The sequence below is a fragment of the Thiomicrorhabdus xiamenensis genome (assembly GCF_013282625.1).
Classification (GTDB): domain Bacteria; phylum Pseudomonadota; class Gammaproteobacteria; order Thiomicrospirales; family Thiomicrospiraceae; genus Thiomicrorhabdus; species Thiomicrorhabdus xiamenensis.
Window position 1 is genome coordinate 745649 of sequence record NZ_CP054020.1, and the last position, 57671, is coordinate 803319.

Consider the following 57671-nt stretch of genomic DNA (forward strand, 5'->3'; position numbering starts at 1 on the left):
TGCAGTCGATCTACCGCTTCCGTGAAGCGGAGGTCGCCAACTTCCTCAAGGCGTGGCAAGGAACTTTCGGGCCGGTAACGCTGCAACCGTTGAATCTGACGGTTAACTTCCGTTCGCAGAAGCAGGTGGTGGAGTGGGTTAACCATACCTTTAAACAGGTGCTGCCGAAAGAGGACGATATGGCCAAGGGGGCGGTCAAGTTCAGCCATGCACTGACCCCGCGCGAGGATACCGAGCCAGCGGTCTTTAACCATTGGGAATTTCACGGCGACGGTGATCAAAGCCGCCGCATTGTCGATTTTATTGTGAGCCGTCTGAACGAACAGCGTCAGCAGGAGCGCAATCACAACGAAGCGCTCTACAGTCGCAAAATTGCCGTGCTCGGGCGTTCGCGTTCGCATCTGCTGGCCATTGCCAGCGAACTGAAAAAGTCGGCGATCCCTTTCCGGGCAGTGGAACTGGAAACCTTGCAGGAGCGTCAGGAAGTGCAGGATTGTCTGGCATTAAGCCGGGCACTGCTGCATCTGGGCGACCGTGCCGCCTGGATCGCGCTCTTGCGCTCGCCGCTGGTCGGTTTGAACCTGTATGATCTGCACGCTCTGATTGCTTCCAAGCCTTATAAGACGGTTGCGTTCTGTATCGAACAGGCCCTGCACGGCGATGGCCTGATTGATTTGGGCGCGTTGAGTTTTGAGGGGCAGCAGCGTATTCAAAAGGCGTGGCCGGTATTGCAGACAGCGATTGCCCAGCTGGGGATTTATCCGTTTTCAAAACTGCTCAAAGAGTGCTGGCTGATGCTGGATGGCGCTTTGAGTGTGGAAAGTCCGGTGGCGTTGCAGAATGTCGCCGCCTATTTTGATGTTCTCGGCGAGTTTGATCACGAAGCACTGGATCTGGAACGTCTCGAAGAGCTGGTGGAAACGCTTTTCGCCAGCGCCGATGCCTCCGAGCCGAGTCAGCAGATAGAGTTGATGACCATGCACAAATCCAAGGGGTTGGAGTTCGATACCGTCATTCTGCCGGGGCTGGCGAAGAAGGCGCGCAACGACGATCCGGAACTGGTGTCCTGGTTCCAGTTTATGGATTCTGCCGGGCAGGAACATCTGGTGCTCGCGCCGATCGACCAGAAAGGACAGGATAAATCCTATCTGAGTAGACTGTTAAATCAGTTCGAATCACAGAAACAGGGCTTTGAGTTGGGGCGCTTGCTGTATGTCGCTTGTACGCGCGCCAAGGCGCAGCTGCATCTGTTTGCGGAGCTTAAAATTGATGAAAAGACCGACGAAGAGAGTTACAGTGCACCGAAAGGCTCGATGCTCGAGGCGCTGTGGCCGGCTTTGGGCCGATCGGTACAGGAGGCGATTCGCGTACGTCTGACTCAGGCGTTGCCCGACAGTGAGGAAACCAGCGAGCAAGAGGAAGCCATTCTGGTGTCTCGTTTGCCGCTTAATAGCGCTGGGCTGTTTGATTATTTGGCTCATTTGCCTGAGCCGACTTTACCAACTTCGGAAGCGAAAGAGAAAACGCACAAGCCGGTCGATAAGACTCCGGCGGATGAGAATCTGGAACCGGATTACTGGCAGGGCGCCAATCTGGTCAGCAAGGCGTCCGGGAATCTGGTTCACAACGTTCTTGAACAGTGGGCGCGGATCGGCATAGAAACGGTTGCCGATAATTTCCTGCAGGCCCAGCAGGCGTTTTACCTGCGCTGGCTGCAACAGCAGGGATTAAACGCTTCTCAGGTGGACAAGGCGTGGGATAAGGTGCAACGCTGTCTGCATAACGCTTATCAGAATCCGCAGGTGCGCTGGGCGCTGTCGCGCAGTCAGCCGCAGGCGATGAGCGAGTATGAGTTGCAGTCGATCAATGCCCAGGGCGAAATTGAGCTGCATATTATCGACCGTACACTGGTCGATCAAGACGGTGTGCGCTGGATTATCGATTACAAGACCAGCGCCTGCGATGATTGTGATCAGCCGCAGAAACGTAACGCCTTTATTCAGCAGCAGAGCGAATACTACCGTTCGCAGCTGAATCGTTACGCAGAACTTTTCTCGGCTCAAGAATCCAGACCGCAAAAGCTTGTACTCTATCTGGCAGAGATAGATGCTTGGGTGGAAGTCGATCAACGAACGATTTAAACTGCCACCTTTCAAGGCGCCTTCTCAGGCAAGGTAAAGGAGAGAGCAGATGGAAAAAACACAGCAGCAGATACTCCGTCATCACGGCGGAGATGGTGAACATGCCAGAGAAATGATCACCCAAAGTTACGAGCGGCGGCATGATTGCGAATTCTGGGAATTCTGGAATCAACAGATGGCTGGCGCAATCCAGCCGGATGATGTTCTGCTCGATCTGGGTGCCGGTATCGGTCAGTTCGTCAATGATCTGGCGTTGCGCTATCCGCAGAACCGCGCCATCGGTATCGAAGCGGCCGAATATATGCTGGTCGCAGGGTTGAAACTGCCGGAAAACGGTCGCCTGTTGCGCGGCGATCTGTTAGCGCCGCAAAACTGGGTCGACCAGGGACGCGCCGCGGCGGTCATGGCGAATATGCTTCTGCATGAATTGCCGCAGCCGGTGACACTGATCAAAGCGGTCTATCATTGGCTGAAGCCGGGAGGACGCTGGTGCATTATCGATTTGGTTCGCCAGCCGCTGCAGGAGTATCTGGATTATAAGTTCCCCGATAAACGTCTGTGGGACGATGCGGTCGAGAAGGAAGAGATCGAAGATGTCTTCGAACATTTTCTGGAACACAACCGTTATCATGCCGAAGACTTGATCTATATGCTCGAACAGGCCGGTTTTGAATTGGTCGAACAGACGCCTATGGGGCGAATGACCCGGCTGGTTGTCGAAAAACCGCTTCACTCTTAACTCCTGTCTTAAGCGATTTCGGCGCGCCAAGGTTTTACTTTTTACCTTTGAATCAACGCTTTTTCGATCTCTCTTAAGCGAGATCAAAAAAGCGTTTTTCTTACCGAAAAAACACTTTCTTCTTTGCGCGAAGTGCGTAACCTGTAAGCTTCTTTAACAGATTTCTGCAGCGCGTGAGCCAGGAGTGTTTTTATGGCCGATGTTACCCCTAAATTTCAATTTATACGTTTTTTCGATGAACTGCGTATCGAGGATATTCCTTTAGTCGGAGGGAAGAACGCTTCTCTTGGCGAGATGTATCAGGAGCTGGTTCCGAAAGGGGTGCCGGTGCCGAACGGTTTTGCGATTACCGCCGAAGCTTACCGTTATGTCATCGAACACAATGATCTGTGGCCGAAACTGCATGAATATCTGGATGCTTTGAACCCGGAGGATCCACGTGATCTGCAGATGCGCGGAGCTCTGGTGCGGGATGCAATTTACGGTGCGCAGATTCCGGACGATCTGTTTCATGAAATGGTCGAAGCCTATAATGCTCTGGTTGATGAGTACGGTTCAGAAGTTTCGTTTGCCGTGCGCAGTTCGGCGACCGCCGAAGATCTGCCGACCGCCAGTTTTGCCGGTCAGCAGGATACCTATCTGAATATCAGCGGACTTTCCTCTTTTATCGATGCCTGTAAGCGCTGTTTCGCCAGCCTGTTTACCGATCGCGCGATTCACTACCGGATCGATCAGGGCTTCGATCACTTCGAAGTGGCGCTGTCGATCGGGGTACAGCTGATGGTGCGTTCGGATCTGGCTTCGTCCGGGGTCATGTTTACAATCGACACCGAGACCGGTTTTAAGGATGTAATGCTGATCACCGGTGCTTACGGTCTTGGCGAAAACGTCGTTCAGGGGGTTGTCGATCCGGACGAGTTTTATGTGCATAAGCCGACTTTCGATCAGGGATACCGCAAGGTTCTGAAACGCCATCTCGGCGCGAAGAAGATCAAAATGGTCTATTCCTCCGATTCCAATCAGCGCAATCCAGTGCGCAATGTTCCGACCAGCAATTTCGAGCGTCAGAAATTCTGTATCAGCGATAAGGAAGTTCTGCAGTTGGCCGGTTATGCGGGCATTATCGAGAAACACTACAGTGCCAAGGCCGGTAAGTTGCGTCCGATGGATATCGAGTGGGCCAAAGACGGTCAGACCGGTGAGCTGTTTATCGTTCAGGCGCGCCCGGAAACCGTCGCTTCGCAGAAACGTCAGCAGGTGCTGGAGCAATACAAAATCTGTGATGAGGCCGATTTGATGGCACCGATTGTCACCGGCCGTTCGGTCGGAGCCAAAATCGCATTCGGTCGCGCTCGCGTGATTGAATCAATCGAACACCTGAATGAATTTCAGCCCGGCGAAGTGCTGGTCTCCGATATCACTACGCCGGACTGGGAGCCGGTGATGAAAATCGCCTCGGCTCTGGTTACCAATCGCGGCGGGCGCACCTGCCATGCGGCGATTATCGCCCGTGAGCTGGGAATACCGGCGGTGGTTGGTACGGAATCGGGTACCGAGAAGATCAAAACCGGTGAAATGGTCACCATCTCCTGTGCGCAGGGCGATCTCGGACGAGTCTATGGCGGGCAGTTGCGCTATGAAGTTGAAGAGACGGATCTGAGCAGTCTGGAAGAGCCCGAGACGGAAGTGATGTTGAATGTCGGTAATCCGGAGATCGCCTTTCAGGTGAACACGATTCCAAACGCCGGGGTCGGTTTGGCGCGTATGGAGTTCATTATCAATAACGAGATTAAAGTGCATCCATTGGCACTGCTGCAACCGGACAAGGTTACTTCCTCGAAGGTCGCGGGCAAGATCGATAAGCTCACCGAGGGCTATGCCAACGGTTCGGAATATTTTGTACGCAAACTTTCCGAAGGGATCGGAACGCTGGCAGCCGGTTTCTATCCGAAGCCGGTTGTCTTGCGCCTGTCGGATTTCAAATCGAACGAATACGCCAATCTGATCGGCGGCAAGTTCTTTGAGGAGCGCGAAGAGAATCCGATGATCGGTTTCCGCGGCGCTTCACGCTATAACGATGAAGAGTTTGCTCCGGCTTTTGCTCTGGAATGTCAGGCGATTAAACAGGTTCGCGAACAGATGGGAATGGATAATGTCATTGTTATGGTACCGTTCTGCCGTCGTGTTGAGGAGGCCAAGGCGGTGATCGATAATCTGTCCGCTAACGGCTTGGTACGCGGCCAGAACGGCCTTAAGGTCTATATGATGTGTGAGATTCCGAACAATGTATTGATGATTGACGAATTTTCCGAATATTTCGATGGCTTCTCGATCGGGACTAACGATCTGACTCAGCTGGTACTCGGAGTTGACCGGGATTCCGGCAAGGTCGCCTACGACTATGATGAGCGCGACCCGGGGGTCAAAAAAATGGTGCGCTGGGCGGTCGAAGGCGCCAAGCGCAACGGCAAACATATCAGTCTGTGCGGTCAGGCTCCGTCGGATTTCCCGGATTTTGCCGAGTTTCTGGTTGAATTGGGGATTGATGCAATGAGTCTGAATCCGGATTCGGTGCTGAAAACGCTGCCGTTGATTCTTAAGGCGGAGAGTAAAGGGGGTGGGGCCAAGGCACGCAAACTTTCACCGAGCGAGATGGTGATTCCTTAGCAGGTGCTTTGCAGCTTTTCAAAAGGGCTAAAAAGCGTTTTTAATCCATTCAGGGGCGTCATCGGCGGTGTAGCTGATGACGTCAAAGCGGCAGTCGCAGGTTTGGTATTGCGGGTGTTTTTGCAGAAAGACTTCCGCGCAGCGACGGATGCGTGTCTGCTGGCCGGAGGTGATGAATTCCAGCGGGTGACCGAAGTCGCAGTTCTTGCGGTATTTCACTTCGAAAAAGATCAACGTCCGGCGGTCTTTTTCGATTCCGATCAGATCGATTTCACCTTTTTTAAAACGGTCGCAGCGAAAATTCCGTTCCAGGATATTGATATCCTGAGCCTGAAGCCAGTGTTCGGCCTGCTGCTCTTTTTGCTGTCCGATCAGCTTGCTCACAAGATTCGGTAGTTTCGGGAGTCTGCGGCGGTGCGAATTGCTCACGTGGTTCTCCCGTTCCGTCTTTAAGGCGATACGCCTTCCATGTCGCCGGATTTCAATTCATCTTGAAGACGTTGCTGGAGCGCATCTTCGGCGTCGGATTCCGTCTCCATCTTCTCTTCAAGAGTCAGTTGCGGTGTAATATGCGGCAGGCGATATGGGGTGAGTTGTCCCTTGTCGTCGAATTTAGCCCATACCAGTGTCTGCTGAACCTGATTGTCTACGATCCGCAAATAACCGGTTTTGGTATTGCTCAGGCAGGCGCCTTTTTTAAGCTTGGGAAGGTTGGCCGCAACTTGCAGGCTGTCCCAGCCGAACGCTTCGAAAGTTCCCTGAAGATCTTCCGGGTTCAGGGTCACCGGTTGTGTTAAAAGTTCCACTTCTTTCAGGTCGTGGTTGTTCTTAAGAGCCTTGAGATTCTGCTGATTCAACTCTGTCGCGGTATAGACAGGGGTCTCCAGCAGATAGAGTCCTTTCTGCGGGTTAATGACCGCCAGACGGTTGGCACTGTCAAAAACGACGATGGCATTCAGATCCTCGCGCACGCGCGGATAGAATTCGAGCTTTTCGCCGACTGTCCATCTCAAAGTGTTCTTGCGCTCGATACTGTTGCTGGCGTTGACTAGCTGATCGAACGCTTTGCGCAATTCCGGTTTCTGCTCGGAATAGGAAACCTGAACCAGAGACTGTTGCGGCGGCTGGTTCCAGACACTGGCCAGCAGCGCGGCATTAAGCGCGTTTTCTTTCTCGTCGCTGTTGAGGATGCCGAGCATACGGTATTGCTGTTGGGCAAAACCTTCGGCCAGCTGCTGAATCTTGTCGCTGGATTTCAGGCTGAACTGGGTGAAAGAGGTGATTCCGTCAATGGTATTAAGCGCAACGATATTGCGATCATCGAATCCCTGCAACTGTTCGACGGCGTTTTTGCGCAGAGGTCCGATAATCACATCGGCACCTTCCTGTTTGGCCTGAAAGTACAGACTGCTGACCTGAGTGATATCGGTACTGTCATAGAAGTTCAGACGTAATTTTCGGTTCAGATTCTCGTTCCGGTAATAAGCTTTGAGAATACCGTTCTGGATCTGCTCGGCAACCGGCTTGAATTTACTCTGCATCGGTAAAAAGACGGCGATATTGCGAACTTCTTCTTCAGGCGGAAGCTGGCTTAATAGTTTGGGAAGCAGGTGCGAACGATAGATGGCATCGGTTTCGAACAGCTGCAGATCGGAAAGTGCGTGTTCGAAAGGGAGACCTTGCAAACGGAAAACCTGAATCAGGTGCGACCAGGCGTTGATCCGAGGATCGCTGTTGTCGTCAAGCTGCTGCAAGGTCATGTCGTCCAGCGGCAGCAGGGCTTGCCAGGCCTGATCTTCGATTTCCGCCTGTCTGGCCGGGGGCGATTCCTGCCACAGGTCGTAGCTGAATTGCAGGTACGCTGGCCAGTCGCGATTTTCAAACGCCTTTTGACGTTCCAGTTCCGGGTCGATGGAAACCAGCAGTTCAGGTGGTTTGACTGCGCTGATTTCCACTTTCGGCTGTTCCGGTTTAACCGCTTCGGGAGCGGTTTTCTCCGCCTGAGGTTGCGGGCTCGAGCAGCCATGCAACAGGCTGGCCGAGGTTAAGGCTACCGCCAGAGATTTTAAAGCGGTTTTCGATTGAGCCCTGCCGGCGGGCAAAAAGGAAAAGGGTAAAACACGGGACAGAAAGTAAAACGACATATGCAAGCGAAAAATTTAGTTAGAATAGCCAAAATTATAAGCGATTTATCGGTTAGGCACAGGGCATTATCGCAGCGATTGCGCACTTGTATTCGCTAATGAAACTGTTCGCAGTGTCTATCGACAATTAAAACAGCAGGTTATTATTTTGCTATTGAGTTCAAACGAGTTACAGCCGGGAAGCGGCACGCTTTATGTGGTCGCGACCCCGATCGGAAATTTACAGGATATCACGCACAGGGCTTTAGACGTGCTGGCGGCCGTTGATTGGGTGGCGGCCGAAGATACCCGACATACCAGACCCTTGTTACAGAACTTTGCGATTAACCAGAATTTAATCAGTCTGCATGAACATAACGAGAGCGAACGCAGCGAACAGCTGTTGCAGCGACTTCTGGCCGGAGAAAACGGCGCTCTGGTTTCGGATGCAGGAACTCCTTTGATTAACGATCCGGGGTATGTACTGGTTAAACGATTGCGTCAGGCCGGTGTTGCCGTGGTACCGGTTCCGGGGGCCAGTGCTGTGATTACTGCTTTGTCTGCGGCCGGTTTGCCGACAGACCGCTTCACCTATGAAGGTTTCCTGCCTGCTAAATCTTCCAAGCGTCTCCAGCAGCTGACCTTATTGGTTGAAGAGCCTCGAACGCTGGTATTTTATGAATCGCCACACAGGCTACTGGATTCTTTGGCGGATATGGCGCAGGTCTTCGGCGAGGCACGTCAGATCGTGGTCGCCCGGGAATTGAGTAAACAGTTCGAACAGTTTGTTTCCGGTGAGTTTCATGAAGTCGTCGAGTATTTTTCTGCCAACCGCGACAAGGTGCGCGGCGAGTTTGTTTTGATGGTTCAGGGCTTCGAGCAGACTTCACAGTCGTCGCAACAGAGTGATTACGACCCTTTGATCAAAACGCTAATGAAGCAAAAGCTGCCGGTTAAGCAGATTTCAGAAATCGTCGCCGACTATTTTTCGGTGAAAAAGAAAGCGGTCTATCAGCGGGTGCTTGAGTTGAAGGATGCGTGATTTTTAAGCTTCTTGCTCTTCGATAACCTTGTGGATGATCTTTAGGATGCCGTGCGGTGAAAAGGGTTTTTTCATCCATGCATTGACGCCGAGTTGTTTGGCTTCGGCTTTATGTTCCGGCATGGCTTCGGCGCTGAGCATAATGACCGGAGTCGAAGCGTTAACCGTTTCTTGCAGGTGGGAAACAAGCTGCAAACCATTCTCTTCCCGGCTTAGCATATAGTCGGCAATGATCAGATCGAATACTTCCTTATCGACGATTTCTTGTGCGTCATGCAGGTTTTTCGTGACTTGAACCTGATGGCCGTCACTCTGCAGAGTCAGCTTCAGGAGTGAGCAGATTACGTCCGAATCATCGACGACTAAAATACGATACATGCGTTTACCTTTGCCTTAATTCTCCTACATTATAAGGGGATTAAGGATGTTGTTAGCGGCTTTGAACACGAAATTTGAACAAGGTTGATTTTAAATAAAATTTCTGCCGTTTTACCGCTTCAGGGTTTTAATGACATAGATGTCATAACGGGTGTTAGGGCTTTGTACCGCGGTGGTCGGAAGAGTGTCGTGAGCGATGGGTTCAGCGCCTTTCGGGCGTTTTACCACTACACGGTAACTGGCTTTACTCAGTGCGGCATCCAGCAGATCCGAACTATCCATATCCGGGCCGAGCAGTTGTTGCAAAGCGGCCATCTCTTTTTTAGTCGCCGCTTTCTTTTTCTTTTCCGGGTACATAGGGTCAAGATAGATGGTTTCCAGTTGCTGTTCGCTGTGGCGGATAATCTCGGCGCTATCACCGTTAGTCAGTTTTAGACGCTCGATAATTTCGCGAGTCTCGGGCTCAAGGTCGTCGGCATTCTGTGCCCGTTCAAGGGCATCCTGCAAAAGCGCATGCACAATCGGGCTGCGTTCATTCATCCAGACATTGAAGCCGAGACTGGCGAGAACAAAACTGTCCCCGCCCATGCCGGCAGTGGCATCGAAAACATCAGGCAGGCGTTCTTCAAGTGACCCCATGGCTCGAACCAGGGGCTGGCCTTTTCCACCGCCAAACTGGCGACGGTGCGCTTTTTTGCCGCCGAGAAAGTCAATGCTGATTGCACCGGTGTTAGGCGGGATCAGGGTAAGCTGCGGCATTACGGATTTTTTCGGCGTTTGCCAACTGAGAAGTGCGTCCTTTTCCGGATCGTAGAAATGTTCTGCGGAAGCTTCGCTCAAGAGAGGGAGGCCAAGTCGGGTGTGCAGGGTACTGGCGCTATCGCTGCAATGACGGTCGTCTATCCAGGTCTGCATCGGTTCGGTGGTCGGTTTAGTCAATCGTCGCTCTCTTCAAGTAGGCACTAAGTCAGCATTGGGCGCTTAAAAGGATTATGATAAAAGAAATTTTCCTTTCCGCCAAAAACCTTCGTTGCCGAGGGGCGGGAAATTTAGTTAAGCCGATGGGTTTTGAATGAGATCGATATTGCGCATTTTCAGACAGGCTGCCGTAAGCAGTGCTCTGCTTTTAAGTCTTGCGGCCTGTGCTTCGACAGATCAGCTGCATTTTTCCGGTAAAGAGTACGCATTATATAAAACACTTAATCCGGCGGCACTTCTGATCGCTACACCTGACGGCGAACCGCTTTTTGCCGATCATGCCGATCAGCCGCTGATTCCGGCATCGACCACCAAATTGATCACCGCGCTTCTGGCTTTGCGTCATTGGGGGGAAGACTACCGTTTTTATACCGATTTTTCCGTGCGTCTGTCGCCGGGTGATGCGGCGCCGGTTTTGCAGATCAGCGCCTACGGCGATCCTTTTCTGGTTTCCGAAGAAATGGCCTTGTTGGCCGGAAATCTGGCGACACGCCTGAGAGCGCAAGGTATCAAGCGACTCTCACAGATACAGCTGGTGAATCAGTGGTTCGAAACGGATATCCGTCTACCGGGCACCGGAGAGAGTTTGAATCCGTATGATGCGGTGAACGGTGCCTTTGCGGTCAATTTCAATAGCATCAAATTGCGAAAAGATGCCGGAGGTTGGTCTTCCGCGGAAGAGCAGACGCCTATGACGGCAACTTCCAAACGTATTGCCGAGCAATCGGGATTGACGCTTAAAGTCGGACAGAGTGAAAGGATTAATATCGGTAAGGACGACATGCTTAACCGGCAGTATGCAGCGGAAATCCTGATCGCTTTTTTGCAACGGGAGGGCGTTGAAGTCGAGCATGCAGAATTACAGAGCACTCCGCTTTCCGGGCACGACGGCGCGCCGGAAATACTCCGTTACCGGCACTATAACAGCCGCACGTTGGCGGAGGTTATCCGTCCGATGATGAAGTATTCAACTAATTTCATCGCCAATCAGATCGCATTGAACCTCAGCGCAGACCTCTATGGGGCGCCAGCTTCGGCAGCCAAACTGCAGAAGCTGTATGCCGAGCAGTTACCGTCAATTTTCGGTTGGAAGCGTAATGATGTCCATTTTCTGGATGGCGCGGGCCTCTCCCGAGATAACAGTATCAGTGCGCTTCAGCTGATGGCGGTTTTGCAGGCATTTGAACCATGGCGCCATCTGCTGCCGGAAGTCGAAGAGGGGGTGTATGCCAAGTCCGGCTCATTGATCGGTGTCAGTACTCTGGCGGGTTATCTGCATCATCATCAGCAATGGCTTCCTTTTGTCTTCCTTAGTAATCAGCGGGTGCCGTATCATTTTCGTAATCGCCTGGCCAAATCGCTTAAGGCGCAACTGCCACGCGAATTCATTCTGAGTCAGCAATAGCCGTGATTCGGGTTGAAAGAAGGCTTTGCGGTCGAGCAGGTTGAATTTATTTAAGTCGTTTTTTGTCGGCGAATAAGGTAAGATGCGCGCCGAAGTGAGTCGGACAATCGCGCAGAGCAATCTTCGAGGAAAGTCCGGGCACCATAGAGCAGAATGCCAGCTAACGGCTGGGCGGTGGAAGCCGACGGACAGTGCAGCAGAGAGTAGACCGCCGATGGCGCTTAGGCGTACAGGTAAGGGTGAAAGGGTGCGGTAAGAGCGCACCGCGCAACTGGCAACAGTTTGTGGCATGGTAAACCCCATTCGGTGCAAGACCAAATAGGAAAACATGTGGATCGGGTTTGTCCCGGTTCCGCTCTGTTGCTCGCAGGGGTTTTCGGGTAGGTCGCTTGAGACTGGTAGTGATGCCAGCCCTAGATGAATGGTTGTCGCTCGCAAGAGTACAGAACCCGGCTTATAGACTCACTTCTTTTTTTCTTCTTATGATTCTTCTTTTTTATTCCCGGTCAGAGTCTTTTTCGTTCTCTTTTCCCGGCCGCTTTCCTTTATCAGTAATCGTCAACTTTTGAGTTTTAATCGCCACTTTTTTCCAGAAATCATCTTTTTAGGGAAAATTCCCCACCGTTCTGTCTGCTGCTCCAATTTTGTTCATCGATTTAGCCATAAAGAGGGTGTTTTCAGGTTTTTTTCCGGTTTTCCCCGCCATTCTCTATCGGCTTGTATTTTTGTCTTATTTAAACTTGAAAATTGTATCAAAAATTAAATTGTTAACTCCTGAAAAAAAATAAAAAAAAGTTGAAAAAAAACGTAGGTTTTTCTACTTACCACTATATCTTGTTCTTATTTTTTTTAAAGGAACTATATAGGCTGTTTTTCCCCTTGGAAAAACAGGGTATTTACAGCTTGGTATAAGAGGCGTTATTTGTAAGGTTTGTCTAAGGTTGTTTTTTGAATTTATTCATAAGTTAATGAAAAGGAAGAGGAATTTTTTATTTAAGTCCTGTTGTAAGGGTGATTATTGCTCTCTAAGTTGTTGTCATATAAAAGAATTTTAGAGTAGGCACTATGTTGACACTGATGAGGCGGATGAATATAGTTAGTTACGAATGTGGGGTAAAGTGGTGAAAAGTGGTGAATTAGGTGTTTTTTCGCGGAAATTACAATTTGAGCGTTGATGCCAAAGGGCGGATCGCAATTCCGAAAAAATTCCGTGAATACTTGGTGGAAGAACACAAGTCGACCCTAATTATTGCCCTAGACCTGAATGCAAAGTGTCTGGCGTTCTATCCATATCAGGAATGGCGTGCGGTTGAAGACAAAATTATGGCACTGCCGAACTCGTCCAAATCCGTACGCGCGTTACAGAGAATCTTCGTCGGTCGCGCGGTTGAGCAGGTCATGGATGGTCAGGGCCGTATTCTGGTTACTAAAGAACAGCTTGGTTATGCGGAAATCGCTAAGGAATCGACACTGGTCGGTCAGGGCAAGAAGTTCGAACTTTGGGATAGAGCAGCATGGGATGCAACCTGTGATGACATTCTGGAAGAGATTGATCTGGAAGAAATGTCCGAACTGCTTGGCGACCTGAGTTTTTAATAAATGCTGATTTAAAAAGAAGCGACCCATTTCATGACTGAAAATTTTAACCAGCATTTTTCCGTTCTTTTACAAGAATCCATTGATGCGCTCAATATTAAGCCGGACGGTATCTATTTCGATTGTACCTTCGGGCGAGGTGGCCATTCCCGGGCGATTCTGGATCGTCTGGGAGAGAACGGTAAGCTGTATGCGATCGATCAGGATCCACAGGCGGTTGCCTATGCCCACGAGCATTTTCAGGATCCGCGGTTTGAAATTATTCATGGCAGTTTCGAACACTTGGACTCTTACTGCCGGCAGCGCGATCTGCTGGGCAAGGTTGATGGCGTTTTGATGGACCTGGGTGTGTCCTCGCCGCAACTTGACGATGCGCAGCGCGGTTTCAGTTTTATGCGTGAAGGACCTCTGGATATGCGAATGAATCCGCAGGAAGGGGTTAGCGCAAAAGAGTGGTTGCAAGAGGTCGACGAGAAAACGCTTAAGCTGGTCTTGCAGAATTACGGTGAAGAACGTTTCTCCGGACGGGTTGCCAGAGTGATTAAAGAGGCGGCCGATGCCGGTGAGTTGAATACCACCAAAGATTTGGCCGAAGTCGTTGAGCGGGTTTTACCGAAAAAAGAAAAAAACAAGCATCCTGCGACGCGAACTTTTCAGGCAATCCGCATCGCCGTGAATCGTGAATTGGATGTATTGAAAAATGTATTACAGGGCTCTCTGGAAGTTCTCGCTCCAGAAGGCCGGCTGGCCGTGATCAGTTTCCATTCTTTGGAAGATCGGATCGCCAAGGTGTTTATTCGCGACCAGTCAAAAATTCGGGATCTTTTCCCGGACTCACCGGTGCAAATAGAGGTAATTGAACCGGTGTTAAAAAGAATCGGCAAGCCGATTTTTCCCAGCAAGGATGAGTGTGAGTTAAATGCCCGGTCGCGCAGCGCGGTTTTAAGAATCGCGGAAAAGCTCGCACAGTAAAAGTAATTGGATTACAAAACGCAGTAAAAAGTTTCAGAAAGACAGAGGATAGAGACATGAAATTCATTTCAGAAGATGCAGCAAGCGATATTCGCGAAGCCGGCATGCCGGTAATCAAGGTCATAGGTCTTGGTGGCGGTGGCGGTAATGCCGTTAACTTTATGATGGAAAATACCATCGAAGGTGTCGACTTTATTGTCGCCAATACCGATGCGCAAGCTTTGGCGCACTCCCGTGTTGAGAACCGTATTCAGCTGGGAGAGAAAGGTTTGGGTGCCGGTGCAGATCCGGAGAAAGGTCGTATGGCTACCAGAGATTCGATGGAGGCCATTAAAGGCGAAATCGAAGGTGCGGATATGTTGTTCCTGGCCGCCGGTATGGGTGGCGGAACCGGTACCGGTTCTGCTCCGGTAGTGGCGCAGCTTGCACGTGAAATGGGGATTCTGGTTGTCGGTGTTGTCAGCAAGCCTTTCTCTTACGAGCGTCGCGGTGCGGCAGCTCAGGCGGGTATCGATGAACTGACCCAGCATGTCGATTCTCTGATTACAATTCCGAACGATAAGTTGCAGGAAATCGTTGGTGATGATTTTACGCTAAGCAACGCTTTCAACTACGCTAACGAAATTCTGTTGAGCGCGGTCCAGGGGATCACTGAGTTGGTTACGCGTCCGGGTCTGATTAACGTTGACTTTGAAGATTTGCGTACCGTTATGTCCGAGCGCGGCATGGCGTTGATGGGTGTCGGTTATGCGACCGGTGACGATCGTGCCATCAAAGCAACGAAAAAAGCGATTGCCCACCCTCTGCTTGACGATATCGAAGTGTCTGGTGCAAAAGGGATTCTGATCAATGTGACCAGCGGGCCAAATCTTACAATTAGTGAATTCAATGCGGTTGGTGACGTAATCGATCAGGTTGCGGCTCCGGATGCTAAAGTCATTATCGGTAACTCTCTGGATGAGAGCATGAATGATGAAATCCGTGTTACGGTTGTTGCAACAGGTCTTTCACGTCGTGAAGATACCGCTCCTCAGCCGCAGCAGATGCGTAATATGGGACTTAACAGCGCGGTGAATCAGATGCAGCAGTCTGCACAGCATTCAACTCAAGCGACTCAGGAACAAGCGGCGCCTGCTCAGCCGTCTCACCAGCAGCCGAATTACACCATGCATCAGAGTTCATCTGAAATGAACTACTCCGTACAACCACAACAGGCTCCGCAGGCTGTTCAACAACCGGTTCAGGAAGCTGCGCCAGTTGCTCAGCCGGTTCAGATGTCTGCCGACAGCTATAATACTCAGGCCAGTACGGCTCAACCTCAGAGTGGCGCCATGACTATGCAGGACGTTGAAACTCAGGCGGCTGCACAAACAACAATGGCCAGTCTGGTAAATGATAAATACGGTAAACGTGATCTGTTGGACATTCCGGCTTTCCTACGCCGCCAAAAAGATTAAAAAACTGCTGTAAATCCCGCCCGGTCAAGTTCCTCTGTCTGCTTGGCCGGGTCTTTAGGAGGATTGATGTCTCAATCGTCGAAGCCCGCAAACTTGAGTTATTCAAAGTCTGGTGGGCTTTTTTTATTGATTTTTTTAGTCCTGTTTTTGCTTGCTTTGCTGTTCGGCAATATCTATTTGTCGCATCAGATCAGAGGCATTCAAAAAGAGTATTACAAAAATGTCGACCAACTGGTGGCGGCACGGCACGAGTGGGGGGAGTTAATGCTGGAAAAAATGCACCTGACTTCACCGGCCAATGTCGAGCGCATCGCCAAAGAAGAGCTCAAGATGGTCAGTAGCCAGAAGCAAAAGCAGACGGTCTATATTGTCGATAAGGAAATGGATAGTGAATAGATTTCTAAACCGGGAAATTGTGATCTTTTTTCTTATCGTGATGATGATGTCGGCTCTGGTTGCCAAAGCTTTCATTACCCAAATCGTTAAAGCGGACGAATATCAGGAGAAAGCCGACGACCGGCATATCCGCAGTTATAACGTCCCTGGTGTCCGCGGTCAGATTTACGACCGAAATGGCAACTTGCTGGCAATGAGTACGCCGATGGTTGCGGTGGAGTTGGATCCGAAACAGATCGTTAAGAATGAAGCCAATTATCACGAGTTTTTACAGCTTATCGAGCTGAAAAACAACCAGCTTCTGCAGCGGGCGCGCGAGAACCGTGATCGTAACCTCAGTTTTATCCGCTATATCAAAACCCCTGAGCTTAAAGAGAAGATCGAACAGCTTGCTTTACCCGGTGTCCATATCAAAAAAACCGAGCATAGTTATGTCTCCGAGTATCAAGGTCAGCAGCGACAGGTTTCGGTAAAAAAAGAGTACCACTCACTGTGGATCAACGAGAAAGAACTGGATCGCATTATCTATACCTTTGACCGTCTGGCAAAGGTTTTAGGCATTTCTGCCAGCGAGTTGCGCAAGCGCGCCTATGCCAATCAGAAACGCCGTCATATGTATGTCAAACGTAGTCTGACGCCGGACTTTAGAGACAAGGTCGAAGCGCTTCGTCTGCCGCATGTCTATGTCAGTACCGAATACAAACGCTATTACCCGAACGGCGAAAGCATGGCAAATCTTCTCGGCTACACGAATGTCGACGGTAAGGGAATCGAAGGGATTGAGCTGGCGTACAACAAACATCTAAGCGGTCGCAGCGGCAAAAAAATTGTCGTTAAGGACGTTAAAGGTAATGTTATCAATCTGCTGAAAACCAAAAAGCAGGAGCAGGACGGTAATCCTCTGGTGTTGAGTATTGACCAGAATATCCAGTATTTGACCTATAAAGCGTTGAAACAGGTGATGTACAAGCATCAGCCGAAGAGCGCCAGTGCGGTGGTTTTGGATGCCAAAACCGGCGAAGTTCTGGCCATGGCCAGTCTGCCGAGTTTCAATGTAAATGATACCGCACAGCGCCGAGGGCCGGGTATTCGCAATCGCGTCGTCGCCGACGTGCTGGAGCCCGGCTCGACTATGAAGCCGTTTGTTATTGCCAAAGCGCTTGACGAAGGGGTGGTTGACCTGCAATCGAAGATTGATACCGGCCGTGGTTTTATGCGCGTTCAGGGCAAGCTGATTAAAGATACCTCACGCCACGGCGTACTGACGCCGGAAGAAATTATTCAGAAATCCAGTAACGTCGGAACCGCCAAGATCGCTTTCCGCATGCCGGCGGAAGTTCAGTACGACCTGTTCAAGCAGCTTGGATTCAAAGAGGGAACGCATACTTACCTGCCGGGCGAGACGGCGGGGCGTCTTAAAGATGTTTCGCGTTGGAGCGAGATCGATCAGGCGACAACTTCGTACGGTTACGGTTTGAGCGTTAACCTGCTGACACTGGCGCGCGCCTATACGGTTTTCGCCAACCAAGGGCGTATGCTCGACGCGCATCTGTTCAAAATGGGCGAAAACGAGGTGCCCGCCTCGACACCGATATTCAGTCCGCAGGCAAGCCAGAAAGTTCTCGATATGATGAACAAGGTGGTTGCACCCGGCGGTACAGCTCCGCTGGCCATGATTCCGGGGTATCAGGTTGCCGGTAAAACAGGAACGTCGCATAAAGTATCCCGTCAGGGTGGCTATGAAGATAACACCTATCTTTCGCTTTTTGCCGGAATGGTTCCGGCTTCCGATCCGGATATGGTAATGGTTGTTGCGGTTAACGAGCCTTCGCGCGGTAAGTATTACGGTGGTCTGGTAGCGGCTCCGGTCTTCAAGGAAGTTATGCAGAATGCTTTGCGTTTGCGTAAGGTGAAACCGGACTGGCAGGAGCTGCCGAATCTGCCTTTGCCGGCTTCTGATCCGCGCTTTGCCGGTCAGATAGCCCGAGGGGGAATGTAGTGAAGTCGCTCGACGAATTGAGTGCCTATCTCCAGCAGAAAATGCGGCTGGAGCAGTTTATTCATTCTCACGAGGATGCATCGCAGACGGAACAGTTGCCGGAACTGAGTTCCCTGACCAACGATTCCCGTCAGGTTGGCAAGGGAACGGTGTTTGTCGCTTTGCAGGGGCAACGCAGTCACGGACTGGATTACTTGTCTCAGGTTGTCGAAAAAGGGGCGGCCGTAGTTCTGGCTGACCGCTTGCCGTCGGAATCCGAGCGCGATCTGTGCGCGCAGTTGCAGGTAGACTTTATCTATTGCGACGACTTGGTGCATGAACTGGCCGGATTGGCGGACTGGTTTTATGACTCGCCGAGTTCCAGACTGAAAGTAATCGGAGTTACCGGCACTAACGGCAAAACATCGACGGCATTTTATTGTGCGCAGATGTTGCAGAGTCTGGATGTCAAAGTCGGTCTGATCGGTACTCTTGGATACGGTGTTTTCGGACAGTTGCATAAAGGGGTGAATACCACTCCCGATGTGTTGCAAGTACATCGCCTGCTGGCGCAGTTTGTTGCTCAGGGTGTGAGCTATGTGGTGATGGAAGTCAGCTCGCATGCGATTGAGCTTGGCCGGATTGCTAAAGTGCAGTTTGCGACTCTGGCATTGACGCAGGTCAGCAGTGATCATCTCGATTTTCACGGTTCTCAGGAAGCGTATGAAGCGGCTAAAGTAAAACTGTTTCATGACTTTCCGGCTGAGCACAAAATATTGAATCTGAATGATGCGGTTGGGCAATCTCTGGTTAACCGCTGTCATCCGTACTGCATCAGACAGCACGATTGCGTTTTCTGGGGCTATCAGCTTAAACATGCTGAGCTGGAGGATGAGGTGCAGCCGAAAGAATGGCTTAATCTGTGCGTCAATCTCGGTATTAATTTGCAGCTCTCTCCTCAAGGAATGACGTTTACATTGTTGCATGCACAACGCAAGCTGCCGATGCATGTTCCTTTGCTTGGCGCTTTCAATGCCGAAAACCTGCTCTGCGCGCTCAGTTGCGTAATGGCCAACGGTTTTGAACCGGATGAAGTCGTCGAAGCGGCCAGAACTGTCGAATCTGTGGAAGGCCGGATGCAGATCGTTCACCAGCGTCCAACGGTTGTGGTTGATTTTGCGCATACTCATGATGCACTGGAAAAGCTGCTTGAATCGGTTCGTCAGCATCAACAGGCGGCGAGTGATGCTCAGAAAGATCCGTTTTATATTGATAAAGGCATCCATGAAGGACAGGTTTGGGTGGTGTTCGGTTGCGGCGGAGATCGTGACCAAAAAAAGCGTCCGTTAATGGGGGCGGTTGCCGAACGCTGGGCAGATAAGGTAATCGTGACATCGGATAACCCGCGCAACGAGGAGCCGGAAAAGATTATCGAGCAGATTCTGCAGGGAATGCAATCGCCGCAACAAGTCGATGTGATCGTCGATCGAAAACAGGCTATCGAGGAGGCTTTACTGCAGGCAACTCGAGAGCACAGGGATAATAATTTGGTCGTCATCGCCGGAAAAGGGCATGAGGATTATCAGGAAATAGCCGGCAAACGCTATCCGTTTCACGATGGAAGTGTGGTTAAGGAGTGGTTTGCCGACAAATCATTGACCAATAAGGTGTAAGGGTAAATTTTGCAACAGGATTTTTTTTGGACTGACGCACAGTTACAGAGTGCGGTCGAAGGAAAAAGGCTGAACCCGCAAGCCGGAACCAGAAGTTTTAGCGAAGTGGTTACCGATTCGCGAGAGGTGACACAGCAAAGTCTGTTTATCGCTATCTGCGGAGAGCGTTTTGATGCCCATGAATTTCTGCAGCAAGTGGTGGAGGCTCAGGCCGCGGTGATTCTGATTTCGCAGGAGGAGGCTTGGCAAACGCTGACCGAAGAACTTTCCGATGATCAGCAGCCGGCAGTCATTTTGGTTGCCGACACGCGTCTGGCGCTTGCTGCCTTCGCTCGCTGGCACCGCCAGCAGATGCCTTTGAAAAAACTGATTGCGATTACCGGAAGCAACGGCAAGACCAGTAATAAAACCCTGCTTGCGGAAATCTTCTCTAAAGCGGGCAGAACGCTGGCGACACAAGGCAATCTCAATAATGATTTCGGGGTTCCGCGGACGCTGTTGCAGATCCGCCCGCAGGATGAATATGCCATTATCGAAATGGGCGCGAATCATCCGGGAGAGATTCGTTACCTGACGGAAATTGCCAAGCCGGATATGACGTTGATTACCAATGCGGCGGGTGCGCATCTTGAAGGATTCGGCAGTTTACAAGGGGTTATCGACACCAAAGGCGAAATTGTCGAAGGACTGGATCCGCACGATGGGGTGGCGATTTTCAATCATGATTCGGCGGGGATCGAGGATTGGCTGAAAAAATGTTCCGCACTCGGAATAGGCAAGGTCGGGCTGTTTGCCAAAGAGTCTCAGGAAACCGTAACACTGCCGAATGTCACTTTCGGGGAGGTCGAGACACTTAACCACGGAATCGAATTCGTTCTAACCGCCGAACTTGCTGATGGCAGTCGTTTTTCGGATAGAGTTCGTATGCCGGTTCTTGGCGAACACCATGCGGCTAACGCCGCTGCATGTACTCTGCTTGCACTGTGGGCGGGCGTGGCATGGGATGCGATTAAAGCCGCGATTGAGACATACGGCGGCGTGCCGGGGCGTTTGCAAAAAACACAAATTCGTTGCGGTTATTTGCTGGATGACAGTTATAATGCCAACCCGGAATCGATCAAGGCTGGATTAAGCGCTTTGATGACGCTTCCAGGCTGCCATATCGCCTGTATCGGGGCGATGGGTGAGCTGGGCGATTATAGCGTTCAAGCGCATCATGAAGTGGCAGAATATGCGGCCCATATCGGTCTTGACGCTTTATTGGTTTATGGCGAGGCCGCACAGGATATGCCGCGGGTTTTTGCCGCCAATACGCATGCATCGCCGCGCATCCCGAATATATTCAGTGCCGCTTTTCTGGAGCACGACAGCCTGAACAGGAGCCTCAACGAACTGGTGAACAAATGGTTTGTCGAGGACGAAGTGTGCCCGCAAATCAACATTCTTGTTAAGGGATCGCGCAGTTCCCAAATGGAAACGATCGCCAACGCCGTACAGCAAAGCTGGGGTTAAGAATTCAGGTCTTCCCGGAGACGAAACGGGAAGGCGAAAGATATCAATATATTAAAAGAGTTTTCGAATGCTAGTTTATCTGACCGAATATCTGCAACAGTATATTTCCGGTTTTGCCGTATTCAGCTACATCACGATGCGCACTATTATGAGTGTGCTGACCGCGTTGCTGTTGTCATTCATTATCGGCCCGGGAATGATTCGCTGGTTGACACGCCTTAAGGTTGGTCAGGCGATTCGCAGTGACGGCCCACAGACCCATCTGGTCAAAAAAGGGACGCCGACCATGGGGGGAACCATGATTCTGTTTTCGGTCGCGGTTTCTGTCATTTTGTGGGGCGATCTGACCAACCATTACCTGCTGATTGTGACTTTGACCATGCTGGCGTTCGGCGTGATCGGCTTTATCGACGACTATAAGAAAGTCGTGTACCGCGATCCCAAAGGAATGAGCGCCAAGCACAAATATCTTCTACAGTCGTTGATCGGCTTTATTGCCGCTTATGCGTTGTTTGCAATGGCTACGGTACCGGCCGAAACTGATCTGCTGATTCCGTATATGAAAGACACCGTAATCCATTTGGGTGCCTGGACGATTCTGCTCAGTTACTTTGTGATTGTCGGGACTTCGAATGCGGTGAATCTGACCGACGGACTGGATGGTTTGGCAATTATGCCGACGGTGATGATTTCGGGCGCTTTAGGCGTATTCGCTTATCTGTCCGGCAACGCAGTCTTTTCCAACTATCTGAATATTCCTTACATTCCCGGGGTCAGTGAAATCACGATTTTTGCGGCTGCGTTGGTCGGTGCCGGACTTGGTTTTCTCTGGTATAACGCCCATCCGGCGCAGGTATTTATGGGGGATGTAGGCTCATTGTCAATCGGCGCGGCGCTGGGCGTTATGGCGATCGCAGTCAAGCAGGAACTGGTGCTGGTTATTATGGGTGGAGTGTTTGTCGCCGAAACTCTGTCGGTGATTTTACAGGTTGGTTCCTACAAGTTGCGCGGAAAACGAATTTTCCTGATGGCGCCGCTGCACCATCATTTTGAGCAGAAAGGGTGGCACGAGTCGACCGTCATTGTCCGTTTCTGGATTGTCACGATTATTCTGGTGCTGGTCGGTTTAGCCTCACTGAAAATTCGATAAAGGGATAGCATTAGATGATTTTAGTCGCCGGTTTAGGGGTTACAGGTCAGTCGGTATTACGCTTTTTGCAGGTGCAGAAAGAAGCCTGCTGTGCTTTTGATACGCGCGTTGATTTCGACTGCTCGGCGCTTCAGGAACAGTTTCCCGAAGTCTCCTTCGCGACCGGAGAGCTGCCAGCAAAATGGCGTGCGCAGATTAAAACACTGGTATTGAGTCCGGGGATTGCCGTACGCGAGCCTTGGGTGCAGGAACTGGTTGCCAATGGCGTGGAAGTCATCGGTGATATCGAACTTTTCGCACGGGCTGTCGGTGTTCCGGTGGTCGCCATTACCGGGTCGAACGGTAAAAGTACGGTAACGACTCTGATCGGCGAAGTGTTGCGAACGGCCGGTTTCGAAGTTGCTGTGGCGGGCAATATTGGACTGCCAGCCTTGGATGCTTTGCTTGACGATGTCGAATACGAAATTTACGTTCTGGAGCTGTCGAGTTTTCAACTGGAAACGACTTATTCCCTGCACTGTATTTCTGCGACGGTTCTGAATATCAGTGAAGATCATATGGACCGCTATGATGATCTTGCCGCTTATGTGCATGCCAAATACAAAATCTTTTCCGATACCGAGCTGGCGGTCTTACCGACGGATTTGAAAGACCTGACTTCAATAAAAGACCGAATTGTGCGTTTTGGACCGGGTGTCCCGCAGAGCAATCGCGATTACGGAATTATTGAGATGGATAATCAAAGATTTCTTGCCAAAGGAGAGGAACCTTTGATCAATACCGCGGAAATGTTGTTGAAGGGTAAGCACCATCAGCTGAATGCTTTGGCGATGATGGCGTTATGCGAACCTTTCCAGATTTCCAAGCAGGTCTTCTCGCAGGTGCTGACGAATTTTGCCGGTCTGCCGCATCGCACTCAGCTGGTTGCCGAAGTCAACGGTGTGCAGTGGATCAACGATTCCAAAGGAACCAATGTCGGTGCAACCCTGACGGCGCTGGAAACTTTCGGCGCCGAGATCGACGGGCGTATTATTCTGCTGGCCGGAGGTGTCAGCAAAGATGCGGATTTTTCACCACTGACGGAAGCGGTGCAAGAGTTCTGTTCGGCGGTTATTCTCTTCGGACGCGATCGCGGCATTATCGAGCAGGCGCTTTTACAGAACGGTTTTGATCAGATTAAGCAGGTTGAAACGCTGGCGGATGCGGTTTCGCTCGCTGCCGGCCTGGTCGAAAGTGGCGATTGCGTTCTGTTTTCACCGGCCTGCGCCAGTTTTGACCAGTTTTCGAATTATGTCGAAAGGGGTGAGGTCTTCAAGCGTATTGTCAAAGAGCAGTTTGCCATGAGCAGTGTTCCTCCTTCGGCAGCTGTCGAGAACGCTCAGAATCTATAGTCCGATTAGTTTGATATGGAGGCGTATGGCCATGCAGAGAGCACAAAGCAATCAGCCTAAAATTGACCTGACGCTGGTCGGACTGCTGGGAACGGTGGTCTTTATCGGGTTGGTTATGCTGTTTTCCGCATCGATCGCCTACGCCGAAGAACGCTATGCGAACGAATTTTTCTTTGTCATTCGCCAAACCATCGCTTTGGGACTGGGGTTGGTGGCGGCCTATGTTGTCTATCAGATTCCGCTCTCGACCTGGATACACCGACGGGGCGGGTTGCTTCTGCTCAGTCTGCTGCTGTTGGTGGCGGTACTGATCGTCGGGATGGAGATTAACGGCTCCAAGCGCTGGCTGCCGCTGGGAGTGTTTAATTTTCAGCCCTCGGAGTTGATGAAGTTTTCGGTCATTGTCTTTATGGCCGCTTATCTGACTTTGCACAAGAGCGAAGTTTCCGAAAGTTTTACTGCGGTTCTGCGACTGGCGCTGCCTTTCGGATTTATGGCGCTGTTACTGATTCTGGAACCGGATTTCGGGAGCGTCATGGTCATCACCATGATTATTGTCGGCATGCTGCTGATATCGGGCGCGCCTTATCGTTTCTTTGTCTATACCATTATTCCGATGATCGGGATACTGGCGGCACTGCTACTTCTTGAGCCTTACCGAATTGCGCGATTGACCTCGTTTTTCGATCCCTGGCAGGATCCTTACGGGACCGGTTACCAGTTGATTCAGGCGATACTGGCGCAAGGTTCCGGTGGCTGGACCGGTGTCGGTCTTGGCAATAGTGTGCAGAAAATGCTCTATCTGCCGGATGCGCATACCGACTTTATTTTCTCGATTTTTGCCGAGGAATTCGGTTTTCTCGGCGTTCTGGGGTTGGTGGTACTTTATCTGGCGGTGATCTATCGCCTGTTCCGTATCGCCTATCAGGCCAAACAGGCAAATTATAATTTCGGTGCCTTGTATGTGTATGGCGTCAGTTTCTGGTTTGTTCTGCAGGTCGGGATTAATATGGGCGCTAATCTTGGGGTGATCCCGACCAAAGGTTTGACGCTACCGCTGTTCAGTTACGGCGGCAGTAGTATGATTCTGTTTTTGATCGCGTTTGCGCTGGTGTTGAAAGTCGAGCATGTCTCGCGTTTCTATCCGGATCCGAAAAACAGCGACGACTACGACCTGAAAACCGATCAGGAATTTGCCGCTGAAGATGAAGAAAAGAAAGCCGAAAAGGCGGTCAAGAAAACACGCAAAGTGCGCAGAGAGCCGAAAACACGAGCTGCTTAAATGCCGTTTTTAACCGCACAAGCCAAGCCTGTAAGCGCTTGGCTTTTTTGTGTGCGATCTGTTTAAATTGAGCCATTTCAAAGAGTATTCAAGAAGCGAGCGATGAGTTCAGAAAAGAGTAAAAAAGTGATGGTGATGGCCGGTGGAACCGGCGGGCATGTTTTTCCCGGCATTGCCATTGCGCATGAATTGCAGAAGCATGAGGTGCAGGTCCACTGGTTAGGAACTGCTGGAGGTATGGAGAAGAACTGGGTCGAGAATGCGGAAATTCCGTTTTCACAGATTCAGATCCGCGGGCTGCGCGGCAACGGGCTTCTCGGGTGGATTAAAGCGCCTTTGAATGTGTGGAAGGCGTATCGGCAGGCAAAAAAAATCATGCAGCAGCAGCAGCCGGATCTGGTTCTGGGGATGGGCGGTTTCGTCTGCGGTCCCGGCGGGCTGGCGGCAAAAAGTCTGAAAATACCGTTGGTTCTGCATGAGCAGAATGCGATTCCCGGATTGACCAATCGTTTGCTGGCTAAGTTGGCCGATCTGGTCATGCTGGCGTTTCCGGTGGCTAAGGACAGTCCAAAACAGTTTTCCGCCAAGGCGAATTGTAAACTCTTCGGGAACCCGGTTCGAGAAGGCCTGGAACAGATTGAAACTCTGAAAGCTGATGAACCTTGCCGGTTGCTGGTATTAGGCGGCAGTCGCGGCGCTCAGGCGCTGAACCTGACGGTGCCTCAGGCTCTGGCCAAATTGCCTGAATCGGAGCGACCTGAGGTCCTGCATCAGACCGGAGAGAAAACCCTCGCCGAAGCGAAAAGAGCTTACCAGGAAGCCGGCGTGGATGCGCAGATAGTGCCTTTTATCGACGATATGCAGCAGGCGTATCGCAATGCGACCATGCTGGTGTGCCGTTCCGGCGCACTGACCGTCAGCGAATTGATGGCCGTTGCCCGTCCGGCGATTATGGTGCCTTATCCGCATGCCGTAGATGATCATCAGACGGCGAATGCTCAAGCGCTGGTGAATCTCGGCGGTGGCCAGATCATTTCTCAGAGTGAGTTGACTGCCGACACTCTGCTGGCGGCTTTACAGCCTTGGTGCGCAGATGGCAATAAACGCGCGGTCGCTTCGGTAAGAATTCGTAAAGAGGCCTCGCAACAGGCGCGCGAACAGATCACCGCCGAGTTGTTACAGCGATTGAAATAGAGTGTACGGAGGAGTTATGAAAGGATTAGCGGGTAAACGTGTTTTGATTACCGGTGCCTCAAGCGGGATTGGCGCCGGAATGGCCAGAGTATTGGCCGGGTACGGCTGCAAGCTGGTTTTGCATTACTGTCATAACCAATCCGGAATCGAGAATACGCTGGCGGACGTCGAAGCGTTCGGCGCCGAGGCCGACGTATTTCGTTGCGATTTCACCCGTCTCGATACGTTGGAAGCTTTTTTTGAACAGGCATGGGATCGATTCGACGGGCTGGACGCGCTGGTAAATAATGCCGGGATTGTTTCCAAGGTGACGGCGCTTAAAGACCCCAAAGGCGAGCAGTTCAATCAGACGTTGGCGGTTAATCTGCAGGCCCCTTATCAGTTGAGTTGTTGTTTTGCGCAAAAGTGCATCGCGGCGAAACAGCCGGGTCGAATCGTTAATAACTCCAGTATCCACGGCCAGCAGACCTGTGAATGGTTTTCCGCCTATGCGGCTTCCAAGGCTGCATTGGACGCTGTGTCTAAAGTTCAGGCGGTCGAGTGGGGGCAGTACGGTATCAACGTCAATGTTTTGGCACCGGGGGTAGTGCCGGTGGAGAGAACCGATCGAATCCTCTCTCAGGAAGAGATGAAGCAAAAATGGACGGGTGCAATGCCGGTTGGCCGCTATGGAACCACGCAAGAAATGGGAGAGGCGACGGCGTATCTTTTATCCGATTTGACTTCCTGGATGAGCGGCTCGGTTCTGACTTTGGACGGCGGTCTGATTGCCAGAGGCAATTATCCCCAGCGCTAAATAAAGTAATTGGTTTTAATATTATTTTCAGACGCCGCTATACAGCGGCGTTTTTTTATTTTGCGCGAACCCCTTATGAATAGAGGGTTTAAGGCATAAGTAGCTTTTTATGTAAGTCCGGGTTTAGTAAGTTTTTTAAAATTGGTCTATATTTTGCATTCAGTCATGTTAATGATGATTTTAAAAGTTAAGAGCGGCAAAAATGGATAAGTTACTTAAGAAATTAAGTCTTAAACAGAAAATGAAATTCGGTTTTGGTGTGATTTGGGCGGCACTGGCAATTATTACCATCCAGGCCGTCATAAATCTGTCAATGGTTCGTTCCAATGTCAATGAGCTGGTGACCAAAATCCAGCCACTTGAGAGCGCCTCGCAGGAGCTTGCAATTCAGCTTGAGCATAATATGACGCTGTTGAATGCTTATATCCTCAGCGGGAATTTGCAAGAGCTCCAGCAGTATCTTGATCAGAGCGACCATGCCGAGAAAAAACTGTCCAAGTTGACCGAGCAGCTTGAAGGCAACGCCTATTCACCGGAATTCATGGAGCAGGCGGAAATCATTAAGCAGGAACTGGACAAATTGCCACCTCTGGTTCTGCGTATTCAGCAGTTGCAGAGTTCACCGAATCAGAAATATCCGGCTTTTACCTATGCTCAGGAAAACGTCCTGCCATTGAGTCGTCAGATTCTGCAATCCCTGTTATTGATGCGCTATTCGGAAATGGAAGCGATCAGTGCGCAGCGACAGCAGAGCTTGCAGATTGTTCTGGAGATGGAAGCCGCCTGGTTGAATGTGGTCAGCAATCTGCGCGGTTATTTGGCATTTCGAAGTGATGAAATGGCGCAGCAGACCGAACAGTATCTGAACCGATTTCAATCCCAGTTGGAAAATCTTAAGGCTTATTCGCAAAAGCAGGATCTTATTCCGGGCGCGCAATTGACGCTTGAAGAAGAGATTGCTCTGGAGCAAATCGAACAGGCGTATGAAGATTACCGCAATAACTATATGACCCTCAAAATGATTCATCAGGGTGATCAATGGCGTCAGGATCTGGTTCTGATGGAACAGCAGATTCAGCCTATTTACAGTAACTTGTATGCCAGTTTCGAACGGATTCAGTTTTTGGCGCAGCAGCAGACCCGGGATTCCGGACAGGATGTCGCAATTGGAAGCCTGTGGAATATCTTTTTCCTGTTGCTGTTTTCGATTACTGGGCAGCTTATCGGGATGCTGATCTCCAGACGCGTGACTAAGGCGGTTGTTGAACCGGTCGAGCAGATCTCGAATGCGATGGGTGAAATTGCTCGCGGTTCGGGGGATCTGACCCAGAGACTACCGATTCAGAGCAGTGACGAGATCGGGGCTCTGGCGAAACATTTCAATCAGTTTATCAGTCGAATTCAAGTGTTGCTTGGTGAAATCAGCACCACTGTCAGTCAGCTGGAAAACTCGTCCGAGCACCTGCAGCAGATTACCGTTTCCATGAAAGAGGGGGTCGAGCAGCAGGCTAAGGCGACTTCCGGTTTGAATCAATCCATGTTGGAGATGACTCAGCAGGCGCAAAGCGTTGAGGATCATTCGAGCAACACTACCCGAGCCACCCAGCAGGCGACTCAACGAGTATTGGAAGGCGGCGAGACCGTTGTCGAGAGCGTACAGGAAATGGAGAGTCTGAGTTCGACCATGCAACAGATGATCGATTCGGTGACTCAGTTGCGCAAAGACGGTCAGTCAATCGGTTCGGTGGTGAATGTTATCCAGGAAATCGCCGAGCAGACCAATCTTCTGGCATTGAACGCAGCAATTGAGGCCGCGCGTGCCGGGGAACACGGGCGCGGCTTTGCCGTGGTTGCGGATCAGGTACGCTCGCTGGCCAAACGAACTCAGGATTCGACCAGCCAGATCGAAGAGATTGTCGACAAGATTCTTAAGGCGACTGAATCCACGGTGATTGTCGTCGGGCAGGGGCAGGATGCCGTGAAAAACAGTATGCAGACGGTTACCGAGTCGAAAAACACGCTGCAACCGGTAACGCTTCTGATGCAGGATATCAGTCAAATGTCCGATCAGATGCTGAATGCAGCGCATTCCCAGACGCAACTGGCGCAGCAGATCAATAACAATATTCATGAAATTCATCAAGTAACCGAGCGAGCTCTGCAAGGTGCCAATATGACACGACAATCGGGACAGGATCTGCAACAGCTCTCGCAGCGTCTTGAAGTGATCGTGGGACAGTTCAAGTTTTAACCGTGGAGCCGAGGTCAAATAAAGTTCACGATTCGTCAAACGTGTTTTGGTATGATTCCACTGAATTTTTAAAACTGAGATGATCTATGTGGGCATATCCTGAAATTGACCCGGTCGCACTGTCGCTCGGCCCTCTGCAAATTCACTGGTACGGTCTGATGTACCTGCTGGCTTTTGCCGGCGGCTGGGCGCTTGGTGTTTATCGCGCCAAGAGCCGTCCGCCGTGGAACGGTGAAATGGTCGGCGACCTGTTGTTTTACGTCGCTTTAGGGGTGATCCTCGGCGGGCGTCTCGGTTATGTTCTGTTTTATGATCTTTCCCATTATCTGGCGAATCCGCTCGACATTGTGCAAACCTGGAATGGCGGCATGTCATTCCACGGCGGTCTTATTGGGGTGTCGATTGCCCTGATCCTGTTTGCCCGCAAAACCCAGCAGTCGATTTTTGCAGTCGGTGATTTTGTCGCACCGCTGGTGCCGATCGGGCTGTTGACCGGAAGAATCGGCAACTTCATTAATGGTGAGCTGTGGGGCAAAACCACCGAGTCTTCGCTCGGTATGGCCGTTTACGACCCGCAGTTGCAGATGACAGTAGTGAAATATCCGACTCAGCTTCTGGAAGCATTGCTGGAAGGGGTGGTGTTGCTTATTATTCTGCTTTGGTATGCACGTAAACCGCGTCCTGCCGGAAGCGTCACCGGCTTGTTCCTTCTCGGATACGGGGTGTTCCGTTTCATCGTTGAATTCTGGCGTATGCCGGATGTCCAGTTGGGGTATCTGTTGTGGGGCTGGGTCACGATGGGGCAGATTCTCTCCACGCCAATGATCCTTATCGGTCTTGGATTGATGTGGTATAGCCATAATCGCGCTAAGACATAAAATCTTATGTCAATTCCCTTATAATGCTTGCCATGATTTTCGGATTTAGGGAAGTGTTATGAGAGCCTATCTTGATTTACTGCAGCATATATTGGACAACGGAACCGACAAAGGGGACCGTACTGGTACCGGAACCCGTTCGGTTTTCGGCTATCAGATGCGTTTTGATCTGCAAGAGGGTTTTCCGCTCCTAACCACCAAGAAACTGCATCTGCGCTCGATTATTCACGAGTTGCTGTGGTTCCTGTCCGGCGATACCAATATCAAATACCTGAAAGATAACGGGGTGCGGATCTGGGACGAATGGGCGACCGAAGAGGGGGATCTCGGCCCGCTTTACGGTAAGCAGTGGGTCGCCTGGGAGAAGCCGAACGGCGAAACTATCAACCAGATTGCTGAAGTGATCGAAACGCTGAAAAACAACCCGAACAGCCGGCGCATGATCGTCAGCGCCTGGAATCCTGCCGATTTGCCGGATGAGTCGATCAGCCCTCAGGAAAACGTTAAGCAGGGCCGTATGGCGCTGGCCACCTGTCACGCTTTCTTCCAGTTCTATGTGGCAAACAACCGTCTTTCCTGCCAGCTGTATCAGCGCAGTGCCGACACCTTTTTGGGCGTGCCGTTCAACATCGCTTCCTATTCGTTGCTGGTGCATATGATTGCTCAGCAGACGGGCTATGAAGTCGGCGATTTTATCTGGACCGGCGGTGATGTGCATCTGTATAACAACACTATCGAACAGGCAAAAATTCAGTTGCAGAGAGAGCCTTTGCCGTTGCCGAAATTAAAGATCGGTCGTAAGCCGGAGTCGATTTTCGATTACCGCTTTGAAGATTTCGAAATTGTCGACTATCAGTCGCATCCGCATATCAAAGCCGAGGTTTCGGTATGAACGAAGAGCAAATGAAACTCTCGATGATTGTCGCCATGAGTAAAAACCGCGTGATCGGACGGGATAATGATATGCCATGGCATCTGCCAGACGACTTACAGTGGTTTAAGAAAAATACTCTGGGCAAGCCGGTGATTATGGGGCGCAAGACGTTCGAGTCTTTGGGATGCCGCCCTTTACCCAAACGTGCCAATCTGGTGATCAGCCGTCAGACCGACTTGGATTATGCGGCTCCGGTTTATGCTTCCGTTGAGGCGGCTCTGCAAGACATTAAACTTGATCATCCCGATGAGGTGGTGATTATGGGCGGCGGGCAACTGTATGCCCAGATGCTGCCAAAGGTAGACCGTCTCTATCTGACGTTGATTGACGCCGAACTTGATGGTGACACCCACTTTCCGGATTGGACGCAAGCGGGGCAGTGGTTTGAGGTTTATCGCGAACACCATCCGGCCGACGAACGGCATGAGTACGCGTTCGATTACGTCATTCTTGAAAAGGCGGACACTTAACCTTTTATAAAATTCGAAGATGGATTGAGTCATTTTTAATCGAGGCGGCAAACGGCGAAAGTCGATGAAATGCCGCCTTTTTTATTTCCCCCGCCGCTTTTCATAACGCTTTCTTTAGCCCCGGTTTTTTCCCAGATTTATCTCCTGATTTTTCCCCCGATTTTTACTTATGCGGCGATATAGATGATTAGTGCTGATGGGTGTTAATTATCCAGAAAACCACTGTTAGAATGGGGAAACTATAAAAAATAATAATATCCAAGCTGAGGAGTGTTTAGTGTCCATTAAATTGAAAATGGCGGGGGCGATTATTGCCGCTTTGTCATTGTTATTTATCAGTAATCTCGCTACGCAGTTTCTTATAGCGCAAACCAATCAGGCGATCGATCGCATCGTCAACGAAAACGACAAAAAAGTCGCTCTAATCAATAGTTTGAAGCACAGCGCCGATGAACGCGAATTGATTCTTCTGGATATGGTATTGATTGAGGAAGAAGACGAGGGTTACGAGCAAAAAATGGACGGCTTTAAAAAAGGCTTGGAACGCACCGCCAAAGAAATTTTTGATATTTTCGAGGCTTTGAATGCCTCTAATCTGCAGCCCAAGGAAGAAGACATCTATCAGCGTTTGCGGACCAATGTCTCAGGAGCCAATCTGGTCTATGCCAGTTTCAATACCGCGATCAGTGAAGGCTTCCGTGAAGAGGCGATCGATATTCTGCATAACGAATTCCGTCCTAAATATAAAGATTTTGCCTCAATCGTCAGCGAATTCCTAGAATACGAAAACCAGCTGAATGCGACGGCCGTTACCGAGTTGAAACAGCAACAGAGCGACAGCAGTTTTTATCTGTGGACAGGATTGATTATCAGTATGCTGATGTTTGCCGTAGTCGGGGGGATTGTGGCGCGAAGCCTTCTGATTCCGATTAACGGTATGCGCAATACGCTGTTGTCCGTTGCCGAAAACGGTGATCTTAAACAGCGTGTAGAGATCAAGGGCAAAGACGAACTGGCCGAGACCGGGCAGGCTTTGAACAAGCTGCTGGAAACGGTTCAGCAATCAACGGACAGCGTCAATAAAGTACTGGTCGATATGGCGGCCGGAGATTGTTCCGGTCGAGTGGAAGGGGATCTGCGCGGCGACTTTGCTTCAATGAAAGAGCAGGTCAACCGCGGTGTCGAACAGATGTCGGCGGTGGTTCGGCTGCTGCAGACTACCGCGCACAATTTTCGCGAAGGCGTTTTGGAAACTGCCGACCATCGCTCGGTCAATCTTTCGGGCGCTTTTTTGGATGTGGTTACCGATCTGGATGCTTCGGCGCAGTTGATCCGCCAGACGGTCGATTCGATTTCGGACACGCTAGGGGATCTGGCGCGCGGGAACTTCTCGGTGCGCAATACCAAAGAAGTGGTGGGAGACTTTGTTCCCTTGCAGAGCAGCCTTAACCGCACTCTGAACGATCTGGAAAACTTTGTTAATGAAGTCTCGCAGGTTCAGGCAAAAATCAGCGAAGGCGATCTGACGCAGTTGGTGGAAGGTGTATATCAGGGCAAGATGGCGTTGCTCAAGGATTCACTGAACAGCTCTGTGCGTAATACCGCCAGTATGGTAGCCAAGGTCGGTGCCGTGACCGAATCGGTTGTTCAGGGCGTCAGCAATATGGCGGCTGGGAATGCGGATATTTCCGACCGGGTGCGCGATCAAGCGCAAGCACTGGTCAGCGCTTCGAGTTCCATGGAACAGATGACGCAGAGCGTGCGTCAGAATGCCGACAGTGCCCAGCAGGCCAATCAGGTCACGATTCAGGCGCGCGATAAGCTGACTAACGGTCTGCAATCGATGCAGCAAGCGCTTAAGTCGACCGAAACGATGGCGGAAGCGAATCAGAAAATCAGTGACATTATCACGATGATCGACAGCATCGCCTTCCAGACTAATCTGTTAGCCTTGAACGCGGCTGTCGAAGCGGCGCGCGCCGGTGAGCACGGACGCGGTTTTGCGGTGGTTGCCGGAGAAGTTCGCAATCTGGCTGCAAAATCGGCAGAAGCAGCCGGAGAGATTAAAAAGCTGATTGAGAATTCGGTGGCGATTTCCGAGCAGAGTAGTAATTATGTCGCGCAAACCAGTGATGCGCTGCAGGTGATTAATCATTCCATCGGCGAAATGGCCGAGATGATCGAAGATATTTCAACGGCCAGTTCCGAGCAGACGCAAGGTATTGAACAGGTTAACCAGTCGGTATCAAGCATGGATCAGAGTACGCAGCGTAACGCTTCGTTGATCGAACAGGCTGCCGAGGAAAGCCAGAAAGTGCTTGATAATGCGCATTCTCTGCAGCAGCAGGTATTGATGTTTAAGGTCGACTCTCAGGTACAGGCGCGAATGCTGAAAATCGCCGACTCCCGCAATGGTGAGCAATTCGAAAAAATGGTCGAAGCGCATCTGGCCTGGAAAGCGAAAATCCGCGCCTTTGTTGACGGAGAGAATATCGGCGTGAGTTACGACGCGGCGACCGACCATACGGCCTGTGTTCTCGGGAAGTGGTATTACGGTGAAGGGCAGGCGCTAATGCATCTGCCTTTGATGAAAGATCTCGGAGAAGAGCATATGCAGATGCACCAGGCGATTAAACGCGTAATGGATGCCAAGTCGATCGAAGATTATGAAACTGTCGATCAAGGGTTGGCCGACGTGGATCGCCAGAGCGAAAAAGTGGTTAATCTGCTTTACCAGTTAATGGATCAAGCAGATTAAAGATTAAGATTACTGTTTCTTAAACAGCAGCAGCCCGAAAATCAGGGTTGCCATCATTACGATTGCCGGGCCGGTTGGCAGGTCATACCAATAGGATCCGGCAATTCCTGTCAATACCGATAGCACGCCCAATATCAGACTCCAACCGAGCATCTGCTCAGGGGTGTGGGATAAGCGCCGTGCCGCTGCCGCCGGGATGATCAGCAGAGAGGTGACCAGCAGGACGCCGACCATTTTCATTGACAGCGCAATCATAAATGCCAGTAGCAGAATAAACTGTAACTGCACCTTTTTTACCTCTGTCCCCTCGACCTGCGCCAGTTCGCTATTAAGCGTGATGTTGAGCATATCCCGCCAGTGCTTCCAGTAAAACAGCGCGATCAGCACGCCGGTTACCGCGATCAGTATCAGGTCGTTTTGGTTCAGGCTCAGGATATCCCCGAACAGATAGCCCATAAGGTCAATCTGCACCGAGTCCTGCAGGCTGATCAGAATCAGCCCCAGCGCCAGAGAACTGTGCGCGAGGATGCCCAGTAAAGTGTCGGACGAAAGCTGCTGCGTATGGCTCAGGGTGAAGATTCCCCAGGCGATCAGCAGCGAGACGACAATGATCGTGCCGCTCAGATTGGTTTGCATGAGTAGCGCCAGGCTGACGCCGAGAAGGGCTGAGTGTGCCAGAGTTGCGCCGAAATACGACTGTCTCTGCCAGACGACAAAAACACCGAGCGGCGCGGAAATCAGCGCCAGCCCAATGCCGCCGATTAACGCCGTTGCCAGAAAAGGTGAAAACTCGAACATAGGGTACCTGTTTCCTTTATTTTATTTGCTATCGCTTTTTTGATCCGGGTGGTGCAGGTGTATATGACCGTCGCCGTGAGAGTGTCCGCAAACATGCGGGTTGTGGTGGTGTTCATACACCGCGATTGCCGGGTCATGTTCGCCGAACAGCGTGATGAAGTCTTCGGATTGGCTGACTTCCTGCGGATGTCCGGAGCAGCAGATATGCCGGTTAAGGCACAGCACCTGATCGGTATGTTTCATTACGATATGCAGGTCGTGGCTGACCATTAAAATGCCGTACTGGTATTTATTGCGGATCTGATTGATGTATTGGTAGATTTCCGATTGCCCCTGAATATCAACCCCTTGTACAGGTTCATCAAGAACCAATAGCTGCGGTCGGGTACAGAGCGCTCTGGCCAGCAGAACCCGCTGCATTTCGCCGCCGGATATTTTCTGGATCGGTTTGTTTAATAAAGCCTGCAGGTTCAGGTCTTCGAGAATCTGTTGGCTGGAGATTGTGGTATCATCCGCATCCGGTTTTAAATTTGCCTGTTTTCCAAGTGCCAAAAATCTTTCCACTGTCATCGGCAGGGTTGGATCGATCTGGATCTTCTGAGGCATAAAACCGATGCGAAGATTCGGGCGGCGCCAGACCTCTCCGGAGGACGGTTTCAGTAAGCCTAACAGGATTTTCAGAAGCGTCGACTTACCGGCACCGTTCGGACCGATAAGGGTGATGATTTCACCGCGATGCAGTGTCAGAGAGATGTCTTGAAGGACGTCCTGGTCACCGAAGCTGTGACACAAATTGATGGCTTCGATGAGTTGCGTATTCTGTGAGGGTGACTTTTCGGGTTCAGCCGGCTCGCGTAAAGAATTTGCCTTATGCATTTGGGGTTTTGCTACCTTTTGCTAAACTGGAAGATTAATGAGTTGAACCGGTATTATCATAAACCGCTCTGGACTCTGGTTTGTGAAAGAGTAAGACATTATGTGGCATCAGAGAAGCATTTAAGGTGCTTTTTAGCTAATTTTGCTTGATCGCCGTTAAAAAACTCAAAGTAAGCCCGTAAGGGACGTGATGTGGTGCTCGGTTTTGCACTCTGCTTTTAAGGAATTTACAAAAAATGAGATTTGCCCGATTTTTTCAACTGCCTGTGCTTGTGACGGTTTCCTTCTTCGTCGTTCCCGTTCAGGCTTTACAAGTGACTGTAACGATCCCGCCTTTGGCCGGGATGATTGCGCCTCTGCTGGATGAAGACGACAATATTGAGGTTTTGCTCAAGCCTGGCGTCAGTCCGCACGGTTTTCAGCTTAAACCGTCACATCTGCGCATTCTGTCGCAGAGCGATTTGCTGATCACTGCCGGCAGTCCGGTTGATGCTTGGGTAAATAAATATGCGCAACGAGTTGAAGCCAATAAAATCCGTCTGGCGGATTTGACCAATGTCGAAAAGCTGCCTGTTCGCAAGGGCGGCCTCTGGGAAAGAAAACCGGGCAAAGCGGTTGTCGAAGACGAGCATGACGATCACGATCACCATGATCATCACGGGCACGATGAATTAAATTATGACGGGCATATCTGGATGTCGATGAACAATGCCCGTCAGGCGGTTCGTGCGGCTTCCGAGTGGCTGCAAAAGCAGCAGCCACAGAAAGCGTCCGCTTATCGTCAGCGCGAAGCGGACTGGCTGGCGAAGTTGGATCAGCAGGATCAAATGAATCGTCAACGTCTGCAAACCGTGCAGGATAAAGCGTTTTTTGTTCTGCATGATGCTTTTCAGTATTTTGAACATCATTACCAGCTTAAGGGCGTTGGTTCGGTGCGTCTTAATCCGGAGATTCCGCCAAGTTTGAAGCGACTCGCGGAGTTACGGGAAAAGATTCAACACAATCAGGTCAAATGTGTTTTTCAGGAACCGCAGTTTCCTTCAAAGCAGATGCAGCGTCTGACCGAAGGGACCGACACTAAAATCGGTTCTCTGGATCCGATGGGAACCAGTTATCTTTTAGCCGAGAAAGGCACAGGACCGCAGAAAAATTATCTGCTGTATGACCGTTTCAGTGCTTATCTGACCGACTCGTTCATGCAGTGTCTGGCGGATTAAGCGCAAAGGAATATCGCATGCAAGCTCGGGTGTTGCTCTATGGGTTGCCGGGGAGCGGCAAGCATCGTCTTGCCGAACAATGGCGTAAATCATCGGGTCAGGCTATAGATGTCCTCGATGTTCAGGCTTTGGACAAAGTCTATTGCGAAGAATCCCGGCACAAATGCCTGGTGATTGATAGCCGTTCGTTTTGGCAGATGCCGAGGGACCTGTGGCTGGAAGAGATTTTGCAACAGCTGATTACGGCTGCGGATTCAATCGTGCTGAATTTTTTGGAAGCATCGGAATTATCGGTTCAGATGGCGTGGAAAAACTGGTTACGTGACAACGCCGCGGATACGCCGGTGTTAATGAGTCTGCAACAGGCCGTGCCGCAGGGATTGAGCGCCCTGTTAGAACGGACTCCGCAAAAGCGTCCGCTGCCGCAGAATCGGTTTGCCGATCTGCAGAGCTTCGAGTTCAGATTGAATCGGGTCAGTTTGGAGCATCTGCTGATGGTCTTGGATAATGCAAAAACTGCACTTGGAATGAAATTGATCCGGGTTCAGGGCGTATTGGAGACTTTAGAATATGACAACCGCGTCGCGCTCGAAGGGGCGGCGTACCGCTGGGATACCTTTGCTGCGGACGAACGGGAAATTGCCTTGCGGGACAAGCAGTTACGTCTGCAGGGCTTCGACCTCGATAAGGCGTGGTTGCAACAAATGCTGCAAGCATGCAATCAATGATACAATTAACTGTATGAATTTTAATAAAAAATAACCCTTTTATTCGCAGGGTTGAGATCGTTTTTTCATACCGGAAAAAGGCGCTCAAAATGGACTTTGCGGTAATAACCCACTAAAATGCTCCGAAATTAAAATATTAGGCGTTAGTAATATGGCTGAAGCAAATCAAATGCTCGATTTGACCCGACAAGGGCAGGTCGAGTCCGAATACGAAGAAATCAATGAGATTCTGAAAAAGAAATTCAATTATCGCGAGGGGTTTGAAACCAGAACCCAGGTCGAGACTTTTGAAAAAGGAATCAATGAAGAAGTGGTTCGTGCGATTTCGGCCAAGAAAAACGAGCCGGAATGGATGCTTGAGTTCCGTCTGAAGGCTTTCCGACATTGGGAGAAAATGCAGGAACCGCATTGGGCCAAAGCGAAGTATGAACCTTTGGATTATCAGGATTACTCCTACTACTCGGCTCCGGAGTGTGGAAGCTGTGGTGATGCCTGTTCAACTGAAGAGGATGGCGAACCGGAAATCGATCCGGAAGTGGCCAAAGCCTTTGCCGAGCTGGGTGTACCGATTGCCGGTGACGATGCCAATGTGGCGGTCGATGCGATTTTTGACTCGATTTCGGTTTCGACGACCAAGCGTGAAGAATTGGCAAAATACGGGATTATTTTCTGTTCCTTCTCGGAAGCGGTTCAGGACCATCCGGAATTGGTACAGAAATATCTCGGTACGGTTGTGCCATACCATGACAACTATTTTGCAGCGCTTAACTCGGCAGTCGCTTCCGATGGAACCTTTGTGTATATCCCGGAAGACGTTCGCTGTCCGATTGATCTGTCGACCTATTTCCGTATCAATGAAGCGAAAACCGGTCAGTTCGAACGTACCATTCTGATTGCCGAAAAAGGCAGTTATGTGAGTTATCTGGAAGGGTGCTCGGCGCCGGTTCGCGATACTTACCAGCTGCACGCGGCAGTGGTTGAGGTGATCGTGCACGAAGACGCCGAAGTCAAATACTCGACGGTGCAGAACTGGTATCCGGGTGACGAAGACTGCGAAGGCGGGATTCTGAACTTTGTAACCAAGCGCGGTGTCTGCGAAGGCAAGAACTCGAAACTTTCCTGGACGCAGGCGGAGACCGGTTCGGCGATCACCTGGAAATATCCGAGCTGTATCCTTAAAGGAGATAATTCAATTGGTGAATTCTATTCGGTCGCTTTGACCAACCGACGTCAGCAGGCGGATACCGGAACCAAGATGATCCATATCGGTAAAAACACCCGCAGCACGATTATCTCCAAAGGGCTGTCGGCCGGTAAGAGTGACAACACTTACCGCGGTGAAGTAAAAATCATGCCGTCGGCGGAAGGTGCGCGTAACTTTACCCAGTGTGATTCGATGCTGATCGGCGACCAGTGCGGTGCGCATACTTTCCCTTATATTGAAGTGGAAAATTCGTCGGCACAGATTGAACACGAGGCGACGACTTCGCGAATCGGAGAAGATCAGCTGTTTTACTGTCAGCAGCGCGGAATTTCCGAGCAGGATGCGATTTCGATGATCGTCAACGGCTTCTGTAAAGAGGTCTTTTCCGAACTGCCGCTGGAGTTTGCCCAGGAAGCGGAAGAGCTGCTGGCGATCTCGCTGGAAGGCTCGGTCGGTTAACGATCTGAAAAGACCAAAAAGATCCGCAGGATCAAGATAACCTTATTCAGCCGCAACGGCGTCTAACGGCGCTGAGCGGACAAGCTAATTTAAAAATTTTGAAGTGAAAATATCATGCTACTAAAAGTTGAAAATCTACAAGCGGAAATCGAAGAAAAGCAGATTTTGAAAGGCTTGAACCTTGAAGTGAAGCCAGGTGAAGTGCATGCCATTATGGGGCCTAACGGTGCCGGTAAAAGTACGCTGGCAAGTGTTCTGGCCGGACGTGAAGATTATGAAGTGACCGGCGGTGAAGTCGAATTCGACGGTGAAGATCTGTTGGATCTTGACCCGGAAGAACGTGCGCGCAAAGGCCTGTTTCTGGCTTTCCAGTATCCGGTTGAAATTCCGGGCGTCAGTAACAAACTGTTTATGCAGACTGCGGTTAATGCGATGCGCGAAGAACGCGGTCTGGCCGCTTTGGATATGTTCGACTTCGACGAATACGCCAAAGAGAAAATCGAATTGCTGGATATGCGTGCCGACCTGTTGGAACGTTCGGTAAATGTGGGCTTCTCCGGTGGTGAGAAAAAACGTAACGATATTTTCCAGATGGCTCTGTTGGAGCCGAAACTGTGCATTATGGATGAAACCGATTCCGGTCTGGATATCGATGCTTTGCGTCAGGTTGCCAACGGGGTTAATGCATTGCGTTCCGACGAGCGCAGCTTCATTGTCGTGACCCACTATCAGCGCCTTCTGGACTACATCAAGCCGGATCATGTTCATGTTTTGTATGATGGTCGAATCATCAAGTCCGGTGGTTTTGAACTGGCGCTGGAGCTGGAAGAAAACGGCTACGACGAGATTGTTCAGCAGTATAAAAACGCGTAATCGAGAGGGGATTAAGCAATGGCGAAAAAACTCTCTCCGGTCGCGCAGCAGGCGCGCGATTTTTATTTGCAGCAAGCACAGGCCAAAAGTGCCGCGGAAAATGGTTTTTTAAAGCAGATTCGTGACAATGCTCAGGCTAAGTTTTCGGCAGAGGCATTTCCGACTGCGAAAGATGAAGATTGGAAATATACCAAGCTGACCGGTTTTATTCAGCATCATTTTTCGACAGCGGGAACTTCCGAAGCGGTTGCGGACAAGGTTCAAAGTTATATGCCGGGCTTCCCGGTCATTAAGCTGGTTTTCGTTGACGGTTGGTTCAGCGAATCTTTGTCGGATGATCTTTCCGAGCTACCGAAAGGAATCAGTTTGGAATCCTTTTCCGATACGCTGAGCATGAACAGCGCGCTGGATCAGTTGTTTGCCGACGAAGAGCGAATTCTGTCGGAGCCTTTCGGCTGTATGAACTCCATGTTGATGAACGATGGTTTCAGTCTGCAGTTGGCGGACAATACCACTTTGGAGTTGCCGTTGTTTATTCTGCACCTGCAAACCAAGGCTGAGCACTTGAGTGCGGTTCGCAATCGAATCGATGTCGGCCAGAATGCCGAAGTCACTTTGGTTGAGCGCTATGTATCCCTGCATTCGGAAGGTGCCGGGTGCAACAACATCGTTACCGAGATCAATGTTGCCAAGCATGCGCGCGTCAAGCAGGTCATTCTGCAACAACAGAATGGCGAAAGTTATTACTTTAATAACCAGTTCATTACTCAGGCTCAGGAAAGTCATTTCAATACGTTCTTCGCCTCTACCGGCTGCGTTGTCAGTCGCCACCAGAACCATCTTTATATGGACGGCGAGCGAATTGAAAACAGTCAAAACAGCGCCTGTATTGCCAGCGGAAAACAGACGGTCGATTCACGTACCTATACCGAGCACAATCAGGAATGGGGCTTCAGCCGTCAGCTGCACAAGTATGTTCTGGACGACGATGCGGTCGGTGTTTTCGACGGCATGATCCGTGTCGATCAGCAGGCGCAGAAGACTGACGGTCAGATGGATAACAAAAACCTTCTTCTTTCCGATAAGGCAAAAATGGATGCCAAGCCGAAGTTGGAGATTTATGCGGATGATGTTCAGTGTTCGCACGGTTCGGCAACGGGTCAGATCGACAAAAATCAGATTTTCTATCTGAAAGCCCGTGGTATCGATAAGGCGAATGCGATGCGCATGATCACCAAGGCGTTTCTGTTGGAACCAGCCGAAGAGATTGCCGATGAGCAGATCCGTCACTGGGTGATGAGTGAGCTGGAAACAGCGTTGGAAAAAACGCATCTGGCCTAAGTGCGCCATCGAGTCGAATTTAAGAGGTTTTTAATGAAAGCAAAGTTTGCTGAAATTCGCGAACAGTTTCCGATTCTGCGGCAGGAAGAGAATGGGCAATCACTGGTTTATCTGGACAATGGCGCCACTTCGCAAAAGCCGGAACGGGTTATCAAAGCGGTAGACGATTACTATCGCTGGCAGAATGCCAATGTACACCGCGGTGTGTATGGCTTGAGCGAACGTGCCACGGAGCTGTATGAAGGCGCTCGTGAAACGGCACGCCAATTCCTGAATGCAAAATCGACGCGCGAAATCGTTTTCGTTCGCGGTGTCACCGAAGCGATCAATCTGGTTGCGCAATCCTGGGCGCGTGCCAATCTGAAAGCCGGTGATGAGGTTATTATCACCGAAATGGAACACCACTCGAATATTGTTCCATGGCAGCTGTTACGCGACCAGATCGGTATCCGCCTGTCGGTGCTGCGCATCAATCAGAAGGGGGAAGTCTGCCTGAATGCGTTGAAAGGCATGGTTTCGGAAAAAACCAAACTGCTGGCCGTGACTCAGATGTCGAACGCTTTGGGAACCATTAACCCGGTGAAGGAAATGGCGGAAATCGCCCGTTCGGTTGGCGCGAAAGTTCTGGTCGACGGCGCTCAGGCGACACCGCATATGCAGGTTGATGTACAGGATATCGATTGTGACTTTTACGCGCTGTCCGGCCATAAAATGTATGGCCCGACCGGCATCGGCGTGTTGTATGCCAAGGAAGCTCTTCTGGAAGCCATGCCGCCTTATCAGGGTGGTGGGGATATGATCTACTCGGTCACCTTCGATAAGACCGAATACAATGTGTTGCCTTATAAGTTCGAGGCCGGCACGCCACATATTGAAGGGGCGATCGGTCTGGGCGAGGCGATGAAGTTTCTGCAGGATATCGGCCTGGATGAGATTGCGGCCTATGAAGCCGAGTTGTTGACCTATGCGACCGAGCGTCTCAAAGAGATCGATGGCTTGAAGGTGATCGGCGAAGCGGACAATAAAGGCGGCGTAGTCTCTTTTGTGATTGACGGTGTTCATCCGCACGATATGGCGACGCTGATGGATCAGGATGGGATTGCCGTGCGCGCCAGCCACCATTGCGCCATGCCGGTGATGCAGCACTTTAATGTTCCAGCGACGATCCGCGCCTCTTTCGGTGTTTACAATAACTTTGCGGACATTGACCGCTTGATCGATTCACTGAATGAAGCCAAGGATATGCTGCTGTAAAGCCAATGTCAGCTACAAGTACCGCTAACAGTGATAAAACCTCTGTCGAAATTTTTCGCAGAGGTTTTTTGCTTTTAGGGATTGGAGGAAAGGGATTTTGCTAGAATGGTTTGAAATACATTTAACCCAAACAATGCAGGTGCTTGATGACAACTGAATCTAAACAGGAGAATCCCCCGCTGGAGTGGATTTTTCTGGAACTGGAACCGCTGCCGCATATTTCGGGTCGCGAAACACTCCAGCTCTGGTGGAATCCGGAGCGCAAAGAGTTACTCGGCGAGGGCGTGGAGACGATTCTTACGATGATTGATCAGGCGCTGCAGAAAGGCTCGATCGGTGGCGGAAATTCGCAATACGAAATCACCGATCCGCTTGCCAAGCCCACTGAGCTGGCCGTCATATTGGCGCAATTTTATTGGGTCATTCCGCAACCGGTTTCTGAGCCGGGCGAGATCGCCGGAAATGAAAGTCCGGATGCTCCGGAAACCGATAACTCCGCTACGACTCTGCAATAACTATCGTTTTTCCTCTAGGGACATTTGCATTGCTCGTGTCGGCGGCTTATGTCTGTGCTTTGTGTCTGTCCGTATCGGTTCATTGACCTGCCGACACGCTTTTCCTTATTTTTTCCTTATTTCCTGAAACACTGTTGAGCGGCGGTGTTTTATAGTATCTCTAAGCGGCGCCATCTGGCGCTTCGGCTTGGCCGGAAACGTTTCTTAACCCTCTATGACGCCCACAAAAAATAAGTGTGTTGGACAGGCATTCATAATCGAACCGGTTCACAGAAAGGAGATAAAGCATGAAACTCCCCTTAATAAGCGGCGCACTGGCCGTTTGTTTCTTATCCGCCTGTACCGCGCCGCAGGTTCGGGAAGTGCCGCGGGAAAAGGCGCCTGAACAGTGGCAGGCAAATAAAGAGGAGTCTGAGGTTTCGCGCAGTTTTTACCAGGGTGAAAGCGCCGACGTGAACGAGCGTCCGCCGTGGTGGCAAACATTGCAGGAACCGTTGCTGAACCGTCTGATTGAAGAAGCGATCCAAGCTAATCCGGATGTGCTTTCGGCACAGTCGGCCATTCGCCAGGCTCGCGCCTACCGTAAGCAAGCCAATGCGACGCTGTTTCCGACAGTGACTGCCAGCGGTGCTTACAGTGCCAGCCGTAATCATGATACAAATGTTACTACGGACGCCTATTCGACCGTTATTGATGCCTCGTGGGAAGCGGATGTTTTTGGTGCGAATCGTAGCGCTCTTTCAGCGGCGGATTCCGAATTGTCGGCGGCGCAGGCAGACTTTGCCGATACGCTGGTTTCCTTGAGTGCCGAAGTGGCCAACTATTATGTTTCCTTACGCAGTACTCAGGCGCAGTTGGCGATTACCGAAGAATCTTTGTCAAGTTGGCGGGAAACCTTGCAGATGACGATCTGGCAAGCGGAAGCAGGGCAGGTATCGCAGTTCGATGTTGAGCAAGCACGACGTAGTTATCAGCAGACGATAGCGACGCTTCCACCGCTGCGTCAAAGTATCTTGGAGTCGCAGCATCAGCTGGCCGTTCTACTGGGACGACAGCCGGGGGAGCTTCCGACAGCCTTAAACGATATTTCCGATTTGCCGACAATCCCCGACTCAATCTTTCTGCCGTTGCCGTCCGAAGTGTTGCGCCAAAGACCGGATGTCAGAGCGGCCGAGCAGCGAGTGCTTGCCGCTATGGCACAAACCGACGTAGCCAAAGCCAACCTCCTGCCGAGTTTTGCGCTTGGCGGCCGTTTAGGTTGGGGGGCGAGCAATTTGAGTGATCTGTTTAATATTGGATCACTGGTGTCGTCCTTGTCGGCCAGTGTTGCGCAAACCTTGTTTGACGGCGAGTTGCGTCAGGGACAGCTTGATGCACAGCAGGAGGCTGAAGCGCAGGCGGTTCTGCAATACCGCAAGACGGTATTGAGCGCTTTGCAGGAGACCGAAAATGCATTGGCCAATTTGCAGCACAGCCGAGAAACCTTTCTGGCGCTGGAGTCTGCACTGCAAATTTCTCAGGAAGAGGAGAAGTTGGCATTGATACAGTACCAGGCCGGGGAACTCGACTTTTCCGATGTCATGGAGGCACAAAGAACCCGATTGTCGTTACGTAAGCAAAGTGTCGAGGCGCGTGCATCCGAGTTGGCCCAGGTGATTACTTTGTCCAAAGCGGTCGCAGGACACTGGGCAATGCAGCAAGCCACAGAAGCGGGCGATAACAAGAACATAACAGAAAATAATGCCGCTCCAGTAGATAAGACGGCAGAAGTGGAAGAGGTAAGCCATGCAAAATGATAGTCAAGCCAGTAACGACATGGAACGTTTGCAGCAGGAGTTGCAGTTGGATCGTCAAACCAAGTCGAAAAAATGGCGTTGGGCGTTTACGGTTTTATTTGCAGTAGCGGTTGTCTATGGCTTTTGGCTCTATGTCCAGAGCACGCCGGCGAGCGGTCAACCGATATACGAGCTGGGGAAAGTCTCCAAGGGAGATATTCGAGTCACGGTTTCGGCAACTGGAACCTTACAGCCGACCAACGAGGTCGAAGTGGGCAGTGAATTATCCGGGAAGATCGATGAAGTTCTGGTCGATTATAACGACCGGGTAGAGGTAGGACAGCTGCTGGCGAAATTGAATACCGATAAACTCGAGGCACAGGTATTGCAGTCGAAAGCGTCTCTGAAAGTGGCCGAAGCCGGTGTCCTTGAAGCCGAAGCGACGCTTCAAGAGGCGGAAGCTCAATACCTGCGTCTGCAAAACATTCGTAAAATGAGTGCCGGTAAACTGCCGTCGCAGGCCGATTTACTGGCTGCTCAGGCCAGTATGCAACGCGCTCAGGCAGCAAAGCAAACCGCTGTCGCTCAGGTGGAGCAGGCGAAGGCCAGTCTTGAACAGTATCTGACGGATATCAAAAAATCCGCAATCGTGTCGCCGATCAATGGAATTGTGCTGATCCGTTCGATAGAGGTCGGTCAGACGGTAGCGGCGTCCATGACCGCACCGGTACTGTTTACCCTGGCCGAAGATTTAACCAAGATGGAATTGCAGGTGGATGTGGACGAGGCGGATGTCGGTCTGGTTGAAGCCGGGCAGAGAGCGAGTTTTACCGTGGATGCTTACCCGAATCAGAAATTTCCGGCAACAATCAAACAGGTGCGCTTCGGTTCCGAGAGCACCGACGGCGTAGTGACCTATACGACTTTGCTTGAAGTCGATAATCCGGATTTGAAATTGCGCCCGGGCATGACGGCGACGTCGGACATCCTGGTTAAGGAACGTTTGAACACCTTGATGATTCCGATCGCCGCGACCCGGTTTACGCCGGAGTTGCTGGGTGACGGTCAGGAAGTTCAGGATAAAAGTGTGCTGGATTCCTTAATGCCGCGTCCACGCAGTGGCAGCAATATGACGGTGAAAAAAGAGTCGGTTCCGCAAGGTTATCAGCGGGTATGGCGCCTGAATCAAGGGTTGCCTGAAGCACTGTTGGTTAAGACCGGCGAAAGCAGCGGGCGAATGGTCGAGGTGCTGGAAGGCGAACTTGCGGAAGGGGGTGAGCTGATTGTCGGTGTCGAGGTGCCTTTGCAATGAACTCTCAGCAAGCACCTCTGATCGAATTCAACGAGGTTGTTAAAGCCTACGGAAAGGGCGGATCGGAGTTTCTGGCTCTTAAAGGGGTCGATTTTCAGATTTATCAGGGCGAGTTTGTCGCCATTATGGGGCCGAGCGGTTCGGGCAAATCGACGGTAATGAATGTTCTTGGGTGTCTGGATACGCCGACATCGGGACAATATCTGTTTCACGGTATTCATGTGGAAACGTTGAACCGCGACCAGCGTGCGCTTTTGAGACGCAATTATCTCGGTTTCGTGTTTCAGGGGTTTAACCTTCTGGCCCGTACCTCGGCGCTGGAAAATGTCGAGCTGCCTTTGGTTTATCGCGGTTTAAAACGCAGTGAAAGACATGCGGCGGCGCGTAAAGCGTTGGAACTGGTCGGATTGCAAGGTTGGGAAGATCACGCGCCGGGAGAGCTTTCGGGCGGTCAGCAACAGAGGGTGGCGATTGCCCGGGCACTGGTGACCAATCCTAAAGTTCTGCTGGCCGACGAACCGACCGGGAATCTGGATACGGCGCGCAGTGAAGAGATTATGGCGTTGCTCAGTCGGCTCAATTCCGATCTGGGGATTACCGTTCTGATGGTAACGCATGAGCCGGAGATGGCAGCCTACGCCAATCGCTTGATTCACTTCGTTGACGGCAAGGTCGAACGCGATCAATATCAGGAGGCGAAGCAATGATCTGGAATGCATTTCTGCTGGCCGTGCGAGAGATTCGACGCAACCTTATGCGCTCTATTTTGACCATGCTGGGGATCATTATCGGGGTCGCGGCGGTCATTACCATGGTGACTCTGGGGAATGGTGCAACCGCTCAGGTGGCGGCGGAAATCTCCGGCCTCGGCAGTAATCTGCTGATGGTTCGTCCCGGTCAGCGTATGGGGCCGGGACAGCGTTCGGGCGGGAAAAGTTTCACTCTCGAGGATGCCGACGCCATTCGTCAGCAGGTTGCATCGATTGTTGCCGTGGCGCCGACGGCTAACGCATCCGTTACCGCTGTTTACGGCAATGAAAACTGGTCCAGTTCCGTTGTCGGCAGTAATAACGATTACTTTATTACCGGGAACTGGGAACTGGCTGCGGGGCGCAAATTTTCCGACAACGAGCTCAAGTCCGGCAAAAACCGTTGCGTGATCGGGAATACCATTGCCAAAGAGCTGTTCAGCGGAGAAGATGTTTTGGGTAAAAAGCTGCGTTTGGGCAGTTTTTCCTGTGAGGTGATCGGTCTGTTGAAAGCCAAGGGACAGTCGATGATGGGCAGCGATCAGGACGATACGATTATTATGCCGATCAAAACGGTGCAGCGTCGCTTGACCGGTAATCAGGATGTCAGCATGATCCGTATTTCGGTAAAACCTAATATCGATACGGATGTGGTGAACCGTGCGATTACGATGCTGTTGCGTGATCGGCGTCACTTAAGCGATAACGAAAAGAACGACTTTTCGGTTATGGATACCCGCGAGATAACCAATACCCTGACAGGAACCACCAAGGTGATGACAATGTTGTTGGGGGCCGTGGCGGCCGTCAGCCTGATTGTCGGCGGCATCGGGATTATGAATATCATGCTGGTTTCAGTGACCGAGCGAACTCGGGAGATCGGCATACGTATGGCGATCGGAGCTTTGGAAAAAGAGGTTCTGTTGCAGTTCCTGGTTGAGGCGGTCGTACTGTCGTCTCTGGGCGGGATTATCGGAATTCTGCTCGCCTTGCTGGCGTCTTCTGTCGGTAGCGCATTGATGGGGATTCCCTTTATGCTCGATTACAGCATTATCGCTTTGGCGTTTGTCTTTTCGGCGATGGTGGGCGTGCTGTTCGGTTATTTTCCGGCGCGGAATGCGGCGCGCCTTAATCCGATTGACGCTTTGCGGCATGAGTAGGCGTTTGCCGGATTCTGCAACAAGAAGACCGAAAAGGCTAAAAGCGCAAATAAACGCATATAAAGTAGAGGGAAAATCTCAAATTCCGCTGCGGAGCATTGTATGATATGCGCAGATAGTGTTTTGGAAATAGATCTTTTCGGGAATGAAAGAACAAGTTAAACAGATTCATTTTGTCGGAATCGGCGGCGTCGGCATGGCCGGCATTGCCGAAGTTTGTCTGAATTTAGGCTATACCGTCAGCGGTTCCGATATTCGTAAGAATGCGACAGTCGAGCATCTTATCTCTTTAGGCGCCCTGATTCAGATCGGGCACAATGCCGAACATGTAAAGCATTCTGATGTGGTTGTCGTTTCGACGGCAATTGGCAAAGATAATCCCGAGGTCGAATGGGCCCGTGAAGCGCGTATTCCGGTGATCCCGCGTGCCGAAATGCTGGCGGAGTTGATGCGTGTGCGTTTCGGGATTGCGATCGCCGGAACTCACGGGAAAACCACGACCACCAGTCTGACCGCCGCGGTATTGACGCAGGGCGGCATCGATCCGACGTATGTAATTGGCGGAAAGCTTAATCAGATCGGTTCCAATGCCCGCCTCGGTGCCAGCCAGTATCTGGTTGCCGAAGCGGACGAATCCGACGCTTCTTTCCTGCATCTGACGCCGATGCTTTCGGTGATTACCAATATCGATCAGGACCATATGGAAACCTATCAGGGTGATTACCGGAATCTGGAAAACACCTTTATCGAGTTCATCCAGCGTCTGCCGTTCTACGGCAAGGTTATTGTCTGTCTGGACGACGATAATATCCGCGAAATCCTACCGAAAATCAGTCGTAAATTCCTTAGTTACGGGTTCAGCGAAGACGCCGATGTCCGTGCGGTGAATGTCCGTGCGGACGGTATGACTATGCGCTTTGACGTCAAACTTCCGGAGCAGGACGCACTGCTTCCGGTGTGCTTGAATATTCCAGGTGAACATAATGTTCTGAATGCCTTGGCCGCAATATGCGTCGCGCTTGAACTGGATGTGGATGTTTCCTCGATCCAGAAGGCATTGCAGGAGTTTGCCGGCGTGGGGCGTCGCTTTGAAGTCTATCCGCATAGAGTGATCGGTGGCCACAAGGTCACACTGGTTGATGACTACGGACATCATCCGACGGAATTGAAGGCGACGTTGCAGACTGCGCGTAACGCTTTTGAAGATAAACGTCTGGTTTTGCTCTTCCAGCCGCACCGCTACAGCCGCACACGCGATCTGTTCGATGATTTTGTACAGGCATTGCTGATGGCCGATCTGGTTATTTTGAGCGAGGTTTATCCGGCCGGCGAAAAACCGCTGGCAAACTTCGATTCCAAAGCGCTTCTGCAGGCATTGCGTACTCGTGGCGGGCATGGAATCTATGCCGAAAGTCTTGAAGAACTTGATACGCTCTGCTCGGAAGTGCTAACCGACGATGACCTGTTGCTGGTGATGGGTGCCGGTGATATCGGTCAATTGGCGAAAAAATGGGCGGATAACGTTCAGGATTAGAGTGTTTTCAGCGAAGCCGTCGTGATAAGAATCAAACAAGGGATTGAGAGTGCTATTCGAGTTAAGTGAACAAAGTAAAGTTGCCGTCTTAATGGGCGGCGTCGCGGCGGAAAGAGAAATCTCGCTGCGCAGTGGTCAGGCGGTAACCGAAGCCTTGCAGGCGCAGGGCATTGACGCGACGGGGATTGACGTTTCCAACCTGTCGCAACTGCAGCAAGTTTCCGAAGAGTATGATGTTGCTTTTATCGCTTTACATGGGCGCTGGGGTGAGGACGGAACCGTTCAGGCCATTCTCGAAGATTTGCAAATGCCGTTTACCGGAAGCCGAATGGCAGCTTCTGCGATTGCCATGGATAAATTACGCACCAAATGGATGTGGCGCGGTGCGGATCTGCCGACACCGAACTTTGTCTGGGTAAACGAGCATAGACCGTTGAATACAGAAAATTTTCCGTTGCAGTTCCCGGTGATCGTCAAGCCGGTTCATGAGGGATCGAGTATCGGAATGCAGAAAGTAGACTCAATGCCGCAATTGCAGGCGGCGGTCGATGAAGCGCAGAAATTCGATCAAGAGGTGCTGATCGAACAATGGATTACCGGTCGCGAATTTACCTGTGCGGTTCTTGACGGCGAAGCTTTGCCGTTAATCGAGTTAAAGACCAATAATGTCTTTTACGATTACGAAGCCAAATATCAGTCCAACGATACGCAATATCTTTGTCCGGCGGACCTGGATTCCGGATTGACGGAATCGATTCAGAAAATCGTTCTTCAGGCATTTGCCGTTGTCGGCTCCGATACTTGGGGGCGAGTCGACCTGATGCTGGATGAAAATAACCAGCCGTGGCTGATCGAATTGAACTCCGTGCCGGGAATGACTGATCACAGTCTGGTGCCGATGGCGGCGAAAGCGCAGGGGATCGATTTCCAGCAGTTGGTCAAACGTATTCTGCAGCGAGCGAAATAGCTTAGCGTTTGAAAAGGGTGTCCGCTTTTATGATTCCAGAACAAGCCGAAGTCGAGCAGGAAAGCCCCAATAAACTGGGCGCGGAGCCGTCCAAGTTGCCCAAGGTGGCTTTCTGGCTTTTGATTACGGCACTGGCACTGGTCTTCAGTGCCTGGCTGATGCTGCCGAATAAAGGCGGAGATCACTGGTTTTCCAAAGGCATCAGTTCGTATCATGTTCAATCACAGTTAAATGAAGTCCGGCCGGAAGATATCGACCGGGTTTTAAAAAGTTATCTCGGCGTCTCTTTCTGGGACGTACCGATCGACGAGATTCAGGGGCGTCTGACACAGCTTGACTGGGTGGTTAAAGCCGAAGTCAGCCGGGTTTGGCCGGATAAGCTGGATGTCCAGGTCTTTGAGCAGAAACCGGTTGCCCGTTGGGGCGAGAGCGGTTTGATCAATCATCAGGGGCAGGTGTTTTTTCCTTATAGTATCGAAGGCTATCGGGATCTGGTGGTCCTTGACGGCAGTCTGGATTCCAGCCAGTTGGTATTGCAGCGCTGGGTCGAAATTAACGAACTGTTTCAGAAACAGAATATTGCTCTGGTCGGTCTGGCGTACAAGCCGGGTAAAATCTGGCAGATCTATCTGGCAAGCGGTCAGAGTGTGATACTGGAAGACGAGCAGTGGCAGAGAAAACTGCGTCTCTTTTTTCAGGCCTATAAGCAATTATCGCAAGACCTGATAAAATCCGCAGAGACCTTTGATTTACGCTATAGTAATGGTTTTGTGGTCGGTAAGAAAACGCCGTAACCATGGCGAAATAACAAAAGAAATATAAACATTAGAAAGATAGACCTTAAGCTTAAAGCAGGGTGGAGTGGCACGGATGGCGAACATGCAAAGTAGTCCAAATATTATTGTCGGTTTAGATATCGGAACCTCAAAAATCAAGGCGGTAATCGGGGAACTCTCCCCAAGCCAGATTGAAGTTCGCGGATACAGTATTGTGCCGACCAAAGGACTGCGTAACGGTGTGGTGATTAATATCGAGGAAACCAAACGCTCGATCAAAACCGCGATTGAAGAAGCCGAAGGCGTTGCCGGATGTGAGGTGGATTCCGCTTATATCGGGATTACCGGCGGCCATATCAAAAGCATCAATTCGCACGGTGTCGTGACCATCAATAACGAAGTTTCGCCGGAAGATGTTCAGAGAGTAACCGATCAGGCGCATGCCGGTAAATATTCGCCGTCCGAAGAGCGCATGCTGCATGTTCTGCCTCAGGAATTTACGCTGGATATGCAGGAAGGGATTCTCGAACCGGTCGGTATGGCCGGTAAGCGCCTTGAGGTCAAAACGCATATTATTACTGCCAGCCAGAGCGCGGTGCGCAATATCGAAAAATGCGTCCATTCCGCCGGACTGCACGACAGTACTCCCGTGCTGGCGCAGTTGGCGGCCAGTGAAGCGGTTCTCAGTGAAGACGAAAAAGAGCTGGGCGTCTGCGTCGTCGATATCGGTGGCGGAACGACCGATATTACGGTTTATCGCAATGGCTCCATGCAATATACGGCAGTTCTGCCGATTGCCGGTAACTATGTCACTAACGATGTCGCCATCGCTTTCAATACCCCGACCGACTCGGCAGAAAAAATCAAAGTCCAGTACGGCTGCGCCATGCCGAGCCTGATTAAGGAAGATTTCAAGTTCGACGTTCAGCGCGTCGGCGAACGCGAGCCTTTCGCGTTGAGTCAGCGTCTGTTGTCCGAAGTGATTCGTCCGCGTATGGAAGAAATTTACGAAAGTGTCGAAGCGCGTCTTAAGCAAGACGGCTTTTCCAAGGAGATGTTCGGTGCGGGAATCGTGATTACCGGCGGTTCGTCGATGATCTTTGGCAGTGTGCCTTTGGCGGAAGAGATTTTTGATATGCCGGTGCGCATCGGTTTGCCGAAAAGCGATTATCTGAGCGGCGGGCTGGTCAACGAAATCAACCACTCCGAACTTTCGACGGCAATCGGTCTGTTGCTGTATGCGCAACAGAATTTCGATTTGGATCATCCAGGCTACGAGTTCACGGTTGAAGATCACGAAAGTTTTCTGGAAAGAACAACCGACCGGTTCCGCCGTTTCAAAAACTGGTTATCTTCCAGTTTCTAATCCGGTTTCAATTTCTCAAATCGTCAAATTGAAAAGCGGCTGTAACCCTCCTGTCATTCTTTGACGAATTATGCGGCTTTTCCAGATAGTTTTATTAACGATTTCTCAATCGCCTCTGCTTTATGCTTTAGCAGAGGTCAACTTATGATAATATTCCTCTTTGCTTAAATATAAGCCTGCCTGACAACAAGCAGATTTTGATAATTACCAATATACCAAGCAGGATTAAACTTCGGATGAGCGCAGAAGCGTTCTTATGTATTCTGTCCCAGAAGTAAAGCGTTGTTGAATAAAAACGCTTGGGCGGAAGGTTTAATCAAGCGCAGTTTGACTGCGCCTAAAAATGAATAAACGAGTTTGACATTGAATCAAAGAACCTTAGTAAATTCGATTAAGGCGAAGGGCATCGGGCTACATACTGGACACGAGTCGGTCATGACTTTGCGCCCTGCGCCGGTGGATACCGGAATCGTTTTCCGCAGAATCGATGTGGATCCGGTCGTGGAGTTCAAAGTGTCACCGCAGATTGTCGGTGAAACCACTTTGTGTACAACGATCGTCAATGAACAATTGAAAATCGCTACGATAGAACATCTGATGTCCGCACTGGCCGGCGTCGGTATCGACAACGTCTATATTGATATCAGTTCGGACGAAGTTCCGATTATGGACGGCAGTTCGTCGCATTTTGTTTTCCTTTTACAGGCCGCCGGCATTCAGCTACAGGACGCACCTAAACGTTTTGTACGTATTCTCAAGCCGGTTCGGGTCGAAAACGATCAGGGCGGTTGGGCGGAATTCGTTCCTTATGACGGTTACCGCCTGAACTTCTCGATCGCTTTTTCGCATCCGGCATTTGAAAATACCGCGGAAAAAATGACGCTGGAATTTTCAGCAACAGCCTATTTCAAAGAAGTGTCGCGTGCGCGAACTTTCGGATTCATGAAAGATATGGATATGCTGCGCGCCAAGAATCTTGGCTTGGGTGCAAGCCTGAAAAATGCAATCGGTCTTGGCGATGAAGGCGTTGTCAACGCCGAAGGTCTGCGCGACAAGGATGAATTTGTCCGCCATAAGATTCTGGATGCGGTCGGTGATCTGTATATGCTTGGTCATCCGGTGATCGGCGAGTTCAACGCGCACAAATCGGGGCATGCTCTGAATAACCAGTTGATTCGTGCCTTGCTTGAACAGCCGGATGCGTTTGAACTGGTCGAGTATGAAGGCTCGAATCCTCCGGTCAGCTACTCTTCCAGTCTGGTCGTTTAAGCTTTAAGACAAAACCCCGGTAGTCACTGATTATCGGGGTTTTTTGCTCTTTGGCTGAGCTTCAACAGCGCCTCGCTCAGTTCGGGGGACTCCACTTCCTGACTCAATTGACGCATTCTCTGGGCATCCATCTCGCTCGGATGGCTGCTCACATTTCTTTTCTTTGGCGGCTTTTCCTGCTGCGGCAAGATGCTGACTTTGACCCGGTTTAACTCCAGATGCGGAAAATCCTGCTGGAAACTCCCGAGAATCGACGGTTCGTAGAAACGCAGTTGCGTCGCCCAGATGGACGCATCAATCTGCAAAACCAGCGTTCGCTCTTCGAAGCTGACGCCGACTAAATGGGGCTGAAGTTCTGCAGGCAGATGGTCGCGACCGGTTTCCAGCAGAAGCTGAAAAAACTGGGCGCTTTCCAATAAGTTTTTTAAATTACCTTGCGCTTGAGTTAGTAAAGGTTTCACTCGGTGCTTATCTTTGATTGTGCTAGAATATCCGCTTCATTTTACCGCATAATTTCGGCAAAATAGATGAGCAAAAAGGTTTATCTGCAGTTTAACGGAATGACAGCTATTGAAAAGTCATCCGTAAGGCATTAGATAAAACGGGAACTCTCTCAGAATTCAACTAATTGAAAAGCAAGAAACAATCGGAATTGATTAACCAATGGCGTTTAATATCTTCAAGAAAATCTTTGGTAGCCGCAACGAACGACTGCTGAAACAGTATCGAAAAATCGTGCAGCAAATTAATGCTTTAGAACCGGGGCTGGAAGCACTCAGTGACGAAAAACTGAAAGCAAAAACCGAAGCGTTCAAAGCGGCTCTGGAAAACGGAAAAACTCTTGACGATATTCTGCCGGAAGCGTTTGCGGTGGTTCGTGAGGCCGGTAAGCGTGTCTTCGGTATGCGTCATTACGACGTGCAGATGGTTGGTGGTATTACCTTGCATCAGGGCAAAATCGCCGAGATGCGCACCGGTGAAGGGAAAACGCTGGTAGCGACTCTGCCGGCCTATTTGAATGCTCTGTCCGGAAAAGGGGTTCACATCATCACGGTAAACGATTACCTGGCCAAGCGTGACGCCGAATGGATGGGACAGCTTTTCGGGTTCCTGGGATTGAGTACCGGTGTTGTTGTATCGGGTCAGAGCCAGCAGGAAAAGCAGATGGCCTATGCAATGGACATCACCTACGGAACCAATAACGAATTCGGTTTCGATTATCTGCGTGACAATATGGCGATCTTTGCCGAAGAGCGTGTTATGCGCGATCAGCACTTTGCCGTTATCGATGAAGTGGATTCGATTCTGATCGATGAAGCGCGTACGCCGCTGATTATTTCCGGTCCGGCCGAGGACAAGGCGGAGTTGTATCAGAAGATCAATCCGCTGGTTGCGCATTTGGAAGAAGGTGAAGAAGACCCTGAGACTAAAGAGACAACCGGAGACTTTATTATCGACGCCAAATCGCGTCAGGTTTTCCTGACCGATGATGGACATGCCAAGGTTGAACAGATGCTGGTTGACGTCGAGCTTCTTGGAGAAGAAGACTCTCTGTACGATGCCACCAATATCGGCCTGATGATTCACATCAATGCCGCTTTGCGCGCACACCTGTTATTCGAGAAAGATCGCGACTATATCGTCGAAGACGGACAGGTGGTGATTATCGATGAATTCACCGGCCGTAAAATGCAGGGACGTCGTTGGAGCGAAGGGCTGCATCAGGCGATGGAAGCCAAAGAAGGGGTCAAAATCCAGCAGGAGAGCCAGACCTTCGCTTCGATTACTTTCCAGAACCTGTTCCGACAGTATGCAAAACTTTCCGGTATGACCGGTACCGCCGATACCGAAGCGGGCGAATTCCTGTCGACCTACAATCTTGAAGTTGTCGTCATTCCGCCGAACAAGACGCCGCAGCGTCAGGATCTTTCGGATCTGGTATTCCTGGATATGGACGGCAAGTTCGCTGCGATCGTCGAAGACATTCGCGAAACGACCAAAACCGGTCAGCCGATTCTGGTGGGGACGGCGTCGATTGAGATGTCGGAACTGCTTTCGCGTTTGTTGACGCAGGAGAAAATCAAACACAGCGTTTTGAATGCTAAACACCACGAACAAGAAGCGAGCATTATTGCCGATGCCGGTCGTCCGGGTGCGGTAACCATCGCAACCAATATGGCCGGTCGTGGTACCGATATCGTATTGGGTGGTAACCTTGAGATGGAACTTGAAGAGCTAGGTGAAAATGCCAGCGAAGAGAAGATTGCTCAAGTTAAAGCCGAATGGCAGGAACGCCACAATAAAGTATTGGAACTTGGCGGTCTGAAAGTTATCGGTTCCGAACGCCATGAATCGCGTCGTATCGATAACCAGCTGCGCGGTCGTTCAGGTCGTCAGGGGGATGTCGGTGTTACCCGTTTCTATCTGTCTCTGGATGATGATCTGATGCGCCGTTTTGCTTCCGATCGTGTTAAAGGCATGATGAAACGCCTTGGTATGACGTCAAATGAAGCGATCGAGCATAAAATGGTCACGAAATCGATTGAACGTGCTCAGAAGCAGGTTGAACGTATGCATCAGGACGAACGTGCCAACCTGTTGAAGTTCGATGATATCGCCAACGAACAGCGTAAAGTGGTGTACACCCAGCGTAACGAACTGATGTCGGCGGATGCCGAAGAGGTGACCGATGTTCTGGATGGGCTTCGTGAGCAGGTCGTCGAACAGATCGTCGCAACCTACGTTCCTCCTGGCTCTCTGCACGAACAGTGGGATATTCCGAATCTGGAAAAAGCGCTACATGAAGAATTGGGTACGGAATTGCCTATCGAACAGTGGCTTGAAGAAGACAAGAATCTGTATGAAGAGACGCTGATCGAAAAAATCGTTACCGAGCTTAAAGAGCGTTATCAGGATAAGATGGCGGTGGTCGACGAGAATACCCGTCATCATTTCGAGAAAGAAGTTTTGCTGCGTACCATCGATAAGCAGTGGCGCGCGCATCTGGCGGAGATGGATTATCTGCGTCGCGGTATTCACCTGCGAGGCTATGCGCAGAAAGATCCTTTCCAGGAGTACCGTCGCGAGTCGGGCGAGCTTTTCAAAGGCTTCCTGTATGAAGTGACTTTGGAAACCGTCAAGATTCTTTCTCTGGTTCAGATCGGCGGCCAGCAGGATGTTGCCGAGTACGAAGAGCAGGCGCATCAGCCGGAACATCTGGAAGCGACGCATCCAGCCGCAGCCGGTATTGCCGATGCTATGAACAACGCGATGGAACAGGAAACGGCCGAAGCGTCCGAAGACGACAACGGCGAAAGCACTTTCCGTCGCGATACGC

Annotated in this window: 46 protein-coding genes and 1 other RNA gene (2 of these 47 running past the window's edge); 40 read left to right on the forward strand and 7 right to left on the reverse strand. The window is 50.8% G+C overall.

Annotated features, from left to right (window positions below; translation table 11 throughout):
* From HQN79_RS03425 to ppsA, 3 genes are all read left to right on the forward strand, one after another.
* On the forward strand, positions 1–2141 hold the 3' portion of the coding sequence (locus tag HQN79_RS03425; protein WP_173284298.1) for a UvrD-helicase domain-containing protein. The gene continues 1393 nt to the left of window position 1, outside the view; the window shows 2141 of its 3534 coding nt (coding positions 1394–3534); its start codon lies off the left edge, out of view; the stop codon is at positions 2139–2141.
* Positions 2142–2190: 49 nt separating this feature from the next.
* Positions 2191–2880, forward strand: a complete 690-nt coding sequence (locus HQN79_RS03430; protein ID WP_173284299.1) for a class I SAM-dependent methyltransferase — start codon at positions 2191–2193, stop codon at positions 2878–2880.
* A 192-nt stretch (positions 2881–3072) separates the two neighbouring features.
* Positions 3073–5547, forward strand: a complete 2475-nt coding sequence (gene ppsA / locus HQN79_RS03435) for a phosphoenolpyruvate synthase (protein WP_173284300.1) — start codon at positions 3073–3075, stop codon at positions 5545–5547.
* 27 nt (positions 5548–5574) lie between these two features.
* On the opposite strand, the gene HQN79_RS03440 is transcribed toward ppsA, so the two are convergent.
* Together HQN79_RS03440 and HQN79_RS03445 are read right to left on the reverse strand one after the other, a co-directional pair.
* Positions 5575–5976 (reverse strand): YraN family protein, encoded by a 402-nt coding sequence (locus tag HQN79_RS03440; RefSeq protein ID WP_238843414.1) that lies wholly within the window; start codon positions 5974–5976, stop codon positions 5575–5577.
* A 20-nt stretch (positions 5977–5996) separates the two neighbouring features.
* Positions 5997–7691, reverse strand: coding sequence for a penicillin-binding protein activator (locus HQN79_RS03445; RefSeq protein ID WP_173284301.1), 1695 nt, complete (start codon positions 7689–7691; stop codon positions 5997–5999).
* A 148-nt stretch (positions 7692–7839) separates the two neighbouring features.
* Here HQN79_RS03445 and rsmI point away from each other — a divergent pair, with 148 nt between their 5' ends.
* Entirely contained in the window at positions 7840–8712 is an 873-nt protein-coding gene (gene rsmI / locus HQN79_RS03450) for a 16S rRNA (cytidine(1402)-2'-O)-methyltransferase (RefSeq protein ID WP_238843415.1), read from the forward strand.
* A gap of 3 nt (positions 8713–8715) precedes the next feature.
* Here rsmI and HQN79_RS03455 read toward each other — a convergent pair whose 3' ends face one another.
* Both HQN79_RS03455 and HQN79_RS03460 read right to left on the reverse strand, forming a co-directional pair.
* Positions 8716–9090, reverse strand: coding sequence for a response regulator (locus HQN79_RS03455; RefSeq protein ID WP_173284302.1), 375 nt, complete (start codon positions 9088–9090; stop codon positions 8716–8718).
* A gap of 111 nt (positions 9091–9201) precedes the next feature.
* On the reverse strand, positions 9202–10029 hold the full coding sequence (locus HQN79_RS03460; protein WP_238843416.1) for a class I SAM-dependent methyltransferase: 828 nt from the start codon (positions 10027–10029) through the stop codon (positions 9202–9204).
* Between the two features lie 133 nt (positions 10030–10162).
* On the opposite strand from HQN79_RS03460, the gene HQN79_RS03465 reads away from it, so the two are divergent.
* The 19 genes from HQN79_RS03465 to HQN79_RS03555 all read left to right on the forward strand — a co-directional run bounded on the left by HQN79_RS03465 (position 10163) and on the right by HQN79_RS03555 (position 34161).
* Positions 10163–11473, forward strand: a complete 1311-nt coding sequence (locus HQN79_RS03465; RefSeq protein WP_173284303.1) for a D-alanyl-D-alanine carboxypeptidase/D-alanyl-D-alanine-endopeptidase — start codon at positions 10163–10165, stop codon at positions 11471–11473.
* A gap of 91 nt (positions 11474–11564) precedes the next feature.
* An RNA gene (rnpB, locus tag HQN79_RS03470) (RNase P RNA component class A) lies at positions 11565–11946 on the forward strand.
* Positions 11947–12613: 667 nt separating this feature from the next.
* Positions 12614–13069, forward strand: a complete 456-nt coding sequence (mraZ, locus tag HQN79_RS03475) for a division/cell wall cluster transcriptional repressor MraZ (protein WP_275284707.1) — start codon at positions 12614–12616, stop codon at positions 13067–13069.
* A gap of 33 nt (positions 13070–13102) precedes the next feature.
* Positions 13103–14041, forward strand: a complete 939-nt coding sequence (gene rsmH / locus HQN79_RS03480) for a 16S rRNA (cytosine(1402)-N(4))-methyltransferase RsmH (RefSeq protein WP_173284305.1) — start codon at positions 13103–13105, stop codon at positions 14039–14041.
* Between the two features lie 56 nt (positions 14042–14097).
* The gene (ftsZ, locus tag HQN79_RS03485) at positions 14098–15498 is read left to right on the forward strand and encodes a cell division protein FtsZ (protein ID WP_173284306.1); all 1401 of its coding nucleotides are present in this window, start codon (positions 14098–14100) and stop codon (positions 15496–15498) included.
* Between the two features lie 126 nt (positions 15499–15624).
* Positions 15625–15894, forward strand: a complete 270-nt coding sequence (gene ftsL, locus HQN79_RS03490) for a cell division protein FtsL (RefSeq protein ID WP_173284307.1) — start codon at positions 15625–15627, stop codon at positions 15892–15894.
* Entirely contained in the window at positions 15887–17893 is a 2007-nt protein-coding gene (locus HQN79_RS03495) for a peptidoglycan D,D-transpeptidase FtsI family protein (RefSeq protein ID WP_238843417.1), read from the forward strand. The genes ftsL and HQN79_RS03495 overlap by 8 nt, the downstream gene beginning before the upstream one ends.
* On the forward strand, positions 17893–19545 hold the full coding sequence (locus tag HQN79_RS03500) for a UDP-N-acetylmuramoyl-L-alanyl-D-glutamate--2,6-diaminopimelate ligase (RefSeq protein ID WP_173284309.1): 1653 nt from the start codon (positions 17893–17895) through the stop codon (positions 19543–19545). The genes HQN79_RS03495 and HQN79_RS03500 overlap by 1 nt, the downstream gene beginning before the upstream one ends.
* Positions 19546–19554: 9 nt before the next feature.
* Positions 19555–21057, forward strand: coding sequence for a UDP-N-acetylmuramoyl-tripeptide--D-alanyl-D-alanine ligase (locus tag HQN79_RS03505; RefSeq protein ID WP_173284310.1), 1503 nt, complete (start codon positions 19555–19557; stop codon positions 21055–21057).
* Between the two features lie 67 nt (positions 21058–21124).
* A complete protein-coding gene (mraY, locus tag HQN79_RS03510; RefSeq protein ID WP_173284311.1) occupies positions 21125–22207 on the forward strand; it encodes a phospho-N-acetylmuramoyl-pentapeptide-transferase in 1083 nt (360 codons plus the stop codon).
* A gap of 14 nt (positions 22208–22221) precedes the next feature.
* Complete coding sequence (gene murD / locus HQN79_RS03515) at positions 22222–23598, forward strand: UDP-N-acetylmuramoyl-L-alanine--D-glutamate ligase (protein ID WP_173284312.1); 1377 nt, start codon at positions 22222–22224, stop codon at positions 23596–23598.
* 31 nt (positions 23599–23629) lie between these two features.
* Positions 23630–24880 (forward strand): putative lipid II flippase FtsW, encoded by a 1251-nt coding sequence (gene ftsW / locus HQN79_RS03520; protein ID WP_173284313.1) that lies wholly within the window; start codon positions 23630–23632, stop codon positions 24878–24880.
* Between the two features lie 102 nt (positions 24881–24982).
* Complete coding sequence (gene murG, locus HQN79_RS03525; protein WP_173284314.1) at positions 24983–26074, forward strand: undecaprenyldiphospho-muramoylpentapeptide beta-N-acetylglucosaminyltransferase; 1092 nt, start codon at positions 24983–24985, stop codon at positions 26072–26074.
* A 16-nt stretch (positions 26075–26090) separates the two neighbouring features.
* Positions 26091–26870, forward strand: coding sequence for an SDR family NAD(P)-dependent oxidoreductase (locus HQN79_RS03530; protein ID WP_173284315.1), 780 nt, complete (start codon positions 26091–26093; stop codon positions 26868–26870).
* Positions 26871–27072: 202 nt separating this feature from the next.
* A complete protein-coding gene (locus HQN79_RS03535) occupies positions 27073–29121 on the forward strand; it encodes a methyl-accepting chemotaxis protein (RefSeq protein ID WP_173284316.1) in 2049 nt (682 codons plus the stop codon).
* An 86-nt stretch (positions 29122–29207) separates the two neighbouring features.
* On the forward strand, positions 29208–29999 hold the full coding sequence (lgt, locus tag HQN79_RS03540) for a prolipoprotein diacylglyceryl transferase (protein WP_173284317.1): 792 nt from the start codon (positions 29208–29210) through the stop codon (positions 29997–29999).
* A 58-nt stretch (positions 30000–30057) separates the two neighbouring features.
* Entirely contained in the window at positions 30058–30891 is an 834-nt protein-coding gene (locus HQN79_RS03545) for a thymidylate synthase (RefSeq protein WP_173284318.1), read from the forward strand.
* Entirely contained in the window at positions 30888–31403 is a 516-nt protein-coding gene (gene folA, locus HQN79_RS03550; RefSeq protein WP_202984507.1) for a type 3 dihydrofolate reductase, read from the forward strand. The genes HQN79_RS03545 and folA overlap by 4 nt, the downstream gene beginning before the upstream one ends.
* 277 nt (positions 31404–31680) lie before the next feature.
* Positions 31681–34161 (forward strand): methyl-accepting chemotaxis protein, encoded by a 2481-nt coding sequence (locus tag HQN79_RS03555; RefSeq protein ID WP_238843418.1) that lies wholly within the window; start codon positions 31681–31683, stop codon positions 34159–34161.
* Positions 34162–34170: 9 nt separating this feature from the next.
* Here the strand turns inward: HQN79_RS03555 and HQN79_RS03560 are convergent, their stop codons facing one another.
* Both HQN79_RS03560 and HQN79_RS03565 read right to left on the reverse strand, forming a co-directional pair.
* Positions 34171–34959, reverse strand: coding sequence for an iron chelate uptake ABC transporter family permease subunit (locus HQN79_RS03560; protein WP_173284319.1), 789 nt, complete (start codon positions 34957–34959; stop codon positions 34171–34173).
* Between the two features lie 21 nt (positions 34960–34980).
* On the reverse strand, positions 34981–35835 hold the full coding sequence (locus HQN79_RS03565; RefSeq protein WP_173284320.1) for an ATP-binding cassette domain-containing protein: 855 nt from the start codon (positions 35833–35835) through the stop codon (positions 34981–34983).
* A gap of 236 nt (positions 35836–36071) precedes the next feature.
* Between HQN79_RS03565 and HQN79_RS03570 the strand changes: the two genes are divergently transcribed.
* The 16 genes from HQN79_RS03570 (at position 36072) to lpxC (ending at position 54334) form a co-directional block, all read left to right on the forward strand.
* A complete protein-coding gene (locus tag HQN79_RS03570; protein WP_173284321.1) occupies positions 36072–37052 on the forward strand; it encodes a zinc ABC transporter substrate-binding protein in 981 nt (326 codons plus the stop codon).
* 17 nt (positions 37053–37069) lie between these two features.
* Positions 37070–37780: a GTP-binding protein gene (locus HQN79_RS03575; protein ID WP_173284322.1), complete on the forward strand. Its 711-nt coding sequence runs from the start codon at positions 37070–37072 to the stop codon at positions 37778–37780.
* 151 nt (positions 37781–37931) lie between these two features.
* On the forward strand, positions 37932–39443 hold the full coding sequence (gene sufB / locus HQN79_RS03580) for a Fe-S cluster assembly protein SufB (protein ID WP_173284323.1): 1512 nt from the start codon (positions 37932–37934) through the stop codon (positions 39441–39443).
* 114 nt (positions 39444–39557) lie between these two features.
* The gene (gene sufC, locus HQN79_RS03585) at positions 39558–40316 is read left to right on the forward strand and encodes a Fe-S cluster assembly ATPase SufC (RefSeq protein ID WP_173284324.1); all 759 of its coding nucleotides are present in this window, start codon (positions 39558–39560) and stop codon (positions 40314–40316) included.
* Positions 40317–40334: 18 nt separating this feature from the next.
* Complete coding sequence (gene sufD, locus HQN79_RS03590) at positions 40335–41657, forward strand: Fe-S cluster assembly protein SufD (protein WP_173284325.1); 1323 nt, start codon at positions 40335–40337, stop codon at positions 41655–41657.
* A 33-nt stretch (positions 41658–41690) separates the two neighbouring features.
* Positions 41691–42911, forward strand: a complete 1221-nt coding sequence (locus tag HQN79_RS03595) for an aminotransferase class V-fold PLP-dependent enzyme (protein WP_173284326.1) — start codon at positions 41691–41693, stop codon at positions 42909–42911.
* A 146-nt stretch (positions 42912–43057) separates the two neighbouring features.
* A complete protein-coding gene (locus HQN79_RS03600) occupies positions 43058–43426 on the forward strand; it encodes a hypothetical protein (RefSeq protein ID WP_173284327.1) in 369 nt (122 codons plus the stop codon).
* A 287-nt stretch (positions 43427–43713) separates the two neighbouring features.
* Positions 43714–45222: an efflux transporter outer membrane subunit gene (locus HQN79_RS03605; protein WP_173284328.1), complete on the forward strand. Its 1509-nt coding sequence runs from the start codon at positions 43714–43716 to the stop codon at positions 45220–45222.
* Positions 45212–46513 carry an efflux RND transporter periplasmic adaptor subunit gene (locus tag HQN79_RS03610; RefSeq protein WP_202984508.1) on the forward strand — a complete coding sequence of 434 codons (1302 nt, stop codon included), beginning with the start codon at positions 45212–45214 and terminating at the stop codon, positions 46511–46513. Before HQN79_RS03605 ends, HQN79_RS03610 begins: the two co-directional genes overlap by 11 nt.
* Complete coding sequence (locus tag HQN79_RS03615) at positions 46510–47220, forward strand: ABC transporter ATP-binding protein (protein ID WP_173284329.1); 711 nt, start codon at positions 46510–46512, stop codon at positions 47218–47220. The genes HQN79_RS03610 and HQN79_RS03615 overlap by 4 nt, the downstream gene beginning before the upstream one ends.
* Positions 47217–48422, forward strand: a complete 1206-nt coding sequence (locus HQN79_RS03620) for an ABC transporter permease (RefSeq protein ID WP_173284330.1) — start codon at positions 47217–47219, stop codon at positions 48420–48422. Before HQN79_RS03615 ends, HQN79_RS03620 begins: the two co-directional genes overlap by 4 nt.
* A 145-nt stretch (positions 48423–48567) precedes the next feature.
* Entirely contained in the window at positions 48568–49956 is a 1389-nt protein-coding gene (murC, locus tag HQN79_RS03625; RefSeq protein ID WP_173284331.1) for a UDP-N-acetylmuramate--L-alanine ligase, read from the forward strand.
* 49 nt (positions 49957–50005) lie between these two features.
* Entirely contained in the window at positions 50006–50923 is a 918-nt protein-coding gene (locus tag HQN79_RS03630) for a D-alanine--D-alanine ligase (RefSeq protein WP_275284708.1), read from the forward strand.
* A gap of 29 nt (positions 50924–50952) precedes the next feature.
* Positions 50953–51717, forward strand: a complete 765-nt coding sequence (locus HQN79_RS03635) for a cell division protein FtsQ/DivIB (RefSeq protein ID WP_173284332.1) — start codon at positions 50953–50955, stop codon at positions 51715–51717.
* An 85-nt stretch (positions 51718–51802) separates the two neighbouring features.
* Positions 51803–53065 carry a cell division protein FtsA gene (gene ftsA, locus HQN79_RS03640; RefSeq protein WP_238843419.1) on the forward strand — a complete coding sequence of 421 codons (1263 nt, stop codon included), beginning with the start codon at positions 51803–51805 and terminating at the stop codon, positions 53063–53065.
* Between the two features lie 363 nt (positions 53066–53428).
* A complete protein-coding gene (lpxC, locus tag HQN79_RS03645) occupies positions 53429–54334 on the forward strand; it encodes a UDP-3-O-acyl-N-acetylglucosamine deacetylase (protein WP_173284334.1) in 906 nt (301 codons plus the stop codon).
* A gap of 23 nt (positions 54335–54357) precedes the next feature.
* Here the strand turns inward: lpxC and HQN79_RS03650 are convergent, their stop codons facing one another.
* Positions 54358–54795: a DciA family protein gene (locus HQN79_RS03650; RefSeq protein WP_173284335.1), complete on the reverse strand. Its 438-nt coding sequence runs from the start codon at positions 54793–54795 to the stop codon at positions 54358–54360.
* 202 nt (positions 54796–54997) lie between these two features.
* On the opposite strand from HQN79_RS03650, the gene secA reads away from it, so the two are divergent.
* Positions 54998–57671: the 5' portion of a preprotein translocase subunit SecA gene (gene secA, locus HQN79_RS03655; protein WP_173284336.1), read on the forward strand. The gene runs 77 nt beyond the window's last position; only the first 2674 of its 2751 coding nucleotides appear in the window; the start codon lies at positions 54998–55000; its stop codon lies off the right edge, out of view.

Excerpts from the sequence above, each read along its gene's own strand:
- HQN79_RS03430 (WP_173284299.1), top strand. The coding sequence starts at position 2,191 with ATGGAAAAAACACAGCAGCAGATACTCCGTCATCACGGCGGAGATGGT.
- ppsA (WP_173284300.1), top strand. The coding sequence starts at position 3,073 with ATGGCCGATGTTACCCCTAAATTTCAATTTATACGTTTTTTCGATGAA.
- HQN79_RS03445 (WP_173284301.1), bottom strand. The coding sequence starts at position 7,691 with ATGTCGTTTTACTTTCTGTCCCGTGTTTTACCCTTTTCCTTTTTGCCC.
- HQN79_RS03455 (WP_173284302.1), bottom strand. The coding sequence starts at position 9,090 with ATGTATCGTATTTTAGTCGTCGATGATTCGGACGTAATCTGCTCACTC.
- HQN79_RS03465 (WP_173284303.1), top strand. The coding sequence starts at position 10,163 with ATGAGATCGATATTGCGCATTTTCAGACAGGCTGCCGTAAGCAGTGCT.
- rsmH (WP_173284305.1), top strand. The coding sequence starts at position 13,103 with ATGACTGAAAATTTTAACCAGCATTTTTCCGTTCTTTTACAAGAATCC.
- ftsZ (WP_173284306.1), top strand. The coding sequence starts at position 14,098 with ATGAAATTCATTTCAGAAGATGCAGCAAGCGATATTCGCGAAGCCGGC.
- mraY (WP_173284311.1), top strand. The coding sequence starts at position 21,125 with ATGCTAGTTTATCTGACCGAATATCTGCAACAGTATATTTCCGGTTTT.
- murD (WP_173284312.1), top strand. The coding sequence starts at position 22,222 with ATGATTTTAGTCGCCGGTTTAGGGGTTACAGGTCAGTCGGTATTACGC.
- ftsW (WP_173284313.1), top strand. The coding sequence starts at position 23,630 with ATGCAGAGAGCACAAAGCAATCAGCCTAAAATTGACCTGACGCTGGTC.
- murG (WP_173284314.1), top strand. The coding sequence starts at position 24,983 with ATGAGTTCAGAAAAGAGTAAAAAAGTGATGGTGATGGCCGGTGGAACC.
- HQN79_RS03530 (WP_173284315.1), top strand. The coding sequence starts at position 26,091 with ATGAAAGGATTAGCGGGTAAACGTGTTTTGATTACCGGTGCCTCAAGC.
- HQN79_RS03535 (WP_173284316.1), top strand. The coding sequence starts at position 27,073 with ATGGATAAGTTACTTAAGAAATTAAGTCTTAAACAGAAAATGAAATTC.
- lgt (WP_173284317.1), top strand. The coding sequence starts at position 29,208 with ATGTGGGCATATCCTGAAATTGACCCGGTCGCACTGTCGCTCGGCCCT.
- HQN79_RS03545 (WP_173284318.1), top strand. The coding sequence starts at position 30,058 with ATGAGAGCCTATCTTGATTTACTGCAGCATATATTGGACAACGGAACC.
- folA (WP_202984507.1), top strand. The coding sequence starts at position 30,888 with ATGAACGAAGAGCAAATGAAACTCTCGATGATTGTCGCCATGAGTAAA.
- HQN79_RS03560 (WP_173284319.1), bottom strand. The coding sequence starts at position 34,959 with ATGTTCGAGTTTTCACCTTTTCTGGCAACGGCGTTAATCGGCGGCATT.
- HQN79_RS03565 (WP_173284320.1), bottom strand. The coding sequence starts at position 35,835 with ATGCATAAGGCAAATTCTTTACGCGAGCCGGCTGAACCCGAAAAGTCA.
- HQN79_RS03570 (WP_173284321.1), top strand. The coding sequence starts at position 36,072 with ATGAGATTTGCCCGATTTTTTCAACTGCCTGTGCTTGTGACGGTTTCC.
- HQN79_RS03575 (WP_173284322.1), top strand. The coding sequence starts at position 37,070 with ATGCAAGCTCGGGTGTTGCTCTATGGGTTGCCGGGGAGCGGCAAGCAT.
- sufB (WP_173284323.1), top strand. The coding sequence starts at position 37,932 with ATGGCTGAAGCAAATCAAATGCTCGATTTGACCCGACAAGGGCAGGTC.
- sufC (WP_173284324.1), top strand. The coding sequence starts at position 39,558 with ATGCTACTAAAAGTTGAAAATCTACAAGCGGAAATCGAAGAAAAGCAG.
- sufD (WP_173284325.1), top strand. The coding sequence starts at position 40,335 with ATGGCGAAAAAACTCTCTCCGGTCGCGCAGCAGGCGCGCGATTTTTAT.
- HQN79_RS03595 (WP_173284326.1), top strand. The coding sequence starts at position 41,691 with ATGAAAGCAAAGTTTGCTGAAATTCGCGAACAGTTTCCGATTCTGCGG.
- HQN79_RS03600 (WP_173284327.1), top strand. The coding sequence starts at position 43,058 with ATGACAACTGAATCTAAACAGGAGAATCCCCCGCTGGAGTGGATTTTT.
- HQN79_RS03605 (WP_173284328.1), top strand. The coding sequence starts at position 43,714 with ATGAAACTCCCCTTAATAAGCGGCGCACTGGCCGTTTGTTTCTTATCC.
- HQN79_RS03610 (WP_202984508.1), top strand. The coding sequence starts at position 45,212 with ATGCAAAATGATAGTCAAGCCAGTAACGACATGGAACGTTTGCAGCAG.
- HQN79_RS03615 (WP_173284329.1), top strand. The coding sequence starts at position 46,510 with ATGAACTCTCAGCAAGCACCTCTGATCGAATTCAACGAGGTTGTTAAA.
- HQN79_RS03620 (WP_173284330.1), top strand. The coding sequence starts at position 47,217 with ATGATCTGGAATGCATTTCTGCTGGCCGTGCGAGAGATTCGACGCAAC.
- murC (WP_173284331.1), top strand. The coding sequence starts at position 48,568 with ATGAAAGAACAAGTTAAACAGATTCATTTTGTCGGAATCGGCGGCGTC.
- HQN79_RS03635 (WP_173284332.1), top strand. The coding sequence starts at position 50,953 with ATGATTCCAGAACAAGCCGAAGTCGAGCAGGAAAGCCCCAATAAACTG.
- ftsA (WP_238843419.1), top strand. The coding sequence starts at position 51,803 with ATGCAAAGTAGTCCAAATATTATTGTCGGTTTAGATATCGGAACCTCA.